The organism is Malonomonas rubra, assembly GCF_003247215.1.
Taxonomy (GTDB): domain Bacteria; phylum Desulfobacterota; class Desulfuromonadia; order Desulfuromonadales; family Geopsychrobacteraceae; genus Malonomonas; species Malonomonas rubra_A.
The window spans coordinates 1-43,922 of record NZ_QKAP01000052.1 but is presented as its reverse complement, the minus strand read 5'-3'; the positions used below and the strand labels follow the sequence as shown (position 1 = coordinate 43,922).

Genomic DNA, 43,922 nt, shown 5'->3' with positions numbered 1-43,922 from the left:
TTGCAAAAAACCTAGGAATTAAACCAGGCTCGAGCCAGTTTAAAGACTTGAAGAACAACAATGATCTTGGTACCAAAACAAGCAAGAACAACCACAACTCAAAAAGCCAGAAAAGCAAGAGCAAAGGTAAAGGCAAAGGTTAATATCATCGCCGATCTTACCTTTAAAAATCACTCTACATTTGCATCCGTGCTACCTATACCGCCCGTCGGAGCGTAGCCTCTGGCTGGTAACACAAAGAAGCGAGCAACAGGTAGCGAACGGTCTCTGGTTTGGGTCTAGGTGCGCTATCGGGATGTGCTACGAGCCAATTTGATAAATTTATATTATCCTAAAAAGAGCCGGCACCACACTGACAGACTGTTTTGTTATTTGTATTCACAAACGGTGGGATGGCTATGGCTACGTGCCGCGCCACCCATCAAACCGATCCAAGACAATGTGAATGCTTAGGACCATATTTGATGAGGGCACGTCACTGCCAACGATGCCTTGTTCTATGCCCAATGCCAATTCGCGACCCGGTGTTTAAGCTGCTACATCTACTTGCTTGCCAGCATATTTTTCACGCTTCCAGCGATAAGGAAGATCGATGTTGGATCCCGGTTCTGCTAGCTGGTAAAGCGCTCGTAAGGCTTCTAACACAATAGTTCTCTGTTGCTCTATATTCCCTGGTTCTCCGAGCGGATGACCAAATGGCCAGCGCAGAAAAACCGTCCTCGGGGGTTGAACGTTCTCCGTGTATTCTCTGACGATCGAAATTCCGATTGTCGCAATGCCGACCTTTTCAATCTCTCTTTGAATCAATCCGTAGGATTGATTGCAGATTCCTCAAGCAGGAGTTAATAAAACCACCTCAACCTCGTCCTCTTTAAGTTTTTGCGCGACGTCTTTCGCTGTCGTGTAGACCAACGTGTCGATATGTTCCCCGTCAATGTGCCCCATGAAGGCATAATAGCTCGCTGCAAGCTTGCCGATGGTTCCTTCGCTGGCCAGCTCTCGGAGTCGGTCGAGTGGGAAGATAATGTTCGGGTCTTAACGTGCGTCAGTGTGATCGTAATAGTCATGGGTAATCTTGTAATCATCGAAGAGTGTCTCCCCATTCAGTTTGCGGTAACTGGGATCACCATTTTTATCGAGCATGTCGAATGGTCGCTGATCGCCGTGATGAATACCAGAAGTGGTTACGATTGCAAGTTTCGCTTCGGATAGCGGCTTGAGTGTAGTTGTCCAAGGCATTTCCCCGTCGCTCTGTTTGGCCTGATAGCCATCAATGAAACGTTGCGCCAGTGCAGGGCCCCGTGTAGCTAGTCGCGCGAGAAACTCGATTTTTTTACTCTTGTAAAGGTACTCATTGTAAAATCTCGGTCTTTATTTTGGTGCCGTTTTGGTCAGTCAGGGTCATGCTGACCTGTACAGAACTCTGCAATTCTCCTTGCGCATTGATAATCGGCAGGGTTGGGTTGTTGGCCCATTCGATCCAGGAACCATCATAATTTTTGACCCGCTGATAACCGAGGCCGAGGAGCACCATGGTAGCGTAGGAAGAACGGATGCCTGTCTGGCAATGGGCAACTATCTCTTTGTCAGCAGTCAGACCGTAAGAGGCCAATAAAGCTTCGATCTTCTCACGACTTTTCAAAACCTTTACACCATTCACCTCTGTCTGCAGCTCGGTCCAATTCAGATGAACCGCTCCGGGAATGTGACCACCACGATCCGCACGAACATCTGTCCCCTTATATTCTCCGCCACTTCGGGTATCCCAAACAAGTACCCCGGGATTTTCTAGCCGTGTAAAAATATAATCTGCATCTGCTCTCGCCTGCAGGTAGTCGCCGTTGGCTCTCAAATGGTAGTTGCTTGGCCTAGCGCTAGGTGTCGGCAGATAGCTTGTAGTGCGGGCTTCTGCTGCCCATTTTTCGTAGCCACCATCAAGCACGAAGGATTTCTGATGCCCATGGTAACGCAACGTCCAGACAAAACGTGCTGCGTAGGGGCTATCGTCTTCAGCGTAAGTGATCACAGTTGTGTCTGGAGTTACGCCAAGCGAACTCAGAAGCCTGTTGAATGCTCCAGCCGATGGTACTAGGCTTTTGACCTGATTGCGGGTTTGTAGAAAGCTGCTACGAGGAACGCTGTATGCGCCATCGATATGGCCAAGGTAATAGAGTGGCGGTTGCCGAACATCGACAACCACGACTTTATTTTGATTTTTAGCCAACCAATCAGTGCTAACGAAGTAATCGCTCAGTGCCGCATAGCTGGTTACAGGAAAAGCAAGCAAAAGCGTAAACAGGATGGTTTGGATTGTAGATTTCATTTTCACATCTCCTTGTTTATCTTTTTAATGGGGTTTATAGTTCATTTATTCTACAGTGTCAAGATATTTTTTATACAAACCATTTGCACTGTATTCTGATGTGCTTCATGGCATTCCTTATCCTTCTGTATTAACAACAATGAATAGAAAAAGGCCGGCACAAAAGCCCGCCTTAATAATTGAAATTTTGAATCAGCCCCCCTCCAAAGACTCTATACGCAGCCTTGGAGGGTGGCCCCTGTCTGGTAAGCAAAGAGAGCGTAGGCTTTGCCGCAACGAACGGGCTCTGGTTTGGGTACAGGTGTGTATCTCAGAAAGGATAGGTGCGCTAAGCTGTAAACGGGCTTACAGTCAATAGCAAAAGACAAGCGTTGAAATCTTGTCCCCACCCAAACAAATTAAAAACTTCCGCTTTTTCATATTGTGCCAAGGAACTGGTTGACATGAAATCCAAAAGTTTATTAACGGGACTGCTTTATGGGTCTTCACATTACTGATTGGCTGTTCGGGCAAACAGGCACATTCTGATACCAGACCTAATTTGAAGCTTTCTTGTACTTGAACAATTTCCTATAGACCTTCGCGCTTATTCAGAGCTAGATCAGTTTATCGCAACTCGTTTTGCTACGAAAGAGTGAGGCTAGAGGGTGGATATGATCGGAAAGTGGCTCAGACCGATTATGACAAAAGGAGCAAGCTCCCTTATTGGAACAAGTCCATTTCCTTTGAAGACTACCTGATGCTGCTAAGGAATCACGGTCTCAGACTGAGCAAACAAGACGTTAAAGTGATAGAAAAGTATGATTTGCAACAAACTCCCATGATAATTGACTATGATAATAATGGCCAAGAAATTGGTCGCTTTTCAAAGATGAGAATTGATGAATTTAGCATTGGAGTGAATGCAGGTCTTGCAAGAGGCAACATATCCACAGCTGGCACGATTAATAATCCGAGCCTGATTAGAAAATCACAAGTGATGAGGACAGGCAGGTTCTTTACTCATGGCTCTCCAGCATAGTTGTCCCCCACCAACCATTATCAAAAGGGCCACCCAATCGGAATGATCAAGTGGCCCTTCGCTTTATCCTATGATGTATTGGAAATCAAAGATCACTGAACGCTTTGATTTTTTATGCAATTGAAGCAATCTCTCAAAGTACACAACCCGCAAGAATGGAATTGATAGAGAGGAATATCTCTCTTTTTCGCTTCGGCAACTGCAGCATTTCTGGCTCTATGCGAAACCTTATTAGTGAAAAGAACCACCGCATCGCTGTTGCGAATTTTTGTCTCCATACCCGTCTGGGCCTGGCTCAAGATGTTGAGTTTGATCCCTTGTTTTTTGGCTTCACCTTGATAGTGTTTTGCCAACCGATCCATCCCTCCCACTAATGTGATACTCATATCTTCCTCCATTGTGTTAGGTTGATTGACTACACTATATTGATTTTGATTTTCATTTTCAAGGAAAAAATTATTTACCGCAGCGTAGTGCCTATACCGACCTCTCGGAGCGTAGCTCCTGCCTGGTAAGCACAGATAACCGAGGCATAGCCGAAGTGAACGGTTTCTGGTTTGGGTACAGGTGTGCTATAGACGAAAGGACAGGTGTGTGAATCGCCCCGGGGTTGTCGGAGACTCCAAACTTTGAGAGTATGGGGTCATGAATACGAACAAGAGATACAGTCCTGAAGTCAGAGAGCGAGCAGTCCGATTGGTTGAGGAGCAGCGGGGAGAATATTCTTCCCGCTGGTCAGCGATTTGTTCCATTGCAGAAAAGATAGGGTGTACACCGGAGACGTTACGACGATGGTGTAAAGAAGCCGGAGGTTCTCAAGAGAGTCGTTCTAAGGAAAAGACGACTCAAGAACAATTGAAGCAGCTGGAGCGGGAAAACCGGGAGCTGAAACGCGCCAATGAGATTCTGCGTAAAGCTGCTGCTTTTTTCGCCCAGGCGGAGCTCGACCGCAAACCGAAATAATGGTGTTTTTTATCGATGAACACCGAAGTCATTACGGGGTCGAGCCGATCTGCAGTCAGTTGCCGATCGCCCCATCAACGTACTATCACCATAAGGCGCGTCAAAAAGATCCCGGCAAGGTTCCGGCACGTCACCTGCGGGATCAGTTGTTGAAACCTCAGATTCAGAGGGTTTGGGAAGAGAATTTACGGGTTTATGGTGCTCGTAAAGTCTGGCGGCAGTTAAACAGAGAAGGGATTCCCATCGCCCGTTATACCGTTGAAAGATTGATGCGAGAAATGGGGCTACGAGGTGTTGTGCGTGGCAAGAAACAGATCACCACGATCAGTGATCCCAAACAGGACCGTGCCCCTGATCTGGTGAAGCGGATATTCAAAGCAAGCCGACCGAATCAGCTCTGGGTAGCTGATTTTACGTATGTTGCCACCTGGTCCGGTTTTGCTTACGTGGCTTTCGTCATTGACGTGTACGCACGCTGTATTGTTGGCTGGCGTGTTTCGACATCCATGAAGACGGAATTATGCACTGGAACAAGCTCTATGGGCACGCAAGAACCGCCGGGAGTTGATTCATCATAGCGACAGGGGGAGCCAGTATCTTTCAATCCGCTACACGGAGCGTCTTGCAGAAGCCGGAATCAATGCTTCGGTCGGCACGACCGGAGATTCTTACGATAATGCATTGGCCGAGACAATTATCGGCCTCTTTAAGACGGAAGTTATCAACCATCGCGGCCCTTGGAAAGGCCGTGAGTCTGTTGAATACGCAACATTGGAATGGGTGGATTGGTTTAACAATCGCCGGTTGCTGGAATCGATTGGAAATATTCCCCCGGTAGAGCGAGAGATGGAATATTATCGGCTAGAGGAGTCAAGCGATGCCGCTTGACTCAAACGAAAACTGTCTCCGGAAAACCCGGGGCGATTCAGTGCTATCAAGATGCTCTACTGAGGCAATCAGGCAATTCACTATTCCAATGAAGGAAGAAAAACCATGCCTTTGAAAAAAATACTTCTTAGTTCACTCATCATTGTGCTCTGCATTTTTACAATAGAGGATGGACCAAGAAACTTCATTTTTGAAGGCCACATTTTCAAAGTAATCGACAATAAGGCAACTATTTATGTTAATAGCGGGCTGAAGAGAGCAACTACTGCATTCGCTATTGCACGAACTTTCAATGCAATTGTATCAGTGTTTAGAGAAAGCGACCTACAGATAGAACCTGGCGGGATTGGGGTTTCTGTAGCAGCAGGAGCTGCGTTGGACCCAATAAACGACTTAGTGGAGAGATTTTCCTGGGTCATGCTAGCAAGTATGACTTCCCTAGGGATTCAAAACGTCCTGATTCAGATAACCCCATTTCTCAGCATTCAGATAATATTGATGTTAGCCCTTCTTTCTTTTTTAGTAGGATTATGGCTATCGAAACCGTCCCCAATCAATTTCATCCGAATTGGAAGAGTACTGATAGTAGTTGCAATACTTCTCAGGCTCGCTGTGCCCACAATGGCTTTCCTGAATAATCAGGTGTACGTGACGTTTCTTGGGAAAACTCAGGATGACTCGGTAAAAGCTCTTCAAAAAACAGTAGGGCGATTGAAAGAACAAGATCTAAGCGAATCAACGACTCAAACTGCTCAGGCGGAGGAAGATAATAAAGAAGGTGGATGGATTGAATCGGTTCAGAAATTCGCACATTCAGTAAAAGATCAGGCCAAAAAAATTGCAGACGTAAAGGCTAAGGTTGAAATCATTGAAAATGCTGCTTCAGGATTGATTAAACATATCGTTGACCTCATTGTCGTGTTTGTACTGAACACGATCATTCTCCCTCTTTTGTTTCTTTGGGGAATGTTGAAGTTCGGACGATTGTTGGTTTCCAGAGGGTTTGCTGAACCAATTGAGGATTGGTTTTCTAGCAAAATCAATCTAAAGCAGTAAATGTATAGATTTCCTAGGTTGGGCAAAACTCCACACGCAAGAAATCAGCTTGAATTAGTACCATCTCCAAAGTTTCATACACTGCCCCTCGGATTGCAGCCCCTGCCTGGTAAGCACAGAAAAGAGAACCGTAGTGAAGCGAACGGTCTCTGGTTTGGGTACAGGTGTGCTACACGCAAAAAGACAGGTCCGCTATTTCACTTCAGCGATCAACATTCCCGAGTAGCAGAACGCCTAATGACACAACTAATCCACATACTTTGCAATTGCGCTATGTTTTTGCTTGATCTTCCCGACAAGGCGGTCATACCGATGGATACGGAGAACTGAATGAATTATGAGGTAGAACCCAAGAACAATAAGACTCGTGCATATGATGAACAAGGGAACGAGTAAATGTAAAACCTGTGTAATCTCATAGAACTTTGAGGTAGCAACCAAAACACTCATAACAGAAAGGGGCAAAGCAAAGACCGCAATTCCTGTGCGCAATGCCGACAAAGCAGTACGCTTCTCCGCCAAAATCAATTGAATCTCATCGAAAACGTGTCTTTGAGACTCCTCATCAGATTTTGAGTATTCGGCACTTTTATCCAAAGTCACCTCTTAAGACCATCATGTCTTGCCTGAGGATAGGCCTCTATTTACTCTTATCTTAAATGCTATATCAGCTCACACAAATGACAAGTTGGAAGCAACTTCCTAATTCCAAGCTCCTATTTTCGACAGGTCATGGTACCTATACCGCCCGTCGGAGCGTAGCCCCATTCTAGGTCAGCACAGAGAGCGGAGGCCTTGCCATAGCGAACGGTTTTTGGTCTGGGTCCAGAGAATCGGAGGTTCGAATCCTTTCGCTCCGACCATATTTATTAGGAAAGTGTCATGACCCTTAGGAAAAAATCCAAATAGTTACCCATTTCAAACGAAGTGTTTTTTTTCTTATTGTGGACTTCAGAGAAGGTTCGGGACGACAGTTGCCAGGAGGAAGTTCTGGGGCTATCTCTTGGGTGGGTTCTTTTGATGGATTCATTGGTTATGATCCGATGCGAACATTCCGGGACAGGTCTTTCCCCCGGAGAGGGCTATTTGGGGTGAGTCTGAGAAGTATCAGTGGCAGGCTTAATTCCATTTTCAAATCACCCGCTCCAAAAACAATCTATGAGAAGGTTCACACAAACCTTGACTTCAACTGATACAAATATTAATCTTGGCTAATAATATGTGCTAGAAATATACAGTCTGTGAATTTGAAGTGAAAACTCTACAGGAACTTTAGAAATGGACCTTGCAAAGAAAAACAAACAGGTAGCTTAGAACAACTATCTTTTGCTTTTTACCGACTTCCACTATTGCTGTTCTGATCCAGTAAAAACTCTCCGGGCAAGCTCCTGTCCGAGCAAAAAACTGGACAGAATTGCCTAGCAGGGGTGACAACATGCTTCAGATGAAATGCACGGAATGTAAGGAATTGATCACCTCCCCCCTGCTTCCCGATCTAGAGCAGGTGACCTGCAACCATTGCCAAGCCCTCATTCCTGTCAAAGATGTCATGGTATCGGCAAACGGCTTCACTTACTATTGTACCGATCTGAAGAAGCGATTGCCTCACTACAAAAGTTTGTTAAAAAGTTTTATCCTTGAAAGGGAACAAATGGAAAAGGATCAGAAAGCTACAAAAGAGAGGAAGCGCAGCCTAGATAAAACCATTGAAGCCCTGAAGTCATTCTTGGCGTCTGCACGTAATCATTGCCGGATTCATTTCAATGATGAACAGTTCCTGCAATACAGGTCCGATGCACAGATAGAAATTGGTAAACTCATAAACATCAGTATGTCTGGAGCATGTATTGAATCGATGATGAGCATTACAGCCCCACGCCAAAATACAGCACTAACCATCATGTTTTCACTACCAGTCAGTGTTCATGTTTTTTGCATTGATGGAGTTATCCGCTGGGCTAACGACGGGCTGTTCGGAATATCATTTAAAACTTTAAGGCCTGAAGACCGCGCTCTCCTATGGGAGCATATAGCGACTTTATCACTAGGTTACGTACCACAACAAAGGGTCAATGCCTGCGCTTCAGCTACGTGAAAGTTCCAAATCCGGACAAAGCGAGGAGCCTGTGTAAAAATTATCATATGCGATGACAACAAGATTCCCCACTTCAGTCGAGGTGGAGTTTTTCTTTTTGTGGACACCGGGACAGACTTACGAATTGATCTTTTTCACCCTATGTCACCTTACCCCCCCCCAAAAAAAAGCAAAGTCATCCACCGATTATCATCTAAACCAGTGCATCCATTCTGAACGAAAAGCCGCCACCCCGAATTAAGGTGGCGGCTTTAAAAAATCACGACATCTGGGAAATATAAAATTCCACATATATATTTGTATTAATTTACCCGGGACCGTCGATCAATGTGGCCCGGGCACACAGGCTGTCAGAAAAAGACAACCCTTGGTCGCAAAATCGATTCTATACCGTTTAGACCTCTCTACTGACAGAGATACTGTCTATTTGAGCGTTAATTTATCGATGAGGGTCTCTGGTTGCAATAAGCGGAATCAACATTCAGGGGGAGAATTTTTCTACTTTATTAAATTTTGAAGTTCTGAGAAGTAGAAACAACAAGCCCCGGTAATTGCCACAACTGGTTAAAGGGTAACCGATGAGAGTGTTTTTTCCCGGAGTGAAAATGGTCAGAGAAGGCTAAGCTGCTACAGATCAAGTTCGCAGTAACTATAGCTTTCCCCTGTGCCGAACCAGTCATCAAATACGGCGAGCACAGCCCCACCACGATTGGTAAAATTCTTCAACGACCCATTGCCACGAAAATGCCCTCCAACGCGGATAAAACCTGCCTCCCGCGATTCGGACAGGAAATATTTAAGCAAGTGTCGACCAACGCCACACCCCTGGAACTGTGGCATGGCAACGATGTTGAACAGGTAGATTAAACCATCCAGGCTTGTGTCCAGTTCATGCAGGCGCAATATCCGTTGCTGCACGGGGCATGGAGAAAAACCAACCACGTTGCCAGCATAATCTCCGGCGAAGTATGCCAAAAAAGCTTGAACCCCATCTTGCCGAAGCGCCTCCAGATAGGTCTCGGGGGTTTCGCGGATATCTTCGGGAAACACCTCTTCCGAGGCCATCACCAAATATTCATAGTGACAAAAATTCTCAGCTGTCAACCGCCGGAATTCAAACATCACCGACCTCCGTTGCAACAGAAGCAGGATCAAAATAATTGCACCGGATCGATAATGGTTTAGTGTCTCCGCGACTGACTGCCTCAAGAGCCTGCCGCTGTTGTTCTGGAAGCAACCTCGACAACGGCTGAGGAACCTGCAAATAACGGGGATAAGCATCGACCAATTGTGAGTCCCAATCATCTGCACAACGGAGCAGATCATCCGGCATCACCTGTGTGCGGCGGCTTCCCTCTTCCGGAAACATGTCGAACGGCTCAATGATGTTGAAGAACCCATAATCGTTCGTGATCTGCTCGCCCGAATGGATGTCACGCACCGCCAGTTCACATCCATACGGCGTCGCAATGCTGTTGGCATGGAAACTGTGATTAATATATCTGGTGTTATCCCAGCAAAACACCCAGAATCCTTGATGATTGCGAAAACAGTAGTGCTCAAGGATGGCTTGATAAACCGGCTCCAGCTTTCTGACCTCAGCTTCGGGGTAAATTCTGTCAAACTTATCCTGTACCCAGACCAGCGTGCCTTTGGGAATCAGGCGGGTGGCAAAGACGCCACTGCCGATCTGTTCGTTGACAAATCGAACTTCAGTGTCGGGATGCAGCATTGCGGCAATAACCTCAAAGGAGAGGCACGCTCCTGCCAACAGGGCAAAATGTATCACTCAATACGCTGTCCAGTAGGCAGAAATCGTGGGGCTTATTCGGCTAAATACTGCGACTGCGAGCAATTGTCAATCAGATTAACGATACGCCATATTTTCATTTCAATTCCAATTAGTTGCAGCTTTACAAAAACATTGAGCAAGACAGAGGAAACTTCTAAATATTCTCTTCATAAATTAAATCAGTCACTACCCCGCAGGCGTGCGCAGCACTCGTGAATCGCCTTCCGAAATTCCCTTTTTTTCCTTAGTTCCAGAACTAATTTTAGACGCCTTCGGGAAAAGACTTTCAAAACGTCATGGTACCCATCCCGCCCATCTGAGAGTAGTGCAGTCTGGTAGCGCACCTGTTTTGAGGACAAATGTTCTATCTCCGAAAAAAACAGATGTACAATTCTTCCCGAGTGTTGCTTTTTAGTTGGCAGCAACTCCTCGAATGATTAAGTGGCCCCTTGCCTCTGATGGCATTAGAAAATTAAAGTTCACTGAACACCCTGATTTTTCTATACAATTCACGCAGTTTCTCAAAGTGCACAACCCACAAGAGTGGAATTGATAGACAGGGATATCTCTCTTTTCCCTTCGGCAACCGCACCATTTCTGGCCCTGTGCAAAACTTAATTGGTGAAAAGAACCACTGCATCACTATTGCGAATTTTTGACTCCATCCCTGTCTAAGCCTGACTCAGGATGTAGAGCTTGACACCCTGCTTTTTAGCTTCATCTTGGTAGTGTTTTGCCAATCAATCCATCCCGCCCACTAATGTGATACTCATATCATCCTCCATTGTGTTAGGACGATTAATATCACTGCAATGATATCGATTTCATTTTCTGGTTAAAATTTCCGCCTGAAGTCATTTTTTATAACTCGGAAGTGTACCGGAAATTAGTGGCAACTAAACCACGTGGATTTTCAGAAAAGTGACGTTCTCATTACAGAGGGAGCACTATTAGTTGCAGAGCTCATCACGCTAAGAGAAGAGAGTCATGATTTTGGGAAAAAAGGAGCTGAAATTGTTTATTACTGCAGTATTATTTACTGTATAGAGACAATGGATATATTCTCAAAAACAGATGCCGACATTTTTAAAATCACTCAAAGGAGCTTGAACCATGAAGAAATGCCCTATATGCAAAAGCAGTAAACATGTGGAGATTGATCTGCACGCAGAAGGATATTCTGAAGATGTATATGAATGTGGCGATTGTGGTTCAATTTGGGCCTATCCGCATAACGCTCTAAAAGTTATCAAGGGTCGCGTCGAAAAAAAACAAAAAGTCTGTACAGAATTTGTCTGTCCAACGTGCCGCTTCATGGTCAGCCGTGAAACTGAACTTGACGCGTTTCAATTCCACGAAGAACTTTATGAGTGCACCGTTTGTGGAACTGTTTGCTCCATTGCCCATAACCAAGTCGAAGTTGTAAAGGATTCACAAAAAGGATCGTTCTTGGATAGTACTGGAGATCTGGTAGAATCGGACGACTATAATACAATGTGACTCTCTACCTATCGATAGTTTGACGCGGCGTTTCCTCCTTCTCAGAAATCAATCAAGCCAGTGGCAATAACAGCATGGCCACTGGAAGCGGTGCATCTGAGAACTGCTTAGCCGCTATTCTCCTATCCACAGGAGATTCGCAAGCCGTCTACACGACCAATCTAATTGAAAAGTAGGGATATCGCTACGGAAGTGCTGCCGGTTTATCCTCGCCTGCCGTTGGATTTTTTTGTTCTTCTGCTGACTTGCTGTATTTAATTCGATACTTCACTCCTTCTGCCATACAAATTCCGGTTCAAAATATGGTTTATACTCCTGGGGGACAGGAAGATAGAAGGTTACAATCTCTGCTACGCCGGAGATGGTCCTGACGATCGTCATGCCGATCCCCTTTAAGGGCCCCACGAATATTCCACGTGCCGCTCCATCTTCTTTCCATGTAATGATAATTTGTTTCGGCAGCTCACCCCACCCGGTCGCTGTATTTGCAATGCCGCGAACTAGTTTCCCCGACATTCCATCCAGCTCCTCCTGGGGAGCAGTGTCAAAAAAAGCCGCTGAGCTTGAACCGGTGTTTAAAATCACAAACAGCAAAATTAGCGGGAGTACCGGAATAAAAGAAATTCTTCGCATTAAAACATCCTTCCCTCAAATTAATAAATTCAGCTAGGGAACCAGACCTTCTACATTAAAAAGACATTAGCAAAAACAAAGTTTGTCTGCCAACAAAAAGGACCTCTTCTGTTTTGAAGAGGTCTTTTCCACTAGCTATTATTATAACCTGGCTTATTAGTACGAACCATTCAGATCGATAACTTTCTGCTCCATCAGTGCAAAAAGACCATCATAACCATCCTTGCGGATAATTTCACCATAACTGGCGCGATAGTTGCGAATCAGGCTGACCCCCTCGATAACTACGTCGAAAACTTGCCAAACATCGTTGACCAGAATCATTTTGTACTGCACCGGGATCGCAAGGTCCTCTGCAACAATTTGCGTATCGATGATCGCCTTATCCCCCTTGACCCGTTGCTTAAGGTACTGCACCGTGCCGTCGGTATAGTCGCCGATACGATTCAGGTAAGTCCCCTCCAGCACCTTGACAAACAGCTCGGAAAACCGCTGGCGCTGTTCTTCGGTTGCGCCCTGCCAATAGCTGCCAAGCGTGCGCTGCGACATCGATGCAATGTTAAGAAATTCCTGCACCTTGCCGCTCACCTGTTCTTTTTTTTCATTCGCAGTCAAATCGGGTTTCTGCAAGACATCCAAAACCGATTTGATCATCTTTTCAACCTGCTCTTGCGGCTGGGGTACCGCCCAGGCGGCACTAACGAGCAGCAAACCTAACAGAACCGTCAGTAATATTCTTTTCATGGTTATAATCCTAGCCATTTAAATGGATTAAAGGTCTCTTCGTCCCAAAAATTTCCGTCAATCGACAGTATATCATAGTTCACCTTACCAACTTGAGCAGCACGGCGCTGTGCATAAGCGGCTCGAACAAACAGGTAAGGATCTAGAGAATCTCTAACAATCCCTTCGTAGGTATCCCGATCAAGCGACAGGCTGTTAACAACCTTGAATGATTTGCCCCCAAAATATGTGAGGGTTGCAACATCGGCATAACGGATCGGGTCGGAAAACGTGTCAACCAAGGTACCTGCTCCATCACGCAAGCTGGAAGGCCCTAGAATCGGCAGGACGAGATAAAAACCGTGTCCGGCACCGTAGTAACCGAGAGTCTGGCCGAAATCTTCATCATCGACATTGTCTACCCCGACAAAAGATGCCGCAGGATCGAACAACCCGCCAATGCCGACCGTACTGTTCACAATCAGCCTATACAATTCGGTCGCCATATCATGGAATTTCAACTGCAACAAATCGTTGGCAGCTCGAACCGGTGTTGCCATATTATTAAAGACATTGGCGACCGAAACCCGCGCCTGCCGCGGGAGTATTAAGCGATAGCCCCTAGCAATCGGTTTAATCAGATAAAAGTAGAGTTTGTCATTAACCCAGAAAACCCCACGATTGATTTTTTCGAGCGGGTCATCGATCAGGATTTCGTTGATCGCTTCAGCCTCCGCAAAACTACCATCGAAGTCATCAGCAAAATCTCTATCGAACTTATCGCCCTTCTGCCCTGCCGGGATAACCTGGGTCGGCACATCAACCTCGGCCAACTGTTCGGCATGCAAGGGAGCGTCAACAAAACTTAGGAGCAATATTAAAACAATAAATCGTGTCAGCATGTTTTCCCCTCAATAGACACCCGCAGCATTGCTGCTGCAAAAATGCGCTTTATATTAAGCGTTAACTACGCTTCTCTGCAACAAACAAAAAAGGAGCATTCGGTCTATTAACGACCTTCAGCTGCAAAACCTGGAAATCATGATCGGGCAAATTAGCGAAGAAATCTTCGACAACTACCCCTTCTTCTCGTCCCCCCGGATGTCCAGGGTAAACCACAACGACCAGCCTCCCTCCCGGCGCTAGCACCTCGCAGGCCTGCGCCAAGGCGGTGAACGTCGTCTGCGGTAAAGTGATGATCTGTCGATTGCCACCCGGGAAATAGCCGAGGTTCGCTACTATTCCCTGGGGGGCTCCCGGCAAATAACGTTGGAGCTGCTCATGCCCCATCTCGATCAGATCAACACCGGGCGACGCCGGAACCGGCGCCTCCTTTCCTTGCCACATCCTCACCACAACCCCGTTTTCCTGCAACCGTTGCTGTGTACTTTGCAATGCCGCCGATTGAATATCGAAGGCGATAACCTGTCCAGTCTCCCCAACCAACCGACACAACGTTAGTGTGTCATAACCATTCCCCGCAGTTAAGTCGACAGTCAGTTGCCCTTTTTTAATCTTTTCTGCTAAAAGTTCATGCCCCCAACTGACGACTCTGGTCAACCCCGGGCTCACTTCTTTGCCACCCGCAGTTTAGCTTCAATCAGCTGCCGATGCGACAAGCCTATCAGTGTCCCAAGTTGCCGCATCAATGCCTCTTCGAAATGGTCAAGGCGACCATCGGCGTAAACCAGTTTCCATATCGCTTCGATGATCTGTTCCTTTTCCGTCTGGTTGAATGCTTTGTTAATCTTCCGGGTAAATTGGTGAAGATCGCTGCTGTCTTGCCTAGTTTTCTCTGCCAGTGCCAGCAATTCTTCCAACAGCTCATCGGCAACTGAAAAATGATTTTTCATCACCGTTTCGATCATCTTCTCTTCCTCAACGTGATAGTCACCGTCAGCGTGTGCGACTTCCAACAGCAACACTGCTGCAGCTAGAGGAATACGATCGAAATTTTCACTGTGATGAGCCTCGGCGGGAGCAAAAACCTGTAATAAACGTTTCAACATCGTTCAATATCCCGTTATTTTGAATAGCGAATGACCCGCGCTTTTTCCAAGGTCACCATCCCACCCCGCAACATCTCGTCCAAGCGTGGCAGGATCTCTTCTATTTTCTCCTCTTTATCAACCACCTCCAGCACAAGCGGCAAATCCTGCGACAGGCAGAGCAGACTGTCGGTATGCAGCACCGAAGTTGCCCCGAACCCCGCAACCCCACGTAACACCGTGGCACCGGCAAAGCCCTCTTTACGAAACAACTCAAGAAGGGCTTTGTATAAGGGCCTATTCTCCCAGCGATCAGACTCGCCGATAAAAATCCGCATCAAAACCTGTTCACCTTCAAGGTGTCGCATACACTCCTCCCGTTACAGTTGGCGAGCCAGCCAAACCCCGAGCATCGCAAAAACAAGACACACCAGAACATTCAGTACCACATTGGCGCCTGCCTGCCAGAGGCTTCCCTCTTCCAGCAATTTTAAAGTTTCGTAGGAAAAAGTTGAAAAGGTGGTAAAGCCGCCCATGAAACCAACTGTCAACCCGATTCGCAACTCCGGCGCAAGCAGTGCCGAACGCATGCCAAAAGTCATCAGAAAGCCAAGCAGACATGACCCGACCACATTGACCGCCAGAGTACCGTAAGGCAAACTGCGGCCGAACAGTTGATAAACCAAATCTGAGGTGAGGTAACGGGCGACACAGCCAAGTCCACCGAAAAAGCCGATATAAAGTAACTGCATCTTATGCTTAATCCTTTGCAAACATTGTACTTCAACCTGCGCCATTATCATGAAGGGAGCCAAAAGAGTCAATCAAACAGCCGACTTTTCATTGGGCGAAAGGAATTTCGTCAATCCAGCGCTGTATCGATTGACAAAAGCAAGGAGATTCCGTAGCTTCTTGGCATCTGAACGTATTGAAAAGGAATAAAAATAATGACTAACAGATTTCTGTTTATTCTCCTACTCAGCCTGTTTCTCGCTGCCTGCAGCAGCCAAAAAATTGTACCGCGTAATTCCGCGGAGCAATACTTTCAGGAAGGTGAAAAGTTCTTTGACAGCAAGCTCTACGAAGAAGCTATCGCCTCCTGGGAAAAGGTTCGCGACAGCTATTATTCTCCGGAACTTAATATGCTGGCCGAATTAAAAATTGCAGAGGCCTATTATCGCTCGGAGCGTTACGAAGAAGCTGCTACCGCTTACGGCGACTTTCTGAAACGCCATCCCAACGACAGCCGCGTCAAAGATGTCCTTTACCGACTGGGGCTGAGCCACTACCAACAGATTCTCTCGGCTGATCGAGACCAGACCAGCACCCGCAATGCGCTGCAGGTGTTTGAGGAACTGCTACATCGCTTCCCCTCCTATTCCCAGGCGGAAGAAGCCGGCCATTTGATCCAGCGCTGTCGGAACCGCCTTGCGGAAGCGGAAGTTTACGTCGGCCACTTCTACTTAAAAAGAGGACAGTACCAAGCAGCCATCAATCGGCTGGAGAAAGCTCTGGCAGATTATCCCAACTACTATCACCTGGACGAAGCCTACTTCCTGCTCGGAAAAGCGTACTTACAAGCAAGCGAAAAAGAAAAAGCGAAAGATACTTTCAATCAGCTGTTCGAGCAGTTCCCTGGCAGCGAATACTTAATAGATGCGCAAAAAATTCTCGCGGAAGAATACTAGGCAAAAATAAAAACATATATCCGCTTTAAAAGCAGGCCGGAGCTGACGCTATCAGACCGGCCTTTTTCGTCTCATCCCGCCCCCCCCCTCATCTGTTACTTTTAACCATAAGTGTGATTTTTGTCTTGACTAAAACGTATACAGCCTTATGATAAGCCCACCTTGCTAACTGTAATGTGTAAGATCTGCTAAGCTCCCCTTACAGGACCATCCCGCTGATTTTTCAACATTTAGTTTGCACTACACAGTCTTCTCAAAAAATATAATTTTGAATGTTGCAATACCAGCGCTTTAAACAGGTGCCCTTGGCACTATTTCATCCTAATTTACCGGAGGAGAGAGAATGTCAAAATTTGGAACACTGGAGGACCGCGTCCACCGCAAATCCTTGCTCAGCAAAAAGACAACAGCCGAAAACTGCATCGATTTTTTTAAAACGGGAATGGACCTGGGCTGGTCCGGTTTCACCCCCGCCGGCTATCCCAAGGCAGTTCCAGTTGCCCTCGCAGACCATGTCGAAAAAAACAATCTGCAAGGAAAACTGAAATTCAACCTGTTCATTGGTGCCTCTGTCGGCGCCGAAACAGAAAACCGCTGGGCAAGCCTCGATATGATCGATCGTCGCTGGCCTTACCAGACAGGCAAAGACATTGCCAAAGGTATCAATGAGGGCCGTATCCGGATGGGAGACAAACACCTGTCCCTGTTTGCCCAAGACCTCGGCTATGGGTTTTACACCCCTAAAATCGATATTGCCATCATTGAGGTCTCCGAAATTCTGGAAGACGGTTCGCTGGTTCCCACGTCATCTTGTGGCGTTATCGGCGAAATTCTGATGATCGCCGAAAAAATCATTGTCGAGGTCAACACCGGGCAACCTTCTTTCCGGGGCATGCATGACTGTATCGTCCCCCTGACCCCACCGAATCGTCAGCCATTCCTGATCAGCAAAGCCAGCGACCGCATAGGAACCGAATCCTTCGCTTGCGATCCGGATAAAATAATTGCCGTCGTTGAATCAAAATATCGCGACAAAGGTCGTGCCTTTACGGATGCAGACGCAACCTCCGAAGCGATTGCCAGCCACATCCTCGATTTCTTTTCCGCCGAGGTAAAAGCAGGTCGCCTGCCAGAGAACCTGTTGCCGTTGCAATCCGGCGTCGGTTCCATTGCTAACGCTGTTGTCGGTGGACTCGCCAATGGTCCGTTTAAGAATTTGACCGTTTATACTGAAGTTCTACAAGATACCATGCTCGACCTGTTCGATTCGGGCAAACTGAATCACGCCTCGTCCTGCTCGCTTTCGCTTTCTGAGACTCCTGGCTTTCCGCGTTTCTTTGATAACTGGGACAAATACGCCGACAAAATTACTCTGCGCCCGCTGTCGCTGGCAAACGCACCAGAACCGATCCGTCGTCTCGGCTGCATCGCAATGAACACACCGGTAGAATTTGACATTTACGCCCACGCCAACTCAACACTAGTCGGCGGCACCCGGATGATCAATGGCCTCGGCGGTTCAGGCGACTTCCTGCGGAATGGCTACCTGAAGATCATGCACTCACCTTCGGTCCGACCGAGCAAAACCGATCCGACCGGTATCACTTGCGTGGTTCCCAAAGCTCCTCACGTCGACCACACCGAGCACGACCTCGATGTTTTGGTCACCGAGCAAGGTCTTGCCGACCTGAGAGGTTTAGCTCCGAAAGATCGGGCTCAGAAGATCATTGACAAATGTGCCCATCCTGACTACAAACCAATCCTCCAAGAATACTTCGACATGGCTAAAGAAGAGTGTCTTTCAAAAGGGATCGGTCATGAACCTCAACTGTTTGATCGTTGCTTCAAAATGCAACAAAACTTAGCCCAAAATGGAACTATGAAGATAAAGAACTGGGACATCAAAGTCGATCTTTGCGAATAACAGAGTCCTGACAAAAGAAAAAACTCCCCTGTTGTAGATGGCTGCTACAGGGGAGTTTTTTATAAATCAAAAAGCAGAATAAATTTTTCAGAAACAAATTTAAAAAAACTACTAGCTAATTTAAAATCTACTTATTCAGCACCAAAGAGATTTTTTTTAAACAACTCAACCGCAATTAAAAAACCGTCGTTCAAATCAAAATAAAAACAGAACAAATTTCTAACTGAATAGATTTAATTTTTACCCTTCATAGCTTTATTCATCAAGAAAAAAAGACAAAACAATCCAAAACCTTAATTAAACAAAATTTGAAGTAAAAAATCATTTCTACATCCAACACCATCTAGAATCAATAACTCAAAAAGGAAATTTAAAAAATAGAACACTATATCTATTAGAGAGTTGAGACAAGCGCATCCCAAGAGATACTACATCACTCAACGCATACCACAAAAGGCCACCCAGCAAGCAACACTTTCCCTTTATTTTAAGCTACTTAAAAGAGATAAAACACGGCAGAAGAACACCGAAAACCTGTACACAATCCCTACCCTCACACCACCTCGAAAGCCGTTTTTCCCTTGACTTGAATTGTATACACATTATATAAAAACGCTGTTCTTTTAGCGCTATCGCCCAGCCTGTCATGCGGTTATTTCCGATCCAGTCTAAAGACTCTCGGCAGAGCTAATTTTCTTTGAACGCATAGCGCTTTATAAATTTTGCCTGCTCGATTTAGCGCTGTTTAACAGCACTTTTAAACAGGTGCTATTTGCACCACTGATCCTAATTTATAGGAGGAGAGAGAATGTCCGAATTCGGAACACTTGAAAGTCGCGTTCGTCGCAAGTCGCTACTCAGCAAAGTCTGTACCGCGCAAGACTGCATCCAGCACTTCAAGGATGGCCAAAACCTGATGTGGTCAGGTTTTACCCCAGCCGGCTACCCCAAAGAGGTACCTATTGCTTTGGCTGATCACGTTGAAGCCAACAACTTGCAGGGCCAACTCCGCTTCAACCTGTTTATCGGTGCTTCGGTCGGTGCTGAAACTGAAGACCGCTGGGCAACCCTCGACATGATCGATCGCCGCTGGCCTTACCAGACAGGTAAGAACATCGCCAAGGGGATCAACGCCGGGCGCATCCGCATGGGCGACAAGCACCTCGGCCACTTCGCTCAGGACGCCGGCTACGGTTTCTATACCGAAAATGGCCGTTACGACATTGGTATCGTCGAAGTATCTGCCATCACTGAAGACTGCGGCCTGGCATTGACCACCTCCTGTGGTATCGTTTCTGAGGCACTTCACCTGTGCGACAAGATCATCATCGAAGTCAACACTGGACAGCCCTCCTTTGAAGGGATGCACGACATCCACTTCCAACAGAAGCCGCCCCATCGTGCTCCGATGCTGATCACTGCTGCGGACAGCCGTGTCGGCACCCCGTATGTACCCTGCGATCCAGACAGGATCGTCGCCATTGTCGAGTCGAAGCGCCGCGACAAAGGTAGGGCTTTTGCTGAGATGGATGATACTTCCGAAGCAATCGCTGGCCATATCATGGAATTCTTTGCTCACGAAGTGAAGAAGGGCCGCCTGCCGGAGAACCTGCTGCCGTTGCAGTCGGGTGTCGGCTCCATCGCCAACGCCGTTGTTGGTGGTCTGGCCAAGGGGCCTTTCACCAACCTGTCGGTTTTCACCGAAGTTCTACAGGATACCATGCTCGACTTCTTCGACGGTGGTAACCTGCGTTGTGCATCCTCTTGCTCGCTATCCCTCTCCGAAGAACCGGGCTTCCCTCGCTTCTTTGACAACTGGGAGAAGTATTTCAGCAAGATCACCCTGCGCCCGCTTTCGATTTCGAACAATCCGGAGCCGATCCGTCGCCTTGGCTGTATCGCCATGAACACCCCTGTCGAATTCGACATCTACGCACACGCCAACTCGACCCTGGTTGGCGGCACCCGGATGATCAATGGTCTGGGTGGTTCCGGTGACTTCCTGCGGAATGGGTACCTGAAGATTATGCACAGCCCGTCAACCCGTCCGACCAAAACCGATCCGCTCGGGATAACTTGCGTCGTACCGAAGGCCCCGCACATTGACCACACCGAGCACGACCTCGACGTTCTGGTCACCGAGCAGGGCTTAGCCGACCTGCGTGGTTTGGCGCCGAAGGATCGGGCCAAGGTCATCATCGAGAAGTGTGCTCACCCAGAGTACAAGCCGATCCTCACCGACTACTTCGAGATGGCCGCCAAGGACTGCCTCGAACGTGGCGTTGGCCACGAGCCACAGAAGTTCGACCGCGCTTTCAAGATGCAGCAGAACATGGCCGAAAACGGTACCATGCGTATCAAGAACTGGGACATCAAAGTCGACCTCTGCGAATAAGCAAAAGTCCTACAGTTGCAATAAAATGGCCTCGCCGGTTTTCCGGCGGGGCTTTCTTTTTCCCGCCTCATTTTACCAGCTGGAACTTCACAATCAGCTCATAATTCTAAACAAGACGAAGGATAGGATATGGCTCAACAAATAAGGAGTTCGAGTTATGATTCTTTAAGCTGAGTATTGATAAAATCCAGCGAGTCAGGCTACAACCAAGTCAGTTCGCCTGTCCGAAGAAAGGCATCTTTGCCACCACAACGGTTACGGGCGGGTCCAGAACGATGGCCAAGCCGAGCCCCCAGAACTCTTATTGGACGATGGCTGAGAATAGAAAAGGCGACAATATGCCGCCTTTTCCTCAGATATTTTGCGAACCGCCCAAAAGCTACGGAGACTTGTCGCCACTTACAGCTTATCAGCCTCTTCTGAGAGATAATTTGCCACGCCGGCACCGTCGGCGACCATCCCCTTGTCGCCCTGACTCCAACCGGCCGGGCAAACTTCACCATGCTTTTCATGGAACTGTAGAGCGTCAATCATGCGCAGCATTTCATCAATATTGCGCCCCAGCGGCAGGTCGTTGACAACTTGATGGCGAACGACACCATTTTGATCGATCAGGAAAGAGCCGCGGAAGGCAACCCCGGCAGAGTCAAATTCAACATCATAAGCTCTGCAGATTTCATGTTTCACATCGGCCACCAGTGGATACCTGATCTCGCCGATGCCACCCTCGTTAACCGGCGTATTCCGCCAGGCGATATGGGTAAATTGCGAATCAATCGAACAGCCGATCACTTGCACCCCTTTGGCTTCAAAATCAGCAATCCGACGGCTGAAAGCAATCAGTTCCGTGGGACAGACAAAGGTGAAATCAAGCGGATAGAAGAACAGGACGATATATTTCCCCTTATAGTCAGAGAGACTAAAATTATCACTTATCGATCCATCAGCCATAACAGCTGTTGAAGTAAATTCAGGGGCTTGCTTTCCAACCAGGACACCCATAAGACCAGCTCCTTTCAAATTTATGATGAGTTAGAAGACCAATATTGTCAATCGTTAGTCTACCGACTTCGAGTCGCCTGTCAAGGAAATTATGACCATTTTGGTCACTTTTTTCGACTGCGAGGATGGGCCTGATCGTATACTTCGGTCAAATGGGAGAAGCTGACCTTGGTGTAACGCTGGGTAGTGGAAAGGGACGCATGGCCGAGCAACTCCTGGATAACGCGCAAGTCAGCCCCGGCGTCGAGCAAGTGGGTGGCGAAAGAGTGGCGTAATGCGTGGGGGGTAACATCGGTCGGCAAACCGAGCTGCAACAAGCGTTTTTTCAAGTTACGCTGTACGCTGCGCGAAGACAACCGGCCACCTTGCCGGTTGATAAATAGTGGCTCATCCAACCCGCCCTCTCCACGCAACTCAAAATAGGCCTGTAAGGCCCGACAAGCTGGTCGACCGATCGGCAGAAATCGTTCTTTTAACCCCTTTCCTAGTACTCGGGCCCTAGCCTCTATCAGATCGACCGAGCCGATATCAAGCCCCGTCAGTTCGCTGACACGCAGTCCACAGGAATAGATCAGTTCGAAAATGGCCAAGTCGCGCAGAATAAGCAGCCGCTTTCCGGGCAACGGCCGCTCAAGCAGATCCTGAATCTGCTCAGCGCTGAGCACTTTCGGCAGGAATTGCTCTCGACGCGGCGTCAATAGGCCATCCAGCGGTGAGGTTAATAACACGCGCTCGCGAACCAGATAGCGAAAGAAGACCCTCAACGCTGATAATTTACGCGCAATGCTGGTTCGACTGCAGCGCCCGTGCAACTCGGCTAGATAGCGCCGGACCAGCAAAAGATTGATCCCAGTTAGGGCATCGGCCAACCCAGCTGTTTCCACAAAATTTCGGAATTGTCGCAAATCACGCACATATGCCTCGACCGTGCGAGGCGACAAATTCCGCTCCACGGATAGATGCTTCTCAAAATTTACTAACTGCTGATCCATCCGAACTCCTTCGAACTGCCTTCCCCATGCAATTGACCATCCCTAAAGAGCATGTCATAATTCAGTTTTATTTATATGACAATGGTCAACCGATCGTAGCCTTACTCTCTTAAATATCTTAAAAACGGTGACCGATTCTATTGGGGAGGACATCTCTCATGTGGTGTTTTTGGTCTACTCTTCTGCTTACCCTTTTCATAATCTTTGGCGTTGTCAACCTGCTGATTGTTATTCTGACTTATAGCATGTGCTGGTACGAATACGCCAATGCCGATCCTCAAATGATCGAAGGTCGCTTCCACGGAAAGAAACTGCGAATGGCAGCATCGGTCATTTTGCAGGAAACCTTCTTTAACATGCTGACCATTATGACCATGCCATTGGGCCTACTCAACCCGCGCCGCCACCCGCAACAGCGGGGAGAAACCCCGGTTCTACTGCTGCACGGGCTTTTTAACAATCAGGCCAGCTGGTTCTGGTTTAAAGCCTTTTTACGGCGGCAGGGGTTCCACAACATCGCAACCATCAACATCTCTTCCTGGCACAATGAAGAAGTGCTGACCGAACTGGTGGCCAAAAAGGTTGATGAGTTGCGCCACTACCTCGGCGTCGACAAGGTTCATTTAGTCGGGCACTCGATGGGCGGTATCATTGCCCGCAACTATATCCAGCTGCGCGGCGGAGCAAACAAAGTTGACCGCTGTGTTATTCTCGGCTCACCACATCTAGGCTCCAAATTGACGCCTTTCGCCTTCGCACCGCTCAGCAAAGTCCTAGTGCCTGGCTCAGACTTTCTGCGGCGGCTGAACAGTGCCCCGAAACCAGAAGCCGTAACGCTGACCAACGTCTATACCCTACATGACAACATGGTCTTACCGAACGCCAACAGCCGACTGCCGTGGGGGACGGCGATAGAGTTAAACAACATTGGCCACACCGGTCTGATCTATCGCCAGCGGGCACTTGCCGCGGTCAGGGCCGCGCTACGGGAGGCATCATGACTCATGAAATCAGCGTTCGAACCGAAATGCAGGTGCAGTTGCGCGAAATAACCGCCGAGGTACAGAGGATTGTTAGCCGCTCAGGGATTCAAGAGGGGCTGGCGACGCTGTTTGTCCCGCATACCACCGCAGCGGTCACCATCAACGAAAACGCCGACCCAGATGTCGTCACCGACATGATCAACGGCTTAAATGAATTGATCCCGCAGCAAAATCACTATCGGCACCTTGAGGGGAACAGCGCCGCGCACATCAAAAGCAGCCTAATCGGTGCAAGTGAACAAATCATTATCCACAAGGGCAAATTGCAACTCGGAACTTGGCAAGGAATTTATTTCTGCGAATTCGATGGGCCCCGTACCCGCAAACTACAGATCAAGCTCCTTGAAGGCTGATTCACGTGCTGACAAGCTCGCCTGAAAAAGATTCGCAGGTTGTCCTGCAAAAACTCGACAACTACCAGTCGGAAAATGTCCAAAAGGCACTAATCCAGTTATTGAAGCCGTTAGGAGGAATGGCACAATTCGTCAAACCGAACCAGCAGGTTCTACTGAAACCGAACCTACTGTCGGGCAATGCGCCGGAAAGAGCAGTTACCACTCACCCGGAAGTTGTCCGCGCGGTCATCAAACTGGTGCAGGAAACGGGCGGGATTGTCAGTGTCGGTGACTCCCCCGGCATCGGCAGCCCGGAAAGCGTAGCCCGCAAATCGGGCATCCTTGAGGTGATCGAAGCGACCGGAGCGCGTTTTGCACCGTTCACGAAATCGGTGAAAATCAAAAGCAAGACCGGCACCTTTCACGAACTGGAGGTGGCGCAGGACATTCTTGACGCAGATGTCATCATCAACCTGCCGAAGCTGAAAACACACCAGATGATGGGTCTGACCTGCGCGGTTAAGAACATGTTCGGTGCGGTCGTCGGTCTGCGCAAGCCGCGTCTACACCTGCAAGCCGGAACTGACAAAGGCTTTTTCGCCTTGATGCTATTGGAACTTTGCGAGCAGTTAGCTCCAACACTGAATATTGTCGATGCCGTCATCGGCATGGAAGGCGAAGGCCCCGGCAGCGGCGATCCGATACCGATTGGGGCGCTGTTGGCCGGCAGCCATGCCCAAGCGGTCGACACAGTGGCCACTGCATTGGTCGGCATGAAACCACAGCAGGTCTGGACACAACAAAAAGCACTCGACAGTGGTCGCCCATTTACTCATTTGGATGAGATACTGCTCTGCGGTGATCCGCTGGAAAAATTGCGCATCAACAACTTCCGGCCAGCGAAGATGACCGATATCAACTTCGGCCTGAAGGGATTTTTGAAAAATCGTCTAAAACATTCCCTCACCGCCCGCCCGGTAGTCGACACCACGCAATGCAAGCTCTGCAATAGCTGTGTCAAACACTGCCCACCGGAAGCGATGCGAATAAAGGGGGGAAAATTGCGGATCGATTACGATCGCTGCATCCGTTGTTTCTGTTGCCAGGAACTCTGCCCTCATGGTGCCCTACACACCAAACAGGGGCTATTGCTAAAACTTCACGAGTTCTACACGGGAAATAAAAAACGCTACCGATGAGATATCATCGACAGCGTTTTGCAGGGTTGATTTGAGCAATTCTCAGGCCTCGCTTCAGCCTATCTGCCGTTGCTTTGCCGCTGCACAGTGCGGGCAACCTTCGGTCTTGTCGAGGCTCATATCCTCTTCGAGAAATTTCAACGCGTCTCCCAAACGACCGACTGTGCCACCGAAACCGGTTTGGAAACGCTTGGCCATCTCTTCGTCTTCGAACGTCAGTATCGACGGCCGGCAACAGGGACTGCAAACGCTCCCAAGCACGAAATAAGAGTGCTGGGCAGAATGAAGCTTGCCGGACAGGTAATCCGCGGTCAGTGCGATGGCGATCCGGTCACCCAACATCAGATGGGCCGAGATCCCGCAGTGCGGACAACAGGCAACTTTTTGCTCACCGTTTTTCAGCGTCAGGGTGTAAAGCAACTGCTGGCTCGGCGGGCGAAAACAGATCAGGCAACTGCCCTGCTCCAAACGAGTTTCGTAGCGTCCATCCCGATCACGAACCAGCTTATCGATCCGCGCCGCACCGCCATGAATTCGTTTCAAAACCTGACGTTGCTCTAGCAAATCGAGATCCCGATGAATGGTCATCTTGGAAACCCCGAAACGCTCAACCATTTCGGCCAGACTTAAAGTCCCCTCCTCTTCCAACCAAATCAATAATTCCTTGCGTCGTTCTGTCGATTTCATCGCCAAACCTGTTAAAAAAGCCTCAAACTGCTGAAAAAGAACTTTTTCAGCGGATCACCTCTGGGACGAATTAAAAGCAATTGCGCCCAAATTATCACCAATAGAACAAAATATCCAGCCTTTTGTTACTGAAACAACACGAAGTCGGTGCTGAAAATGGGCAGAACTCCTTTTCACGAGAAAACAAATACCCTCTAAACAAAAAAACCAGTGAGTTATTCGCTGGTTTTTTTGCGTAAAATATCAGAGCAGCGGAGCCTTAATGCACCTGGACCACTTCTTTAACTTCGGGAATGTTCTCCATCAGGGTCTTTTCGATCCCCATCTTCAGGGTCATGGTCGACATCGGGCATGACCCACAAGCGCCGGTCAGTTTGACGCTGACAATGCCATCCTCACTTACATCGACCAACTCGACATCGCCACCATCAGCCTGCAGGGCCGGGCGAACTTGGTTCAAAATTTCTTCAACGCGATCTTTCATCAGATAGTCCTCCATGTAAGTTGTCTTATCGAAGTATAACGCCTCTTGTTTTACGCAAGCAAGCCACCGGGCTAAAAGATGCCGGTGGCCAGACGGATATCTTGTATTTTTCGCGCACAGAGCAGTTCGGGGACACCAACCCCCTTGCCCTGCACCAGCACCTTGAAACTATCACCCATGCCACCATCCGGCATGACCAGGTTTTTCAAAGTCATCCGTAAGGCTTGTGCCTGCTGCGGATTTGTCGCGCACGCCTGCAATTCGATCAGGGCTTCGAGAAATCCGAGTCCCATTAAAAAGCGGTACTGTTCGCCAAAGTAGAGTGACTCCAAACCGTTCCGCTCGCCTACCTTCTGCAGGGCGGTAAAATCGATATGCGCGGTGATATCCTGACAGCCGAGCCGCTGGTAAGGATTCTCGTTCGACTGATGCTTATGATAGCAAAGCAGAGTACCATTGCGTCGAAACGGAGCATACAACTCTTCAGCCGGATAGCCATAATCTATCGTCAGCACGAAGCCCCGCGCTAACACCTTGCCCACGCTGCTCATCCAGTCGAGGGCCTGCAGGTTGACTTCACCCCGGTTCCCCTCGAGCAGGCCGTGCCCGACCAGTTTGAAATAATCTCTGATCGCCGGGTTGGTCAGTGGGCGGCCCTCCTCGACAAAGCCTTCATCGCTATTAACGACAAAAACCTCTTTCAGCTCGCCATCATCTTTATCGACCAAGTGAACCGGAAAAGCATCGACCAGTTCATTACTGAGAAAACAGCCCTGCATCCCCTGCAACTCATCCAGAGAGCACCAACCGACCCGGCCGGCATCGACATGACGCTGCAGGTTTCCCTCCTGCCCCTGCCGGTGATCCGGACTGATCTCAACAATTCGATACTGGAGCTGCTGATAGAAATCGGGGGCATCTTCCGCTAAGGCGTTGAGGATATCGAGGCAGAGATGCCCTTCCCCTGCCCCCTGCTCGGCAATGATGAATTCGCCTTTGCCGAGCAGCTGCCACATCTGCGTCAATTGCCTGGAAATTAGTCGCCCGAACAGGAAATGGACGCTGGAGGAAGTAAAAAAATCGCCCTCCTTACCGATCCGCGTGCGGGGCGTTGTATAGTAACCATAATCGGGATGGTAGAGACACTGCGCCATAAACTCGGCAAAGCTGATACCGCCGCGTTCTTCGATCCGATTTCGCAGCAGCGCAACCAGTTCTTTTTTCTCCTCGTCTACCATCGTCATGTCACCATTCTTCCAGCAATGAAATTGAAGGCGCGATTATAGCCAGTCGCCAATCCAAACACAATAGGCCATTCTAAACAAATCCCCAGTTGAAAAAGATTCATGTCTGTGCTCCCTGCAAGGAAGGGCGATATTTTTCATCGTACCGCTTTTCAGCTTATATATATACAACCGCGACAATTGGCAGACTTGAACTTGATGGGAAATCGTGCCATTATGACCCGCTGACGAAAGTGAGTACTAGTTCACCATTTAAACCAAGCATCTGACAACGAAAAGGTCTATGGATAGAAACCTTGCTCTAGAGCTTGCCCGAGTTACCGAAGCTGCCGCCCTCGACTCGGGTCGCTGGGTCGGCAAAGGCAATAAAGTTGCAGCAGATGCTGCGGCAACCGAAGCAATGCGTCGCACCCTCGACGAGATGGATATCAATGGTATCGTCGTGATCGGCGAAGGGGAAATGGACGAAGCGCCAATGCTCTATATCGGGGAGGAACTAGGCGCCGGCATAGAAGACAGTACCAAAGTCGATATCGCCGTCGATCCGCTGGAAGGAACCACCATCTGCTCTAAAGGGGTTAATGGAGCGATTGCCACTATCGCCATGGCTCCACGCGGCGGTTTTTTGCACGCTCCGGACATGTATATGGACAAACTGGTCACCGGTCCAGACGGCATCGGCGCCTGTGACATGCAGAAATCGCCTGGAGAAAACGTTAAAGCCTTGGCCAAAGCAAAAGGGTGTCAGCCTCAAGACCTGATGGTCGTCCTGCTTGATCGCCCGCGTCACGACAAGGCGATCGCCGAGATTCGCAAAGCGGGTGCTCGAATCCAGTTAATTTCCGACGGCGATGTTGCCCCGGCGGTCGCATCGGCCATTGAAGGCAGCGGCGTCGACATGATGATGGGTATCGGCGGTGCACCCGAAGGGGTTCTCACGGCGGCGGCAATAAAGTGCCTGGGTGGATTCATGCAGGGGCGATTGGTGTTCATGAGCGAGGAAGAGCGGACCCGCTCGCGCGACATGGGAATCACCGATTTTGATAAAATCTACACGGCAGAAGAGATGGCCAAAGGCGATGTTTTTTTCGCGGCAACAGGAGTCACCAACGGCGATCTGGTCCGCGGCGTACGTTACTTCGCCGGCGGTGCTAAAACCCACACGGTGGTGATGCGTTCTAAAACTCGCACCGTGAGATTTCTTGAGACCATTCATTATTTCGATCACAAACCTGGCTTCAATGCCAAGAAGAAGTAGCTTGGCAGATCGACAGCACAGCACGATTGGAGAGAGATTAAAACATGGCTATCATTACCATCTCCCGTGAAATGGGAAGCGGCGGCATCCCGATTGTTCATCAAGCCGCAGAAGAGCTAGGCTATACCCTCATTGATGAGGAGGCAATCAAGGATGTTGCCGGCAAGTACGGTCTGACTTACGAAGCCCTCCAGCAGATCGACGAAAAACCCCCCGCCTTTGTCGAGCAACTTGACCGTCAGATAGAGCTAGGCATGAACCGCATCCAACTGATTGTGCTGGAAGCGGCCCTTAAAGGGAATGTGATCATTTACGGCCGTGGTGGCCAAGATCTGCTCCCCGGCATCACCAGTGTTTTCCGAGTGCGTGTTATCGCCCCGTTTGAGGATCGTGTAGAGCGCTGGGCCGAACGCGAATGGATCGACCCAGACCTAGCCCGTTCCTTGGTTCGCAAGAGTGACCAGCAGCGCGCTGGTTTTATCAAATACTATTTCGACCGCGACTGGGAAAACCCGATTGAGTACGATCTGGTCATCAATACCGCCCGCCTATCAAATGAGACCGCGGTCAAACTGATTACTAACGGGGTTAGGGACCGGAATCTGGAGGAACGGAAAACGGCCTGCAAAGCTAAACTGAAAGACCTGATCATCCAGAAGAAAATTCAGGTCGCCCGTTTGGCGGATGACCGGATCGAAGACATCTGGTTCAACATCGATGTTAAAGAAGGTCACGTCACCCTAACCGGTCATGTTTATAGTGAACAGGAAAGAAATGCCGCACTCGACGATGCCCAAAGCGTTAAGGGAGTTACTGGCATTACCGACCAGCTGAAAATCATCGGTTATCGCAACGACCCACAGGATCATTAACGCGAGAAATCCACAAGGAAATATAAATCGCCGGCCGTTGCCGGCGTTTTATATAGAATAAATTTGCAAGGAGTAGAAAAACCATGGCTGGACACAGTAAATGGGCCAATATCAAACACCGCAAAGGCGCACAGGACGCCAAGCGGGGCAAAATTTTCACTAAGTTGATCAAGGAAGTCACCATTGCGGCCAAAATCGGCGGTGCCGATCTCGAGTCTAATGCCCGGTTGCGCTTGGCGGTGGATAAAGCCAAGCAGTCCAACATGCCGAAGGACAATATCGAGCGGGCTATCAAAAAAGGAACCGGCGACCTCGACGGCGTGACCTACGAAGAGGGGATCTTCGAAGGCTACGGTCCGGGTGGCGTGGCCGTGATTGTCGAGTTCATGACCGATAACCGCACCCGCACCGTTGCCGATGTTCGCCACGCCTTCAACAAATATGGCGGTAGTCTCGGCGTCAGCGGCTCGGTTGCCTTCATGTTCGATCGAAAGGGGCAGATCATCTTCGGTGACGACAGCGAATTCGAAGTCATCTTTGAAGCGGCTCTTGAGGCCGGTGCCGAAGATGTCAAAGAAGAAGACGGAATAATTGAAGTGGTCACCGACCCAGCCGATTTCGAAACGGTTCGCAACACTCTTGAAGAGCAAGGGCTGAAATTCCAGTCAGCGGAGGTTACCATGATCCCGCAGAACATGACTGCGGTGGAAGGCAAGCAGGCCGAGTCGCTGATGAAGATGATCGACGTGCTGGAAGATAATGATGACGTGCAGAACGTCCATTCCAACTTCGATATCTCTGACGAAGAGATGGAAAAGATCATGGGCTAGGCAAAAGCTTTTAAACGAAAAAAGGCGGAAGACAGAAGGATTTTCCCTTTTGCCTTCCGCCTTTTTCATTTATTCTCGCGCTATGCAAATTCTCGGCATCGATCCTGGCAGCAAAGTAACCGGTTACGGCTTCATCGAGCAGCAGGGCAACCGCTTGATCCATCTCGACAACGGAGCCATCTTTACCCGCAGCAACGACGCACTGGCGGAACGCCTGCAGTTAATCTACCTCGAACTTTGTCAGCTGATCGAACGATACCGGCCGGATGCGGTAGCCGTTGAGCAGGTATTCATGGCCCGCAACCCGGCTTCCGCCCTCAAACTCGGCCATGCCCGCGGCGTAGCTCTGCTGGCCGGTATCAACGCCGGACTACCGGTAGCCGAATATTCGGCACTGCAGGTCAAAAGCGCGGTTGTTGGCTACGGTCGCGCTGGGAAGAGTCAAGTCCAGCAGATGACCCGCACCCTGCTGAACCTGCCAGAAATAGCCCAGGAAGATGCCGCCGATGCCTTGGCCGTCGCCATCTGCCACGCCCACAGCCACCATCTAACTAGACAGATTAACCAGCCAAGCCTGCGCCCACAAAGGAATCGTCGATGATTGCCCAGCTTACCGGTGAATTAGCCCAGTGCAGCCCGGAACAGATTATACTCGATGTCAACGGCGTCGGTTACCGGCTGCAGATTCCACTATCTACCTTTTATGCCTTGCCGGAATCGGGCAAAATCCAGTTGCGTGTCCACACCCACGTCAAAGAAGATGCCATCCACCTGTTCGGTTTTCTCACCGAAGAAGAGAAAGGTCTTTTCGCGTTGCTGATTTCGGTTTCCGGCGTCGGGCCCAAATTGGCGATCACCATTCTTTCACATATCCCGACCGACGAACTAGCACTGGCATTAAGTCAGGGCGATGTGGTGCGGCTAACCGCCATCCCCGGCATCGGCAAAAAAAGTGCCGAACGACTGGTTCTCGAACTGCAGGACAAAGCAAGGCGATATGCCGTTGAAGGCACGGTCTCGGAAAGTAAGGGACCACAGCAAACCAGCGACGCCAGCCATCAAGATGCCTTGTCTGCTCTGGTCAATCTGGGTTACAAAGAAACCTTAGCGCGAAAAGCACTTAAGAACCTTAAAATTTCGCCAGACACCCCTTTAGAAGAAATTCTTAAGGCGGCCTTGAAGATTCTGGTCAAATAGGGAGACGGACGGATGCCCGAGCGGTTGATCACCGGAGAGGAGCTACCGGAAGAGGGAAATTACGAAGCCGGACTACGCCCACGCACCCTAAAGGAGTATGTCGGGCAGAGTAAGGCGAAGCAGAATCTGCAGGTTTTTATCGATGCTGCCCGCAACCGAAAGGAAGCGCTCGACCACGTGCTCTTTTTCGGTCCGCCCGGCTTAGGAAAAACCACTCTGGCCAACATCATTGCCCAGGAGATGGGGGTCAACATCAAAAGCACCTCCGGCCCGGTAATCGAGAAAGCAGGAGACCTTGCCGCCGTATTGACCAATCTGGAAGAAGGTGATGTCCTTTTCATAGATGAGATTCACCGCCTCTCGCCGGTAGTCGAGGAGATCCTTTACCCGGCGATGGAGGATTACCAGCTCGACATTATGATTGGCCAGGGTCCCTCGGCGCGCACCATCAAACTCGACATCCCCCGTTTCACCCTGGTCGGAGCCACCACGCGCGCGGGGTTACTGTCGTCACCGCTGCGAGATCGTTTCGGCGTGATCAGCCGCCTCGAGTTCTATTCCAACGAAGAGTTGACAACGATTGTCAAACGTAGCGCCGGGATTCTCGGCATCCAGATCGACGCCGATGGTGCGCGCGAAATAGCCTGTCGCAGCCGTGGCACCCCACGGATCGTCAACCGTCTGCTACGCCGGGTGCGTGATTTTGCAGAAATTGAGGGGGATGGAATGATCACCTGTAAACTGGCCGACCACTCCCTGAAGCGGCTGGAAGTTGATAACCAAGGCTTAGATTACATGGATCGCCTGCTGCTATTGTCGATCATCGACAAGTTCAGTGGAGGACCGGTCGGCCTAGACACCTTGGCGGCGGCGATCGGCGAAGAGCGCGACACTATCGAAGATGTTATCGAACCATACCTGATCCAGCAGGGTTTTCTGAACCGCACGCCGCGCGGCCGGGTAGCGACAGAGTTTTGCTTTCGCCACTTTCAACGCACGCCAAACGAAAGTAGCCGCACAGGCAACCTGTTCGGTTAAAACACCTGCTGATGAAACAGGAATTGCAGAAATTTGCTCAGCAGCTCGCCCTCTGGACCGAGCTGACCATCGAAAACGGCCGCACCCCTTTTCGCCGGGTCGACCTGTGCCCAACAATCTACACCGATCAGGGTATCCTGCACCCGCCTTTGGTCTTCTGGATCAACCGCCAGAGTATGATGGCGGGTGGCATTCTTTTATTGCCGGAACAAGATCTGGAAATGGAGCTGAAAAACGGCTGCAGCTGCTGTGACGCGCTCGGCCTGAAACATTTCGTCACTTGGGAAATCGACCGCGTGAGGATTTGGCAGGTCTGCGATGGGGCTGCTCAACAGCATCAACAGTTCGAGCTGGTCGATACCGACCATCCAGATGCGTTCCGCCATCTGCTCGGTGATGTTCTCGAGGAACTGAAGCTGCTGGCGGTCATCGGCCTGATCCGCAACGACCAACTTTCTGCGCACTATCTGCACAACCTGTTTCAAACCACCCTTGAGCTGGCGCAACCGGCGCTGACCAACAGCTACCGCAGTCAACGTGCCGAAAAGGAGATCGTTTCGAGAAAAGATGCCGATCAGCTGGCCCAAGAGGCCAATCGACTGCTGCTTCTTCAGTTGCTCAGTCTTGCTTGGCACCAGCAGCTACCCTCCGCCATCCTACCGGAGAAGCTGGAAAGGGCTATCCAGCTTTCACTGCCACAGCTCCCAGGGCCGCTGGAAAAAACTCTTTCGGTAACGGTTAGTGTATCGCCACCCGAGCTACCGAATGAAGCGGCGGTCTGCTTTCACCACCTACTGCTGCGCTTACAACAGCTCTCTTGGCGTCAGGATGAGCACCGTGCAGCCGAAAGCATTTACCTACTGATCAACAGCTGGAAAAAAAACCACTCCGAACTCCCGGGGCAAATCTTGCTCTACCCGGAAAGTCCCTGCGTTGGCCCACAGGCTGAGTTGATTATCTCAGATTCTCCTTCTCTGCTGGCTGCAATCAGGCTGAGCGAGGATCTACAGCAGAAAAAACCGCTAATGCTGCTGCTTGGTAACCTGTTCCAGTTCAGCGATCTGGACCGCAGAGAGCTGGAAATTTACGGCACCCTCAATCATTCGAGGCTGCTGTCAAAAGAAGAACGTCAGCAGTATACTGCTCTGCTACGCACCTCTTGGCCAAACCGTAGATTTCGTATCGGCGGCGATAAGCCTCTTTGGTTCTGGGAACTAATTCACTTACTCGGGCTCAGTCGACGGCAGCGTCTGCTGATCCTGACCCTGCCGCTTCAGGCCATTCTGACTTCGGTTCGCGATCCCTTCTGGCAGCTGGTCTGGGAAAGTTATTCAATCCGGCAGGTCCGTGCGCTAGCTGACGACCTGATAAGCCTGCAGCTGAGTCCCGAAGCCAAACAGGACGCACCGGTCAGCATCTGCCGGAAAGGAGAGCATAGAAGCTTTTTGCCTAGCGGCGACCTGCCGCGTTTTCGCAATCAGCTGCTGTTGACCCTGCTGCTCCCCCCAGAAATTTACCAACTGTTCGATGACAAACTGACTTGGCCGGATTTGGAGAAGCTGACATGCGCTGCCGAAATAGGTCTAGGGGTTTACCTGCAGAGCCGCCTCAGCCAAAAATTCGAGCAAATTCTTGGCCTAAACCTCACCAACCTCTCTGCAGAAGAACACCAGCAGGAACTACAAAGTTTCCCGCAACCGGACCAGCTTCTGCTCCAAGAGCTGGGGCGATCTCCTGATAAGGATCCGGATCAATTCCTGGCAGAACTGTTAGCCAGTCCAGAGCTTGCAACCTTCGAGCTGCCCAAGGAACAGAAAAAAAACAAAGACCTGTCGCTGCAAAGACCGGATAAAAACCTACGCGAAGAGCTGGTTCAGGAGCTGCGCAAAACCGGCATTCCGAATTTTCCCGAACAATACCTGTACTTCCTCGATCAGGCGGACACCACGACCTACCGGTTGACTCCTCCCCTTGAAATTAAAAGTGAGTTGCTCGGTGAAATAGAGCTTGAAGATGCTGCGGGGCGAAAGTTTCTGGTCTATGGAGAAGAATTGGCCAACACTCTGCTACTCTGCTCGGCACTTGGAAAAACTGAAGTCGAACTACCAGCGGACCGTCAGCATCTGGCCCTTTTGCAGAAGCAGTACGGCAAGGACTTGAAGCTTCTGCACAAACAGCTGAGCAGTCTTTGCCACAGCCGACTACAAAACCCTAAGGCCGCGGAAAAAATGGCTAACAAGGTTTGGAAACAACTAAACCTGCCAAAACCGAGACTGCTTTACCAGTTACGTTAAAAAACACCCGAGTGACAGCTGCGATGGTTTGAGCAATGCTCATGAATCCATGTCCTCTCATCTCAGACAGGAGATTAATATGCAGATTCTATTACATATCTGCTGCGGCAACTGCGCCATCTACCCGGTCAAGAGGTTACGCGCGCAGAATCATCAACTGGCCGGTTATTTCTATAACGACAATATTCACCCCTTCCAGGAATTCAGCAAACGCTTGGCAACCACCAAAGAGTACGCGAAAAAAGTCGACTTGCCGGTAACCTACGACGAACAATACCGACTTGAGGACTTTCTCGCTTCAGTTGCTCAGGATCCGACTAATCGCTGCAGGCACTGCTACCGATCACGCCTGCTGGCGACGGCCAAGGAGGCAAAACGTTTAGAATTTGAGGCGTTTACCACAACCCTACTCTACTCCCGCTATCAGAAACATGAAGAGATCCTAGCATTCGGCCAGCAACTGGCAATTGACTACAATTTGTTCTTTTATTACGAGGACTTCCGCAAGGGATGGAATGAAGGTATCCAGATCTCGAAGCAGATGAGCCTTTATCGCCAACAGTATTGCGGCTGCATCTATTCGGAAAAAGAGCGTTTCGCACCCCAAAAAAGAGCTGATAGATAACTTTTCCGCTCAAACCAGGCTCTCCCTGGCGTTGAACAAGCTATTGAACCTGTTATAATTTTTACAGATTTTCAATTTCTCGCTGCTTACAAGGAGGCTACCATGCTGGAAATCATCGAAAAGAGCTTGCTGGCAGGAATTGGTGTTATGTCGCTGACCCAGAAAAAAGCTGAAGAACTGATCGACGACCTGAAAGAAAAGCTGAACCTGTCGGAAGATGAAGGCAAGAAGCTGCTGGAAAAACTGCAGAGTGCCACGAAAGAGAGTCAGCAGAAACTTGAAGACTTGGCTCGCGAGGAAGTAAAAAAAGCCTGTGAACGTGTCGGTGTAGTCACCGAGGAAGAGTTCGCCGCATTGAAGAAAAAAGTGACCGAATTGGAAAAGCAGCTGAAAGCGCTTAGTAAAAAATAGCTCGACTACAGTTTTATGCTACCTTTTACCCGGATCAACCGGAACATAAGATCGCTAAAACGCTACCGCCAGGTCCTCGGCATCCTGATCCAATACGGCTTTGGCCACATTGTCGAGCAGCTCAACATCGACTATTACCTTGAGTTGGGCAAACGGATCGTATCGCTTGGTACCGCCTCACGCGACCTCGAGCGATTGTCACAGGCGCAACGGATGCGTTTGGTCCTAGAAGAGCTGGGGCCGACCTTCATCAAACTTGGCCAATTGCTCTCAACCCGGCCCGACATTGTGCCGGCCGACTACTTGGAAGAGCTGAAAAAACTTCAGGATCGAGTCCCCACCGTCGACACGGAGAAGATCCTAGCGCAAGTTCATCTTGAGCTCGGCCGCCCGGTTGAGGAACTGTTTTCTCATTTCGAAACAACCCCTCTGGCCACAGCCAGTATCGCCCAAGTCCACCGCGGCACCCTCAAGTCCGGCGAGCAGGTGGTCTTTAAGATCAGGCGGCCGAAAATAGAAGATGTCATCGAAACCGATATCGATATTCTGATGGGTTTGGCCTACCTGATGGATAAACACATACCAGGTGGGGACATGTACGACCCAATCGGCCTGGTCAAGGAATTCCGCCGCTCAATCACCCGCGAACTTGACTTCTCCCGCGAAGGCCGCACCATAGACCGCTTTTCGATCAACTTTGCCGATGATGACACGGTAAGAATTCCAAAAGTGTATTGGGAGTTTTCCGGTCGCACCGTGCTGACCCTTGAATATTTGTCCGGGATCAAAATTTCACAAACAGAAGCACTGCAGCAGGCCGGTTACAACCTGAAAAAGATTGCCCGGACCGGGGCCACCGTTTTCCTTAAGCAGGTTTTCGAGCATGGTTTCTTCCATGCCGATCCACACCCGGGAAATCTGTACATTCTCCCGAACAATGTCATCTGCATTTTCGATTTCGGTATGGTCGGCCGCCTCGACGAAGACCTAAAGCTGCAACTGACAGAACTTTTGCTTTCGATACTGCGTCGCGACGTCGACCATATTATTTCACAGCTGCTCTATTCCGGTGAACTGGTCGATGAATCGAACCTGAAGAGCCTGAAACGAGATCTAAGCGAGTTCATTGACGATTATTACGATATCCTGCTGCAGGATTTGAAGGTCGGCAAGCTGCTGATCGATTTTATCGAAATCCTGACTGAATACCGGATCAAGTTCCCATCGAACATGCTGCTGCTATCCCGCGCCCTGATCGCCATGGAAGGAATCGGCCGCCAACTAGACCCCGAGTTCAACATGGTTGAACACCTGCAACCTTTTACAGAGCAGATTGTCAGAAAACGCTACTCGCCGGCCAGCCTGTCGAAAGAACTGACCAGAACAGTCCAGGCCTACCAGTCTTTGAGCAAAAGCCTGCCGAAAGATATCAAGGAATTCATCAACCGGGTCAACCGCAACAAATTCAAAATCGATCTCGAACACCGCGGGCTGGAGCGCCTGATCACCGACCTTGACAAGTCATCAAACAGGATCTCTTTCAGTCTGGTGATTGCCGCCCTGATCATCGGTTCATCGCTGATTATGCAGACCGACAAAGGTCCAATCCTTTTCGGCTTCCCGATTCTTGGCCTTTTCGGTTACACAGTAGCCGGAATTCTTGGTTTCGGCTTGGCGATCGCCATCCTTCGCTCCGGTCGAATGTAGCTTTCCCCTTGTGCGACTGTGGCTTATCAAGCACAGTAACCATCAAGAAAATAAGCAAGTCTGCAACACCGTACTTGCAATCCCTGCAGTCCCGAGCTGATAATTCCAATAATTACACTATGTTGAAACACATTTCCCGATGGCAGGATTTTTGCAATTCCTAAACTCCGAATTTTTTGCATCACTCGTGGAAAGAAAAGATGATTCTCCAACGCACTATCAAAAACAAACTAACGATTTCCGGCATCGGCCTTCACTCCGGTCATCGGATTAATCTTAAATTGCGCCCGGCAGAAGCTAACACCGGGATTGTTTTTCATCGTATAGACTGCAATCCGACGGTCTCGATCAAAGCGACTTCTGACAACGTCGTCGACACCCGCATGGCTACGGTTTTAGGTTGCCACGGTACCACCGTATCCACGGTGGAACACTTTATGGCTGCACTGGCAGCTTTCGGCATCGACAACCTACACGTGGACATCGATGGCCCGGAGGTTCCGGTTCTAGACGGCAGCGCGGTTCCTTTTATACGCGAAATCCAACAGGTCGGCATCAAAAGTCTTGCCCTTAGCCGAAAGTTTATCGCCATTCGCAAGCCGCTCGAAATTATTGAAGGGGAGAAACGGATAAGCATCATTCCGTCACGTTTCTTCCGCATTACCTTCGATATTGCGTTCGACCATCCGGCCATTTCAGTCCAGCAGCACAGCATGAAGTTTTCGACTGAAAACTTCTGCAAGGAGATCGCTCCGGCACGAACCTTTGGCTTTTTGCATGAAGTCGAATACCTTAAAGCCAACGGCTTGGCGCGCGGCGGCTCGCTTGAGAACGCTGTAGTCATTGATCATGACGGCGTCATGAACCCGGAGGGGCTGCGATTCCCGGATGAGTTTGTTCGACATAAAATTCTTGACGCCTTCGGCGACTTCAGCCTGATCGGTTATCCGCTACTCGGCCACATCCGTGCGTTTAAAGCAGGGCATGACCTCAATGCAAAAATGGTGCAGACCATTCTTGACAATCCGTCGCACTGGACCTACGTTGAATTCAGCGAACATGCTCTGCGAGAAGCACGACGAGCAAACGTAGGCTCTTTCTCCATCGATCTGGCTTGGAGCAAAGCTTGAGCTAATGCATACTGTTGAACTTAAAAGGCAGCCCTTCCGGCTGCCTTTTTTACCTTTAGCCCTGTTTCATTGACGACAGGCTTGTTTTGTCCCCCTACATTCAATAGAATCGCTTTATTTATCAGATTGAATTGCCCAAAGAAGAGCCCCTGTTGATGAGCAAAAAAACTGCTGCCAACCAAAACCAAAGCAAGTTTCGCCGAAAACCACGCGAATTGATCCTGTTGTTTCTGGTTGTTCTGTTGCTGGTCCTTATCCCACAGTTTGAAACCCACCTATTCGACCTAACGATTCAACTGCCGATCAGCAACAGTATCATTGCCCTGGCTCTCATCAATCTGAACATCCTGCTAGTGCTACTGTTTCTGTTCCTTATTTTCCGCAACCTGTTCAAATTGATACTCGAAAGAAGGCGCGGAGTCCCAGGAGCAAAACTACGCAGCAAGCTGGTTGGTGCCTTTATTGCGTTATCGCTGATTCCAACTATGCTGTTGTTTTTCGTCTCTGCCGGCTTTATCAGCAGCAGCATTGACAACTGGTTCAATACACAAGTTGAAAATGCTTTGGACGAATCGCTCAGTGTTGCCCAAACCTATTACCGCAACTCTGAAGCGAATGCGCTTTATTATGCTGACCAGCTTTCCCAGCGAATCAAACAAGACAAACTGCTCAATGAAGAGAACCTCCCCAAGCTAAAAGAACTGATCAAAATCAAGCAGGAAGAGTACAACCTGGGCATCGTTGAGGTTTTTTCCGCGACCCACGAGGAGTTGGTCCGAGTAGCCAACCCAAAGCTACCGATCTTTGAGATTACCTCGGCTACCTCAGATCCGGTCCGCGAAGGGCTGCAAGGAGTTCGCTTTTCCCAGATCACCCCGGTCGGACAGGCCGATTTGATCCGCGGTATCGTTCCAGTCAGATCGAACTGGAATTTTGAAGATATTGTGGGCGTGGTAGTGGTCAATTATTATGTTCCTTATTCGCTGGTTAACAAAATGGGGGAAATTGCCTCCTCGGTTGAGCAGTACAAAACCACCAAATCGATCAAGGGACAAATACAGCAAAGCTATGTCGTCGTTCTGTTGCTAATCGCTCTGATCATTATCTTTCTCGCAACATGGTTCGGTTTTCACCTAGCCCGCGGCATTACGGTGCCGATCCAGGAACTGGCGGAAGCGACCAGTAGGGTCGCTTCAGGCGACCTCGAAATTCAACTGGAAACCCGTAGTACAGACGAGATCGGAACCCTAGTTGGCGCCTTCAACAAGATGACAACCGACCTGCGGCAAGGGCGCATTGAGGTCGAAGCGGCCAACCAGGAGCTGCAAACTTCCAACATTGAGCTCGACCAACGGCGCAACTACATGGAAATTGTGTTGGCCAATGTGACCGCCGGAGTAATTTCTGTCGATCGTTACGGCCTTCTGACCACCGTCAACAAATCGGCTGAGAATCTGCTGCATTTCAAAGCAGAGCAAATGCTCGGTCAGGATTTTCGGGAAGTTATCCCAGCGAGCTACATGCCACAGATCATGGAGCTACTAAAAGAACTTTTTTATTCCGAGAAGGGAACGATCCGGCAACAGTTAACCATTCCGATCGGCAGCGATAAGTACACCCTGTTGATCAACCTGACAACCCTGCGAGACGAACAGGGCAATTTCATGGGGACAGTTGCCGTTTTCGATGATTTGACACAACTTTTCAAGGCACAGCGAATGGCAGCGTGGCGGGAAGTTGCGCGGCGCATTGCCCATGAAATAAAAAACCCACTAACACCGATACAGCTTTCAGCACAACGCCTACGTCGACGCTACTTAGACCGCTTTAATGCTGAAGATAATGTTTTCGACGATTGCACACAAATGATCAGCCGTCAGGTTGATGAGCTAAAAAATTTGGTCAATGAGTTTTCCAATTTTGCCCGTATGCCGGCTACGAAACCAACCCCGAACAATCTCAATGAGATTGTCAATGAATGTTTGGTGCTATACCAGGAAGGGCACAAAACTATTCTCTTTGAAAAATCTCTAGACGTCGATCTACCTACTTCCTATCTGGATCGAGAACAGTTCAAAAGAGTCATCATTAATCTACTGGAGAATGCCGTTGCAGCAGTGAACGATCATGGCAGAATCAACGTCGAATCGACATACAATTCAGAACTACAGATTATAACCCTGACAATTGCTGACAATGGATGTGGCATTCGCGACGAAGATAAGCCCCGCTTGTTTGAACCTTATTTTTCAACCAAAAAAACCGGAACTGGGCTTGGTCTGGCCATCGTTTCCACGATTATTTCCGACCACAACGGCTATATTCGCGTCAGGGATAACAGCCCGCAAGGCGCCAGGTTTATTATTGAACTACCAGCAACTACCAGCTAAACATGGTCAATAGATAAGGAGCATAAGCTACCGATGAAAAGTATTCTGGTCGTAGACGACGAAATCAGCATTCGCCAAAGCCTTGCGGGAATCCTGGGAGATGAAGGCTTCCAAACTTCCTTCGCTGCTACCGGCGAAGATGCCATCAATATGGTTCAGACGGAAGATCCCGACCTGATCCTCCTTGACATCTGGATGCCCGGGATCGACGGGCTTGAAACGCTGAAAAGAATCAAACACTTGCGACCGAATCAACTGGTAATCATGATGAGCGGCCATGGCTCGATCGAAACAGCGGTCAAAGCAACCCGTCTCGGCGCCTACGATTTTATCGAGAAGCCACTCTCTCTGGAAAAGGTACTTCTTTCAATCCAAAATGCGATGAAGGTTGGGCAGCTAGTTGCCGAAAATCAGGCTCTCAAAGAGAAAATCAATCGCGACTATGAAATGATTGGCGAGAGTCTGCCGATTTCGAAACTGAAAAAACAAATCGAAATTGCCGCCCCCAGTTCCGGCTGGGCATTAATTACGGGTGAAAACGGCACAGGAAAGGAGCTGGTTGCCCGCGCAATCCATTCACAATCGACAAGAAGTATCAAACCCTTCGTTGAGGTCAATTGTGCGGCCATCCCGGAAGAGTTAATTGAATCGGAGCTGTTCGGCCACGAAAAGGGTTCTTTTACCGGTGCCACAGCAGCACGTAAGGGGAAATTCGATTTAGCCAATGGCGGCACCCTATTCCTGGATGAAATAGGGGATATGAGCTTGAAAACCCAGGCCAAAATTCTTCGAATTCTGCAGGAACATAAATTCGAGCGGGTCGGAGGAAACCGCACGATTGAAGTTGATGTACGCGTCATCGCGGCCACCAACAAACACTTGGAGGAAGAAATCAAAGAGGGAAATTTCCGCGAAGACCTTTATTTCAGACTGAACGTGCTTCCTTTCACGGTCCCACCGCTGAGAGAAAGAAAAGAGGATATCCCACGTCTGGTCAGCCATTTCCTGCAGTATTTTTGCAGTAAAGAGTCGCGTGAAATTAAAACAATCTCTCAAAGTGCACTTGATGCTCTTCTCAGCTACAACTGGCCTGGGAATGTACGTGAGCTCAAAAACCTAATTGAACGGCTAGTGATCATGACTCCTGATCAGGTCATCAGGGCGAATGACCTTCCACAGCAGATTACCAAAACCGACAAACATGTCATAGAAAAGACCAGTTTGACCGAGTTGCCCGACTCCTACCGGGAAGCCAAAGAAATTTTCGAGAAGCAGTTCCTCCTTGAAAAACTGCAAAAAAACAACTGGAACGTTTCCCGCACTGCTGAAGAAATCGGCTTGGAGCGCTCCAATCTGCATCGAAAAATAAAAACATACGAGATTGAACCGGATAAGAACTGATCCAACCCCCTTCCTTAGAAAAGCTCCGCACGAATACGGGCCGGAGCTTTTCAACTTATAATATTGACGTGATAAACAAAATACTATGTTGGCCTCCACGGTAAACTTAAAAAAAAATCCGCAATCCTCGTAAGGACGCGGGTATTTTCCTGTATCGCTCAAAAATCAACCGGTGGAACAACCCCCTTGCTCTTTTTCCCGAGGGGGTAATCATCGACAGCCATTTGCGAGAGCTGGAATCTCTTCAACAAGAGCTGAGCGAAGTGGCAGGTCAATTGGAACAACGCAATCGGCAACCCAAACACCGGCCAGTGATTCGGGCACTGACAAGTGTTCCTAGTGTTGGCAAGTTCGTTGCCACAACCTTTCATTTTGGACTGTTCCGCCCTGAATGCTTTAATCGCCAAGAAGAGATCACCAGCTATCTTGGACTTGCTCCAACCGTTCGACACAATGGTGAGAAGGCACCTCGTGGCTTCTTGATACCCGTTGGCCAAAAACGATTACAAACCTTGTTAATCGATGTGGCCTGGATATGGCGGGTCAAAGATGCTAAGGCAGGTGAATTTTACAACAAGTTGCTCAGCCTAAGCGGAGTTCCGCAAAAAGCGAACATAAAAAAAGCCCCCTGCCGTATGGCAGGGGGCTTTGAAATAATTTCGGCGGCGACCTACTTTCCCACATCGTTTCCAATGCAGTATCATCGGCGCTGTAGGACTTAACTTCTGTGTTCGGGATGAGAACAGGTGTGACCCCTACGCTATAACCACCGAAAACCGTAAACTGGCTTTCAA

The 43,922-nt window shown here is 49.2% G+C and carries 42 protein-coding genes, 1 tRNA gene, 1 rRNA gene, 2 pseudogenes and 1 other annotated feature; of the genes and pseudogenes, 26 read left to right on the top strand and 20 right to left on the bottom strand.

What is annotated here, in order from left to right:
• Positions 1–831: 831 nt before the first annotated feature.
• The 3 genes from Q7J88_RS15365 to Q7J88_RS04870 form a co-directional block, all read right to left on the bottom strand.
• Positions 832–1,023 (bottom strand): glycine/sarcosine/betaine reductase selenoprotein B family protein, encoded by a 192-nt coding sequence (locus Q7J88_RS15365; RefSeq protein ID WP_369681973.1) that lies wholly within the window; start codon positions 1,021–1,023, stop codon positions 832–834.
• Positions 1,024–1,035: 12 nt separating this feature from the next.
• The gene (locus Q7J88_RS04875; RefSeq protein WP_303721030.1) at positions 1,036–1,239 is read right to left on the bottom strand and encodes a hypothetical protein; all 204 of its coding nucleotides are present in this window, start codon (positions 1,237–1,239) and stop codon (positions 1,036–1,038) included.
• Positions 1,240–1,351: 112 nt separating this feature from the next.
• Positions 1,352–2,323 carry a sulfurtransferase gene (locus tag Q7J88_RS04870; protein ID WP_303721029.1) on the bottom strand — a complete coding sequence of 324 codons (972 nt, stop codon included), beginning with the start codon at positions 2,321–2,323 and terminating at the stop codon, positions 1,352–1,354.
• A 664-nt stretch (positions 2,324–2,987) separates the two neighbouring features.
• On the opposite strand from Q7J88_RS04870, the gene Q7J88_RS04865 reads away from it, so the two are divergent.
• A complete protein-coding gene (locus Q7J88_RS04865; protein ID WP_303721028.1) occupies positions 2,988–3,344 on the top strand; it encodes a hypothetical protein in 357 nt (118 codons plus the stop codon).
• Between the two features lie 92 nt (positions 3,345–3,436).
• Here Q7J88_RS04865 and Q7J88_RS04860 read toward each other — a convergent pair whose 3' ends face one another.
• A complete protein-coding gene (locus Q7J88_RS04860; protein WP_303721027.1) occupies positions 3,437–3,730 on the bottom strand; it encodes a DUF2325 domain-containing protein in 294 nt (97 codons plus the stop codon).
• Positions 3,731–3,989: 259 nt separating this feature from the next.
• Here Q7J88_RS04860 and Q7J88_RS04855 point away from each other — a divergent pair.
• Positions 3,990–5,195, top strand: a pseudogene (locus Q7J88_RS04855) (IS3 family transposase).
• Positions 4,265–4,381: a sequence feature (AL1L pseudoknot), on the top strand. It overlaps the preceding pseudogene by 117 nt.
• Before the next feature lie 105 nt (positions 5,196–5,300).
• Positions 5,301–6,251: a hypothetical protein gene (locus Q7J88_RS04850; RefSeq protein WP_303721026.1), complete on the top strand. Its 951-nt coding sequence runs from the start codon at positions 5,301–5,303 to the stop codon at positions 6,249–6,251.
• A 246-nt stretch (positions 6,252–6,497) separates the two neighbouring features.
• Here Q7J88_RS04850 and Q7J88_RS04845 read toward each other — a convergent pair whose 3' ends face one another.
• Entirely contained in the window at positions 6,498–6,848 is a 351-nt protein-coding gene (locus Q7J88_RS04845) for a hypothetical protein (protein WP_303721025.1), read from the bottom strand.
• Between the two features lie 155 nt (positions 6,849–7,003).
• Here Q7J88_RS04845 and Q7J88_RS04840 point away from each other — a divergent pair.
• Together Q7J88_RS04840 and Q7J88_RS04835 are read left to right on the top strand one after the other, a co-directional pair.
• Positions 7,004–7,114: transfer RNA gene (locus Q7J88_RS04840), tRNA-OTHER, on the top strand.
• Positions 7,115–7,686: 572 nt separating this feature from the next.
• Positions 7,687–8,346 carry a PilZ domain-containing protein gene (locus Q7J88_RS04835; protein WP_303721024.1) on the top strand — a complete coding sequence of 220 codons (660 nt, stop codon included), beginning with the start codon at positions 7,687–7,689 and terminating at the stop codon, positions 8,344–8,346.
• Positions 8,347–8,973: 627 nt separating this feature from the next.
• Here Q7J88_RS04835 and Q7J88_RS04830 read toward each other — a convergent pair.
• Both Q7J88_RS04830 and Q7J88_RS04825 read right to left on the bottom strand, forming a co-directional pair.
• Positions 8,974–9,468 (bottom strand): GNAT family N-acetyltransferase, encoded by a 495-nt coding sequence (locus tag Q7J88_RS04830; protein ID WP_303721023.1) that lies wholly within the window; start codon positions 9,466–9,468, stop codon positions 8,974–8,976.
• Complete coding sequence (locus Q7J88_RS04825) at positions 9,461–10,135, bottom strand: SET domain-containing protein (RefSeq protein WP_303721022.1); 675 nt, start codon at positions 10,133–10,135, stop codon at positions 9,461–9,463. Before Q7J88_RS04825 ends, Q7J88_RS04830 begins: the two co-directional genes overlap by 8 nt.
• A 1,116-nt stretch (positions 10,136–11,251) precedes the next feature.
• On the opposite strand from Q7J88_RS04825, the gene Q7J88_RS04820 reads away from it, so the two are divergent.
• The gene (locus Q7J88_RS04820; RefSeq protein ID WP_303721021.1) at positions 11,252–11,638 is read left to right on the top strand and encodes a hypothetical protein; all 387 of its coding nucleotides are present in this window, start codon (positions 11,252–11,254) and stop codon (positions 11,636–11,638) included.
• 267 nt (positions 11,639–11,905) lie between these two features.
• Here Q7J88_RS04820 and Q7J88_RS04815 read toward each other — a convergent pair whose 3' ends face one another.
• The 7 genes from Q7J88_RS04815 to crcB form a co-directional block, all read right to left on the bottom strand.
• Complete coding sequence (locus Q7J88_RS04815) at positions 11,906–12,271, bottom strand: exosortase system-associated protein, TIGR04073 family (RefSeq protein WP_303721020.1); 366 nt, start codon at positions 12,269–12,271, stop codon at positions 11,906–11,908.
• 156 nt (positions 12,272–12,427) lie between these two features.
• Positions 12,428–13,015, bottom strand: coding sequence for a phospholipid-binding protein MlaC (locus tag Q7J88_RS04810; protein WP_303721019.1), 588 nt, complete (start codon positions 13,013–13,015; stop codon positions 12,428–12,430).
• 2 nt (positions 13,016–13,017) lie between these two features.
• Positions 13,018–13,896 carry a VacJ family lipoprotein gene (locus Q7J88_RS04805; RefSeq protein ID WP_303721018.1) on the bottom strand — a complete coding sequence of 293 codons (879 nt, stop codon included), beginning with the start codon at positions 13,894–13,896 and terminating at the stop codon, positions 13,018–13,020.
• Between the two features lie 61 nt (positions 13,897–13,957).
• On the bottom strand, positions 13,958–14,566 hold the full coding sequence (locus Q7J88_RS04800) for a class I SAM-dependent methyltransferase (RefSeq protein WP_303721017.1): 609 nt from the start codon (positions 14,564–14,566) through the stop codon (positions 13,958–13,960).
• The gene (locus Q7J88_RS04795) at positions 14,563–15,003 is read right to left on the bottom strand and encodes a TerB family tellurite resistance protein (protein WP_303721016.1); all 441 of its coding nucleotides are present in this window, start codon (positions 15,001–15,003) and stop codon (positions 14,563–14,565) included. The genes Q7J88_RS04800 and Q7J88_RS04795 overlap by 4 nt, the downstream gene beginning before the upstream one ends.
• 14 nt (positions 15,004–15,017) lie before the next feature.
• Entirely contained in the window at positions 15,018–15,350 is a 333-nt protein-coding gene (locus tag Q7J88_RS04790) for a DUF190 domain-containing protein (protein ID WP_303721015.1), read from the bottom strand.
• Between the two features lie 12 nt (positions 15,351–15,362).
• A complete protein-coding gene (gene crcB / locus Q7J88_RS04785) occupies positions 15,363–15,734 on the bottom strand; it encodes a fluoride efflux transporter CrcB (protein WP_303721014.1) in 372 nt (123 codons plus the stop codon).
• A gap of 195 nt (positions 15,735–15,929) precedes the next feature.
• Between crcB and Q7J88_RS04780 the strand changes: the two genes are divergently transcribed.
• From Q7J88_RS04780 to Q7J88_RS04770, 3 genes are all read left to right on the top strand, one after another.
• On the top strand, positions 15,930–16,670 hold the full coding sequence (locus Q7J88_RS04780; RefSeq protein ID WP_303721013.1) for an outer membrane protein assembly factor BamD: 741 nt from the start codon (positions 15,930–15,932) through the stop codon (positions 16,668–16,670).
• Between the two features lie 343 nt (positions 16,671–17,013).
• A complete protein-coding gene (locus tag Q7J88_RS04775) occupies positions 17,014–18,594 on the top strand; it encodes an acetyl-CoA hydrolase/transferase C-terminal domain-containing protein (RefSeq protein ID WP_303721012.1) in 1,581 nt (526 codons plus the stop codon).
• A gap of 808 nt (positions 18,595–19,402) precedes the next feature.
• A complete protein-coding gene (locus Q7J88_RS04770) occupies positions 19,403–20,989 on the top strand; it encodes an acetyl-CoA hydrolase/transferase C-terminal domain-containing protein (protein ID WP_303721011.1) in 1,587 nt (528 codons plus the stop codon).
• 399 nt (positions 20,990–21,388) lie between these two features.
• Here Q7J88_RS04770 and Q7J88_RS04765 read toward each other — a convergent pair whose 3' ends face one another.
• Both Q7J88_RS04765 and Q7J88_RS04760 read right to left on the bottom strand, forming a co-directional pair.
• Positions 21,389–21,991 (bottom strand): peroxiredoxin, encoded by a 603-nt coding sequence (locus Q7J88_RS04765; protein ID WP_303721010.1) that lies wholly within the window; start codon positions 21,989–21,991, stop codon positions 21,389–21,391.
• Positions 21,992–22,095: 104 nt separating this feature from the next.
• Positions 22,096–22,983 (bottom strand): tyrosine recombinase XerC, encoded by an 888-nt coding sequence (locus Q7J88_RS04760; protein WP_303721009.1) that lies wholly within the window; start codon positions 22,981–22,983, stop codon positions 22,096–22,098.
• A 158-nt stretch (positions 22,984–23,141) separates the two neighbouring features.
• On the opposite strand from Q7J88_RS04760, the gene Q7J88_RS04755 reads away from it, so the two are divergent.
• From Q7J88_RS04755 to Q7J88_RS04745, 3 genes are read left to right on the top strand one after another with little or no spacing between them, the layout of a single operon-like run.
• Entirely contained in the window at positions 23,142–23,984 is an 843-nt protein-coding gene (locus tag Q7J88_RS04755) for a triacylglycerol lipase (RefSeq protein WP_303721008.1), read from the top strand.
• Entirely contained in the window at positions 23,981–24,379 is a 399-nt protein-coding gene (locus Q7J88_RS04750) for a secondary thiamine-phosphate synthase enzyme YjbQ (RefSeq protein ID WP_303721007.1), read from the top strand. Before Q7J88_RS04755 ends, Q7J88_RS04750 begins: the two co-directional genes overlap by 4 nt.
• Positions 24,380–24,384: 5 nt before the next feature.
• The gene (locus tag Q7J88_RS04745) at positions 24,385–25,560 is read left to right on the top strand and encodes a DUF362 domain-containing protein (protein WP_303721006.1); all 1,176 of its coding nucleotides are present in this window, start codon (positions 24,385–24,387) and stop codon (positions 25,558–25,560) included.
• A 54-nt stretch (positions 25,561–25,614) separates the two neighbouring features.
• Here Q7J88_RS04745 and Q7J88_RS04740 read toward each other — a convergent pair whose 3' ends face one another.
• The 3 genes from Q7J88_RS04740 to Q7J88_RS04730 all read right to left on the bottom strand — a co-directional run bounded on the left by Q7J88_RS04740 (position 25,615) and on the right by Q7J88_RS04730 (position 27,975).
• Complete coding sequence (locus Q7J88_RS04740; RefSeq protein WP_303721005.1) at positions 25,615–26,247, bottom strand: DeoR family transcriptional regulator; 633 nt, start codon at positions 26,245–26,247, stop codon at positions 25,615–25,617.
• Positions 26,248–26,506: 259 nt separating this feature from the next.
• Positions 26,507–26,731, bottom strand: coding sequence for a NifU family protein (locus Q7J88_RS04735; RefSeq protein ID WP_303721004.1), 225 nt, complete (start codon positions 26,729–26,731; stop codon positions 26,507–26,509).
• 71 nt (positions 26,732–26,802) lie between these two features.
• Positions 26,803–27,975: a class I SAM-dependent methyltransferase gene (locus tag Q7J88_RS04730; protein ID WP_303721003.1), complete on the bottom strand. Its 1,173-nt coding sequence runs from the start codon at positions 27,973–27,975 to the stop codon at positions 26,803–26,805.
• A 283-nt stretch (positions 27,976–28,258) separates the two neighbouring features.
• Between Q7J88_RS04730 and glpX the strand changes: the two genes are divergently transcribed.
• From glpX to Q7J88_RS15360, 14 genes and pseudogenes are all read left to right on the top strand, one after another.
• On the top strand, positions 28,259–29,233 hold the full coding sequence (gene glpX, locus Q7J88_RS04725) for a class II fructose-bisphosphatase (RefSeq protein ID WP_303721002.1): 975 nt from the start codon (positions 28,259–28,261) through the stop codon (positions 29,231–29,233).
• Between the two features lie 44 nt (positions 29,234–29,277).
• On the top strand, positions 29,278–30,105 hold the full coding sequence (locus Q7J88_RS04720; RefSeq protein WP_303721001.1) for a cytidylate kinase family protein: 828 nt from the start codon (positions 29,278–29,280) through the stop codon (positions 30,103–30,105).
• Positions 30,106–30,188: 83 nt separating this feature from the next.
• Complete coding sequence (locus Q7J88_RS04715) at positions 30,189–30,935, top strand: YebC/PmpR family DNA-binding transcriptional regulator (protein WP_303721000.1); 747 nt, start codon at positions 30,189–30,191, stop codon at positions 30,933–30,935.
• 82 nt (positions 30,936–31,017) lie between these two features.
• Entirely contained in the window at positions 31,018–31,536 is a 519-nt protein-coding gene (ruvC, locus tag Q7J88_RS04710) for a crossover junction endodeoxyribonuclease RuvC (RefSeq protein WP_369681972.1), read from the top strand.
• Positions 31,533–32,132, top strand: coding sequence for a Holliday junction branch migration protein RuvA (gene ruvA, locus Q7J88_RS04705; protein WP_303720998.1), 600 nt, complete (start codon positions 31,533–31,535; stop codon positions 32,130–32,132). Before ruvC ends, ruvA begins: the two co-directional genes overlap by 4 nt.
• A gap of 12 nt (positions 32,133–32,144) precedes the next feature.
• On the top strand, positions 32,145–33,170 hold the full coding sequence (gene ruvB, locus Q7J88_RS04700; protein WP_303720997.1) for a Holliday junction branch migration DNA helicase RuvB: 1,026 nt from the start codon (positions 32,145–32,147) through the stop codon (positions 33,168–33,170).
• 11 nt (positions 33,171–33,181) lie between these two features.
• Positions 33,182–35,464 carry a hypothetical protein gene (locus tag Q7J88_RS04695; protein ID WP_303720996.1) on the top strand — a complete coding sequence of 761 codons (2,283 nt, stop codon included), beginning with the start codon at positions 33,182–33,184 and terminating at the stop codon, positions 35,462–35,464.
• 79 nt (positions 35,465–35,543) lie between these two features.
• Positions 35,544–36,089 carry an epoxyqueuosine reductase QueH gene (locus Q7J88_RS04690; RefSeq protein ID WP_303720995.1) on the top strand — a complete coding sequence of 182 codons (546 nt, stop codon included), beginning with the start codon at positions 35,544–35,546 and terminating at the stop codon, positions 36,087–36,089.
• A gap of 102 nt (positions 36,090–36,191) precedes the next feature.
• Positions 36,192–36,500: a phasin family protein gene (locus Q7J88_RS04685; RefSeq protein WP_303720994.1), complete on the top strand. Its 309-nt coding sequence runs from the start codon at positions 36,192–36,194 to the stop codon at positions 36,498–36,500.
• Between the two features lie 15 nt (positions 36,501–36,515).
• On the top strand, positions 36,516–38,207 hold the full coding sequence (locus tag Q7J88_RS04680; RefSeq protein ID WP_303720993.1) for an AarF/ABC1/UbiB kinase family protein: 1,692 nt from the start codon (positions 36,516–36,518) through the stop codon (positions 38,205–38,207).
• Positions 38,208–38,407: 200 nt separating this feature from the next.
• Positions 38,408–39,337, top strand: a complete 930-nt coding sequence (gene lpxC, locus Q7J88_RS04675) for a UDP-3-O-acyl-N-acetylglucosamine deacetylase (protein ID WP_303720992.1) — start codon at positions 38,408–38,410, stop codon at positions 39,335–39,337.
• A gap of 155 nt (positions 39,338–39,492) precedes the next feature.
• On the top strand, positions 39,493–41,727 hold the full coding sequence (locus tag Q7J88_RS04670) for an ATP-binding protein (protein WP_303720991.1): 2,235 nt from the start codon (positions 39,493–39,495) through the stop codon (positions 41,725–41,727).
• 33 nt (positions 41,728–41,760) lie between these two features.
• Complete coding sequence (locus Q7J88_RS04665) at positions 41,761–43,128, top strand: sigma-54 dependent transcriptional regulator (RefSeq protein ID WP_303720990.1); 1,368 nt, start codon at positions 41,761–41,763, stop codon at positions 43,126–43,128.
• A gap of 263 nt (positions 43,129–43,391) precedes the next feature.
• Positions 43,392–43,688 (top strand): annotated as a pseudogene (locus Q7J88_RS15360) (transposase); the annotation flags it as partial.
• 97 nt (positions 43,689–43,785) lie between these two features.
• Here Q7J88_RS15360 and rrf read toward each other — a convergent pair.
• A 5S ribosomal RNA gene (gene rrf / locus Q7J88_RS04660) occupies positions 43,786–43,902 on the bottom strand.
• Between the last annotated feature and the right edge of the window lie 20 nt (positions 43,903–43,922).

Bases quoted from the DNA above. Each gene is read 5' to 3' on its own strand.
- Q7J88_RS04875 (WP_303721030.1), bottom strand. From the start codon at position 1,239: ATGCCTTGGACAACTACACTCAAGCCGCTATCCGAAGCGAAACTTGCA.
- Q7J88_RS04870 (WP_303721029.1), bottom strand. From the start codon at position 2,323: ATGAAATCTACAATCCAAACCATCCTGTTTACGCTTTTGCTTGCTTTT.
- Q7J88_RS04860 (WP_303721027.1), bottom strand. From the start codon at position 3,730: ATGAGTATCACATTAGTGGGAGGGATGGATCGGTTGGCAAAACACTAT.
- Q7J88_RS04850 (WP_303721026.1), top strand. From the start codon at position 5,301: ATGCCTTTGAAAAAAATACTTCTTAGTTCACTCATCATTGTGCTCTGC.
- Q7J88_RS04835 (WP_303721024.1), top strand. From the start codon at position 7,687: ATGCTTCAGATGAAATGCACGGAATGTAAGGAATTGATCACCTCCCCC.
- Q7J88_RS04830 (WP_303721023.1), bottom strand. From the start codon at position 9,468: ATGTTTGAATTCCGGCGGTTGACAGCTGAGAATTTTTGTCACTATGAA.
- Q7J88_RS04820 (WP_303721021.1), top strand. From the start codon at position 11,252: ATGAAGAAATGCCCTATATGCAAAAGCAGTAAACATGTGGAGATTGAT.
- Q7J88_RS04815 (WP_303721020.1), bottom strand. From the start codon at position 12,271: ATGCGAAGAATTTCTTTTATTCCGGTACTCCCGCTAATTTTGCTGTTT.
- Q7J88_RS04810 (WP_303721019.1), bottom strand. From the start codon at position 13,015: ATGAAAAGAATATTACTGACGGTTCTGTTAGGTTTGCTGCTCGTTAGT.
- Q7J88_RS04805 (WP_303721018.1), bottom strand. From the start codon at position 13,896: ATGCTGACACGATTTATTGTTTTAATATTGCTCCTAAGTTTTGTTGAC.
- Q7J88_RS04795 (WP_303721016.1), bottom strand. From the start codon at position 15,003: ATGTTGAAACGTTTATTACAGGTTTTTGCTCCCGCCGAGGCTCATCAC.
- Q7J88_RS04790 (WP_303721015.1), bottom strand. From the start codon at position 15,350: ATGCGACACCTTGAAGGTGAACAGGTTTTGATGCGGATTTTTATCGGC.
- crcB (WP_303721014.1), bottom strand. From the start codon at position 15,734: ATGCAGTTACTTTATATCGGCTTTTTCGGTGGACTTGGCTGTGTCGCC.
- Q7J88_RS04780 (WP_303721013.1), top strand. From the start codon at position 15,930: ATGACTAACAGATTTCTGTTTATTCTCCTACTCAGCCTGTTTCTCGCT.
- Q7J88_RS04775 (WP_303721012.1), top strand. From the start codon at position 17,014: ATGTCAAAATTTGGAACACTGGAGGACCGCGTCCACCGCAAATCCTTG.
- Q7J88_RS04770 (WP_303721011.1), top strand. From the start codon at position 19,403: ATGTCCGAATTCGGAACACTTGAAAGTCGCGTTCGTCGCAAGTCGCTA.
- Q7J88_RS04765 (WP_303721010.1), bottom strand. From the start codon at position 21,991: ATGGGTGTCCTGGTTGGAAAGCAAGCCCCTGAATTTACTTCAACAGCT.
- Q7J88_RS04760 (WP_303721009.1), bottom strand. From the start codon at position 22,983: ATGGATCAGCAGTTAGTAAATTTTGAGAAGCATCTATCCGTGGAGCGG.
- Q7J88_RS04755 (WP_303721008.1), top strand. From the start codon at position 23,142: ATGTGGTGTTTTTGGTCTACTCTTCTGCTTACCCTTTTCATAATCTTT.
- Q7J88_RS04750 (WP_303721007.1), top strand. From the start codon at position 23,981: ATGACTCATGAAATCAGCGTTCGAACCGAAATGCAGGTGCAGTTGCGC.
- Q7J88_RS04740 (WP_303721005.1), bottom strand. From the start codon at position 26,247: ATGAAATCGACAGAACGACGCAAGGAATTATTGATTTGGTTGGAAGAG.
- Q7J88_RS04735 (WP_303721004.1), bottom strand. From the start codon at position 26,731: ATGAAAGATCGCGTTGAAGAAATTTTGAACCAAGTTCGCCCGGCCCTG.
- Q7J88_RS04730 (WP_303721003.1), bottom strand. From the start codon at position 27,975: ATGACGATGGTAGACGAGGAGAAAAAAGAACTGGTTGCGCTGCTGCGA.
- glpX (WP_303721002.1), top strand. From the start codon at position 28,259: ATGGATAGAAACCTTGCTCTAGAGCTTGCCCGAGTTACCGAAGCTGCC.
- Q7J88_RS04720 (WP_303721001.1), top strand. From the start codon at position 29,278: ATGGCTATCATTACCATCTCCCGTGAAATGGGAAGCGGCGGCATCCCG.
- Q7J88_RS04715 (WP_303721000.1), top strand. From the start codon at position 30,189: ATGGCTGGACACAGTAAATGGGCCAATATCAAACACCGCAAAGGCGCA.
- ruvC (WP_369681972.1), top strand. From the start codon at position 31,018: ATGCAAATTCTCGGCATCGATCCTGGCAGCAAAGTAACCGGTTACGGC.
- ruvA (WP_303720998.1), top strand. From the start codon at position 31,533: ATGATTGCCCAGCTTACCGGTGAATTAGCCCAGTGCAGCCCGGAACAG.
- ruvB (WP_303720997.1), top strand. From the start codon at position 32,145: ATGCCCGAGCGGTTGATCACCGGAGAGGAGCTACCGGAAGAGGGAAAT.
- Q7J88_RS04695 (WP_303720996.1), top strand. From the start codon at position 33,182: ATGAAACAGGAATTGCAGAAATTTGCTCAGCAGCTCGCCCTCTGGACC.
- Q7J88_RS04690 (WP_303720995.1), top strand. From the start codon at position 35,544: ATGCAGATTCTATTACATATCTGCTGCGGCAACTGCGCCATCTACCCG.
- Q7J88_RS04685 (WP_303720994.1), top strand. From the start codon at position 36,192: ATGCTGGAAATCATCGAAAAGAGCTTGCTGGCAGGAATTGGTGTTATG.
- Q7J88_RS04680 (WP_303720993.1), top strand. From the start codon at position 36,516: ATGCTACCTTTTACCCGGATCAACCGGAACATAAGATCGCTAAAACGC.
- lpxC (WP_303720992.1), top strand. From the start codon at position 38,408: ATGATTCTCCAACGCACTATCAAAAACAAACTAACGATTTCCGGCATC.
- Q7J88_RS04670 (WP_303720991.1), top strand. From the start codon at position 39,493: ATGAGCAAAAAAACTGCTGCCAACCAAAACCAAAGCAAGTTTCGCCGA.
- Q7J88_RS04665 (WP_303720990.1), top strand. From the start codon at position 41,761: ATGAAAAGTATTCTGGTCGTAGACGACGAAATCAGCATTCGCCAAAGC.